Raw genomic sequence first — 57,671 nt, forward strand, 5'->3', positions numbered from 1 at the left:
AATTCCTGACGGAAACGGCAGAAGCAATGGTAACGGTGGCATTTATACAAATACTCCTTAAGAGATTTTTCTAAGCATTTCAAAACAAATTCTAAATCATCAGCTATCTTAAACATGGCTTTTACATCTTCACATATTGCGATAGAACATCTGCACCTAATATAGCTACCATATTTAGGAATTTCTCCCACTTCTATATCCAAGCAACAATATCGTTTAAAGAAACCAATCTTCCAACAACCTTTAGGCTTCAGTACTTATAAGGAAGTACTGAAGTACTTGCAAAGAAGTATTACAGTACTTTTAAAGGAGTACTCTCTATAAGTACTGTCTCTGTCCTCTAACACAAGAAGTGACAATATATGAACCCACCACAAGAAACGTCTATTTCTTTGCCCTATTCGCCAATGCCAGGTGCAACGACCCGTAGATGCCTAACACTATCACCAGCAACGTCTGTATGCCATGCACTATCAGAGCAAATATACCCGCATCCGTAGCATTTACCCCATAAAGCATCATCATAGTGATGACAGCAAAGTGCCAGGGTCCTGCCCCGTTGGGCGTGGGAACAATAACTGCAAACGTTCCGCCGACAAACATCACCAGCCCGGCAAGGAAACTAAGGTGCTCCGTAAACTGGAAGCAATAGAAAGTTATATAGAAATGATAGAAATAGCATAGCCAAATAAGTAAAGTGTAAAGAACAAACAAAGGCACATTCTTCACATTCTTAAGCGACATCACACCTTCCCATATATTCAAGACTACTCCCTTTACCTTTTCAAAAAAAGAAAGCATACGCAACAGAAAATAGAGAAGTACCAAAACACCAATAATAGAAAAAAAAGCCACATAAAACCAAGGGGAAGTCACAAGATGCACCAGCGAAGGAATCTTGGTGCCCGTCTCCTCAAAAAAACGGAAAAAAACGGGCATCTGCACCAAAAAAGTAATCCCCGTAATCAGCAGAATGCAAAGCGTATCTACCAACCGCTCTGTCACCACCGTCCCCAAGGACTTCGCAAAGGAAACATTATCATATTTGGCAAGTACTCCACAACGTGAAACCTCTCCCACACGGGGCAGTACCAGATTGGTGGCATAAGATACGAAAATGGCATCGACGCAATCGCTTGTTTTGGGATGAGCATCCAGTGGCTCCAAAGTCTGCTTCCAACGCCAGCCTCGTAACACATGGCTCATCACACCGAAGAACAAGGACAACAACATCCACCACCAGTTCGTCTGATGAAGGAGAACTTCTTCTGCCTTTGAAAAGTCAAAATCACGATATACCCAATAGAGGATAAAACCACCTAATAAAATGGGTAAGATGATTTTCAATGTCTTTTTTAGCAGCTTATTCATACGATATTCCCAAATTCTTCATTCTTCATTCTTCATTCTTCATTGAAAAGAACTACCTTTGCTCCGTGTAAAGATAGGTTGTAGTTCGCATTACAGCCTGCATTTACGGAGCAAAAGTAATGATTTAGTTGATACATGAGAGTAGTTAAACCTAAAAAGTTTCTCGGGCAGCACTTCCTGAAAGACCTGAAAGTGGCACAAGACATCGCCGACACGGTAGATGTCTGTCCCGAAATTCCCATCCTCGAAGTTGGTCCGGGAATGGGGGTACTGACCCAGTTTCTTCTGCCCAAAGAGCGCAACGTCAAAGTAGTAGAACTGGACTACGAGTCAGTGGCCTACCTACGGGAAGCCTATCCGCAACTGGAAGACAACATCATTGAGGACGACTTCCTCAAAATGAACCTGCAACGGTTGTTTGGCGGACAAGCTTTTGTATTGACGGGAAACTATCCTTATAATATCTCCAGCCAGATATTCTTCAAAATGCTGGAATATAAGGACCTGATTCCCTGCTGTACGGGTATGATACAAAAGGAAGTAGCCGAGCGCATAGCAGCCGGACCGGGCAGCAAGACATACGGAATCCTAAGCGTACTGATACAAGCATGGTACAAAGTGGAGTACTTGTTTACGGTACACGAACATGTCTTCAACCCACCCCCAAAAGTTAAAAGTGCCGTCATCCGCATGATGCGCAATGAAACGCACGATTTAGGATGCGATGAGAAATTGTTCAAGCAAGTAGTGAAAACCACGTTCAATCAACGACGCAAGACTCTACGGAACTCCATAAAGCCGATACTCGGCAAAGACTGTCCACTGACGGAGGACGTATTATTTAATAAACGCCCGGAACAACTGTCCGTAAAGGAATTTATTCAGCTGACCAACCAAGTGGAGCAGGCATTGAAAACGATTAATGATTAGTGATCAAACACGAACAATCATGGAAATAGACGAAGAATACATAGACAAAGTCAAAAGCCTGATAGAACAGAAAGACGCGGAAAACGTCAAAACACTTTTGACAGACCTTCACCCGGCGGATATTGCAGAACTGTGTAATGACCTCGGCTTGGAGGAAGCCCGCTTCGTTTACCGCCTCCTTGACAACGAAACGGCAGCGGACGTACTGGTTGAAATGGACGAAGACATCCGGAAAGAATTCCTGGAACTTCTTCCTTCGGAGACCATTGCCAAGCGTTTCGTGGATTATATGGACACGGACGATGCCGTAGACCTGATGCGCGAACTTGATGAAGACAAGCAGGAGGAAGTACTTTCGCACATCGAAGATATAGAACAAGCCGGTGACATCGTTGACCTGCTGAAATATGATGAAGACACTGCCGGTGGTTTGATGGGTACGGAAATGGTGACTGTCAATGAAAACTGGAGTATGCCGGAGTGCCTGAAGGAAATGCGCCTGCAAGCTGAAAAGCTGGATGAAATTTACTACGTATACGTCATCGACGACGAAGACCGTCTGCAAGGGGTATTCCCATTGAAGAAAATGATAACTTCCCCTTCTGTCTCCAAGGTAAAGCATGTGATGCGGAAAGATCCTATCTCCGTCCATGTAGATACCCCCATTGACGAAGTGGTACAAATCATCGAAAAGTATGACTTGGTGGCAGCTCCTGTTGTAGACAGTATCGGGCGTCTGGTAGGCCAGATTACCGTAGACGACGTCATGGACGAAGTCCGCGAACAGTCGGAACGTGATTACCAGTTGGCATCCGGTTTGTCCCAAGATGTAGAAACGGACGATAATGTCATGCGCCAGACTTCTGCCCGCCTTCCATGGTTACTTATCGGTATGTTAGGTGGTATAGGCAACTCCATGATATTGGGTAACTTCGACACGACTTTCGCCGCCCATCCGGAAATGGCCCTTTATATTCCGTTGATTGGTGGTACGGGGGGAAACGTGGGAACCCAGTCGTCTGCCATCATCGTGCAAGGCCTTGCCAACAGCTCACTGGATGCCAAAGACACCTTCAAGCAGGTAGCCAAGGAAGCAGTAGTGGCGGTCATCAATGCCACCATCATCTCCCTGCTGGTATACATCTATAATTTTATCCGGTTCGGAGCTACGGCTACGGTCACTTATTCCGTCTCCATCAGCCTCTTTGCAGTCGTCATGTTCGCCTCCATCTTCGGAACGCTAGTCCCCATGACTTTAGAGAAACTGAAGGTTGACCCGGCCATTGCCACCGGCCCGTTTATCTCCATCACCAATGACATTATAGGCATGATGCTGTACATGGGTATCACTGTCTTACTGTCATAAAAACAAGAAAATAGAAAAAAATCAAGGCAAATTGTATGAAGTAATCATTTTATTTCATTAATTTGTAGCCTAATGTAACCCGAACGGGAGGAACCCGTTTCTAAAAAAGTAAATACAATGACGGACACTCATGACACTAATCTCCCCGAAAAGCCGGTGGAATTAGAAGAAGAAAAGAAGGCAGCAGAGGTTTCTGAACCGGCAACAACAGAAACTCCCGCTGAAGAAATCGTTTCGGAAAAGCCGGTAGAGCCAGTTCAGAAGCTCACGAAAGAGGAAATACTTGCCAAACTCAAAGAGGTGGTTGCAGACGTGGAGAACGTGGCAAAACCTGAAATAGACGGTTTGAAGCAATCTTTCTACAAGCTGCACAATGCTGAGCAGGATGCGGCCAGAAAACTGTTCATTGAAAACGGAGGCGCCGCGGAGAACTTTGTTCCACAAACAGACTGTGTGGAGGAAGAGTTCAAGAATATCATGTCCGTCATCAAAGAAAAAAGAAGTGCACTCACAGCCGAACTGGAGAAGCAAAAGGAAATGAACCTGCAGGTAAAGCTTTCCATCATCGAAGAGCTGAAGGAGCTGGTTGAATCTCCAGATGACGCCAACAAGAGCTATACGGAGTTCAAGAAACTACAGCAGCAATGGAACGAAGTTAAACTCGTTCCGCAAGCTAAGGTCAACGAGCTTTGGAAAAACTACCAATTGTATGTTGAGAAATTCTATGACCTTCTGAAACTGAACAATGAATTCCGCGAATACGATTTCAAGAAGAATTTGGAAATCAAGACACATCTCTGTGAAGCTGCCGAAAAGCTGGCGGATGAAGCGGATGTAGTTTCAGCTTTCCATCAGTTACAGAAGCTACATCAAGAATTTCGTGATACAGGGCCGGTAGCCAAGGAACTACGCGACGAAATCTGGGCACGTTTCAAAGCTGCCTCTACAACCGTAAACCGACGTCACCAGCAACATTTCGAAGCGTTGAAGGAAGTGGAACAACACAATCTTGACCAAAAGACCGTAATTTGCGAAATCATAGAAGCCATCGACTACAAAGAACTGACAAACTTTGCTTCTTGGGAGAGCAAAACGCAAGAAGTCATCGCACTTCAAAACAAATGGAAGACCATCGGTTTCGCTCCGCAAAAAATGAACGTGAAGATTTTCGAACGTTTCCGCAAAGCGTGCGACGAGTTCTTCCGTAAAAAGGGAGAGTTCTTCAAGACCCTGAAGGAAGGTATGAACGAAAACCTGGAAAAGAAGCGTGCCTTGTGCGAAAAAGCAGAAGCTCTTAAGGACAGTACCGACTGGAAAGTAACTGCCGATGAACTGACCAAACTTCAGAAAGAATGGAAAACCATCGGTCCGGTAGCAAAGAAATATTCGGATGCCGTATGGAAACGTTTCATCTCCGCTTGTGACTACTTCTTCGAACAAAAGAACAAAGCCACTTCTTCACAGCGCAGCGTAGAGCAGGAAAATCTGGAAAAGAAAAAAAACATCATCGAGAAACTGAATGCTATCGATGACCAAATGGATACGGAGGAAGCTACCCAACTGGTACGCGACCTCATGAAAGAATGGAACGGCGTAGGACATGTACCTTTCAAAGAGAAAGACCGAATCTATAAGCAATACCATAGTCAGATAGACAAATTGTTTGAACGCTTCAACATCAGTGCCTCCAACAAGAAGCTAAGCAATTTCAAGTCGACTATCAGCTCCATTCAGGAAGGTAGTCCACAAGCCCTTTACCGGGAACGTGAGAAGCTGGTACGTGCCTTCGACAATATGAAGAACGAGCTCCAGACATATGAAAACAATCTCGGCTTCCTGACCACTTCTTCCAAGAAGGGAAATAGTCTGCTGACAGAAATCAACCGCAAGGTGGAAAAGCTGAAAGCAGACATCGAGCTTGTGAAAGAAAAGATAAAAGTGGTGGACGAGAACATCAAAAACCAAGGATAACGTAACAAGATAAGACTTAATAAAAAAGGAACCCGCCCCTACAGCTATGCAGCCGTGGGGGCGGGTCTACTTTTTATACACCTTATCAATGATGGAACAGACGGATACCCGTGAACGACATGGCAATGCCATATTTATCGCAAGTTTCAATCACATGGTCATCGCGTACAGAACCACCCGCTTGGGCAATGTAATCTACTCCACTCTTATGGGCACGCTCAATATTGTCTCCAAAAGGGAAGAATGCATCCGAACCCAAAGAAACACCTTTCAATGTATCCAACCAAGCCCGTTTTTCTTCACGGGTCAGCACTTCAGGTTTCTCCGTAAAGAACTGCTGCCAAACACCGTTAGCCAGCACATCGTCATGGTCTTCACTGATATAGACATCAATCGTATTATCACGGTCGGCACGGCGGATTTTCTCTACCCATGGCAAATTCAACACCTTCGGATGCTGGCGTAAATACCAAATGTCGGCCTTGTTGCCCGCCAAGCGAGTACAGTGGATACGGCTCTGCTGGCCGGCACCAATACCGATAGCCTGACCGTCCTTCACATAGCATACAGAATTCGACTGCGTATATTTCAAAGTGATAAGGGCTATCATCAAATCACGTTTCGCTGCTTCCGGGAAATTCTTATTCCGAGTAGGAATATTCGCAAAGAGTTCATCTCCATTCAGCTTTATCTCATTACGTCCCTGCTCAAACGTGATACCAAAGACATCCTTATGTTCAATCGGGGCAGGCTTATAGCCGGGACTTATCTGAATCACATTGTAAGTTCCTTTACGCTTTTCCCTCAAGATAGCCAGTGCTTCGTCCGTATACCCCGGAGCAATAACGCCATCCGAGACCTCGCGGTTAATAAAACGTGCAGTAGCCTCGTCGCACACATCACTCAAAGCGATAAAGTCACCATAGGAAGACATACGGTCGGCACCGCGGGCACGCACATATGCGCAAGCAAGCGGAGAGAGCGGAAGATTATCCACAAAATAAATCTTCTTCATTGTCTCGTTGAGTTCCAAGCCGATGGCGGCACCCGCCGGACTGACGTGTTTGAATGAAGTTGCAGCAGGCATACCGGTCGCCTCTTTCAGTTCCTTTACCAACTGCCATCCATTCAAGGCATCCATAAAATTAATATACCCCGGACGTCCATTCAAAACCTCAATAGGTAACTCCCCCTCCTGCATGAAAATGCGAGCCGGCTTCTGGTTAGGGTTACAGCCGTACTTCAGTGCTAATTCTTTTGCCATAAAATTCTGCTTTAATGTTGAAATGCTACAAATTTACAGAATATTTCCGGCTTACAGAAGCCTTGTCACTGAATTTGCCACCGAATGCCTACACTGAAATTTTCGTACATGGTCGAAAAGCAACAAAAAACCACTAAAACTTGCGATTTTAGTGGTTTTTTGACTTAAATAAGGTAAGTTCGTTGGGCTACCTGGATTCGAACCAGGAATGACAGGACCAGAATCTGTAGTGTTACCATTACACCATAGCCCAATTGTTATTATTTCCGTTTTGCGGTTGCAAAGATACAAAGATTTCTATAAATCAAAACAAAAACGAGTATTTTTTTCGCAAAAAACTGATAAGATACCGTAATCCAAAGGATTATATAACTAAAAAAAATCAAAAATTGAAAGAGTTTTCCTCTTTTGCGTGTTTGATATGAGAAATCAACGTATATTTGTCAACTGTTTTAATATAATAATGTATAATGAACGAAACGAAGAAACTGATTCAACAGATAACAGAAGGTATTCAAGATAAAAAAGGAAAAAAAATCGTCATCGCAGACCTGACAAAAATCGACGATACAATATGCAATTATTTCGTCATCTGCCAAGGAAACTCTCCCAGCCAAGTGACAGCCATTGTAGAATCCATCAGGGACTTCACACGCAAGGGTGCCGATACCAAGCCCTTTGCCGTAGACGGGCTGCGCAATGCCGAATGGGTAGCTATGGACTACTCGGACATATTGGTGCATGTCTTCCTGCCTGAAACAAGGGAATTCTACAATCTGGAGCACCTATGGGCAGACGCCAAATTAACTCAAATTCCTGACCTCGATTAATCAAAACGTATGGACAATAATACCAACAAGAAACCCAATAAAGTGAATATGCCCAAGTTCAACCTGAACTGGCTGTATATGATTATAGCGATGATGTTGCTGGGGTTGTACCTGACCAATGAAAGTGGTACGGCAACTAAAAACATCTCTTATGATGAATTCCAGCAATATGTACGAGACGGTTATATAAGCAAAGTCATCGGCTACGACGACAATTCCGTCGAAGCATACGTCAAACCCCAGCACGTAGGAAACGTATTTCGTCAGGACTCCAGCCGCGTAGGCAAGAATCCGCTTATTACGACCGAGGCCCCCTCACGCGAGAGCCTAGGTAATTTCCTGCAAAAGGAAAGAGACGACGCCCACTTTGACGGCTCCATTAACTACGAAAAAAAGCGGAACTACTTCGGTGCCATTTTGTGGCAGATTCTCCCCTTTGCATTCCTTATCGGTTTCTGGATTTTCATGTCCCGCCGCATGAGCGGTGGTGGAGGCATGGGCGGAGGTGGAGGCATCTTCAGCGTAGGAAAGTCCAAGGCCCAATTGTTTGAAAAAGGTTCCCCCATCAAGATTACATTCAAGGATGTGGCAGGACTTGCTGAAGCCAAGCAAGAGGTAGAAGAAATTGTCGAGTTCTTGAAAGAGCCCCAGAAATATACCGATTTGGGAGGTAAGATACCCAAGGGCGCCTTGCTGGTAGGCCCTCCGGGAACCGGAAAGACCCTGCTTGCAAAGGCCGTGGCCGGAGAAGCCAACGTACCTTTCTTCTCTTTGGCAGGTTCCGACTTTGTGGAAATGTTTGTCGGCGTGGGAGCTTCCCGTGTCCGCGATTTGTTCCGCCAAGCAAAGGAAAAAGCACCTTGTATCGTGTTCATCGACGAGATTGACGCTGTAGGGCGTGCCCGTGCCAAAGCAGCCGCTATGGGTGGCAACGACGAGCGCGAGAACACATTGAACCAGTTACTGACCGAGATGGACGGTTTCGGCTCCAACAGTGGTGTTATCATCTTAGCCGCCACCAACCGTGTGGATGTTTTGGATAAGGCATTGCTGCGCGCCGGACGTTTTGACCGCCAGATACATGTAGACCTACCCGACCTTAATGAGCGTAAGGAAGTATTCGGTGTACACCTGCGCCCCATCAAGATAGACAATAGTGTGGATGTAGACCTTCTGGCACGCCAGACTCCCGGATTCTCGGGGGCAGACATTGCCAATGTATGTAACGAAGCAGCTTTGATAGCTGCCCGCCACGGCAAAAAGTTTGTCGGAAAGCAAGACTTTCTGGACGCCGTAGACCGTATTGTGGGTGGGTTGGAAAAGAAAACCAAAATCACTACCGAGGCCGAACGCCGTTCCATTGCCATACACGAAGCCGGCCATGCCAGCATCTCCTGGTTACTGGAATACGCCAATCCGCTGATTAAAGTAACCATTGTACCCCGTGGACGCGCTTTGGGCGCGGCTTGGTATCTGCCGGAAGAACGGCAAATCACCACTAAGGAACAGATGCTCGATGAGATGTGTGCCACCTTGGGAGGACGTGCCGCCGAAGACCTATTCTTAGGTAGAATATCCACCGGAGCCATGAATGACTTGGAACGCGTGACAAAGCAGGCGTACGGTATGATTGCCTATCTGGGTATGAGCGAAAAACTACCCAACCTCTGTTACTATAATAATGAGGAATATTCCTTCAACCGCCCGTATAGCGAAAAGACTGCGGAACTGATTGACGAAGAAGTGAAGCAGATGGTCAACGAACAGTACGAACGTGCCAAGAAAATATTGTCCGAAAACCAAGAAGGGCACAACCGGCTGGCACAACTGCTGATTGACAAAGAAGTAATCTTTGCCGAAGACGTTGAACACATCTTTGGGAAACGTCCATGGGCTTCCCGCTCGGAGGAAATCAGTGCAAACAAGACTGCTGCCGAGCTGAAAAAAGCGGAGCAAGAAGAAGAGCAAAAAGCCATAGAAGCAGAAAAGGAAGTCAAGGAAGAAGAAGAAAAGCATGAAAAATAACTTTATCCAACGTGCCGTTACCGGCGTGTTATTCGTCATAGTATTGGTGGGCTGTATTATTTACAGCCCCCTTTCGTTCGGTATACTGTTCACCATTATCAGCGCACTGAGCGTACATGAGTTTGCCCAATTAGTCAGCAAAAGCGGCGAAGTAAGCATTAACAAGACCATCACTGCATTGGGGGGAGCCTACCTTTTCCTTGCATTAATGAGTTTCTGTACCCAGCAGTCTGTAGGAGCACGGGTATTCCTTCCTTATTTGGGACTATTGCTCTACATGATGATTACGGAACTTTACCTCAAGAAAAAGAATCCGACGGGTAACTGGGCCTACTCCATGCTAAGCCAATTGTACGTGGCACTCCCCTTTGCCCTGCTGAACGTACTTGCTTTTCAGAACTCCCCGGAAACGGGCAGTGTGACCTACAACCCTATTCTACCGCTTTCCATTTTCGTTTTTATCTGGTTGAGCGATACAGGTGCCTATTGCGTAGGTTCGCTGATAGGCAAACACCGTCTGTTCGAACGTATCTCACCTAAAAAATCCTGGGAGGGCAGCATCGGCGGCGGAATATTCTCCATCGCTTCCTCTCTTGGCTTTGCACATTTCTTTCCTTTTATGCCAGGATGGCAATGGGTAGGTCTGGCAATCGTTGTCGTCATTTTCGGCACTTGGGGCGATCTGACCGAATCACTCATGAAACGCCAATTGGGCATCAAGGATTCCGGTAACATTCTGCCGGGGCATGGAGGGATGCTCGACCGTTTCGACAGTGCCCTGATGGCAATTCCTGCAGCAGTTGTTTATCTATATGCCTTGACGATGTTCTAACGACGGCTCACATGACCAAACTTACATAAAACAGATATAAAAAGAGCACCCGGGCAAGATGAATGACATCAAAATCACGGGTGCTCTTTCTAACTATATACTCTCGCAAACTCTTTCTTACTTCAACTGCATATTGGACAAATCCACATTAGTAGTCAGCTTTTCATTACTCCCCGCAGTTTTCAAATCAAAGGTTACTTCCACCTCTCCATTCTCTTCTGAATTGAGTTTCAACTTGATGCCTTTGGTTTCAGAGGGGATGTCCAGACTGTTCAAGTTATAGGAGACAGCACCAGGACTACGACGTCCCGTCAGGTCATCATAGTCGTTATAGCGGAGTCCCAAATGGACGTATCCATCTTCGCCATACAAAGTATCATCTTCTTGCGGACGCACCAGGCTGATACGGTGTTTATTATCAGTCGAAGATGGCAGGTTCTGCATGAAAAAAATGTTCATATAGCCACCACTGATGGTAATATCACCTTTATATATACGCACGGGGTCATTACCGAATTCCTCTTCGGTTTCGGGAGTCAGCGTCTCCACCTCTTTCGTCAAGACGTTCTGCAGACGCAGCAGCTTCACAGCATGGTCATATCCTGCATAGTTGTCCCACAAAGGATTGAACACGGTAATCACACGCTGCCCATCCACAGCATCATACCACCCAATGTCCGTATTTACCGGCCAGAGTGTCCCCCAGACATCGCAGTTTAAATAAAAGGCATTTCCCGTAACACGCACAGTAGCCCACAAAGGCGGGGTAAAATCACCCAAAGAATATCCGTCGTTATCATCACATGATTGCAAAGCGGGCATCACTGCCAAACATATTGCCATAAATAACCAATGTAGCTTTTTCATAATCAAAGTTCTTTTCATTTGTTTCTGTATAGAAAATACAAAAGCCGGGCATTTACTGCACCGGCTTTCCCCATTTTAACAAATTCTTAATTTTTCGACTATTCCTCCCTGCTCCTCCTCAACAATGCCACCATCTTGCGGGCAGCATGTTTGGGTGCCCCTGCCTCTCCCAGACGGGATGCCATATACTCATATCCCTCGAGCATCTGACGGCGGTATTCCTTATCGTACAAAATGCGGTTCAGCTCCGAGCGTACCTGCTCTACCGTCATGGTATCTGCAACCAGCTCTTTCACCACCTCCCGGTTGGCTATGAGATTGACCAGGGAAATGTACTTCACTTTCAGTACATGCCGTTTCAGGAAAGCGATAACCTTCCCTATCGGAGTATGGTAGCACACCGCTTGCGGCACACGGAACAGAGCAGTTTCCAGCGTTGCTGTCCCCGAAGTGACCAGTGCAGCCTCTGCCTGCCTCAACAAAGGAAATGTCTTGTTGAAGATAATCTTCACGTCCGCCCCACCCACATAACGTTTGTAATACTCGGGAGAAATGCCCGGAGCACCGGCCAGCACCAGTTGATAATCGGGAAAAGAAGCTGCCGCACGAAGCATGTCCGGCAGATTGTCCTTGATTTCCTGCTTGCGGCTACCGGCCAGCAGAGCAATAACGGGTTTGGCCGAAAGTCCGTTTGCCCGGACAAAGTCGTCGAATGTCTCTGAGCTGGAAGCAAGAAAAGCCGTCACTTCATCCACTGTCGGATTGCCGACATAATGTATTGGATACCCGTGCTTCCCTTCAAAAAACTCCACCTCGAACGGTAGGATGGAGAACAGCTCATCCACATCCCGTTTAATATTCTTGATGCGGTATTCCTTCCATGCCCAAATCTTGGGAGAAATATAATAAAAGACAGGAATCCTTGTGTTGGCATGGACAAACTTGGCTATATCCAGATTAAAGCCCGGATAGTCCACCAAAATCAGCACATCCGGCTGCCACGCAACAATATCCTCCTTGCAGCGCTTCATATTGGCAAAGATGGTGCGCAGATGCAGCAATACGGGAATGAACCCCATATACGCCAACTCTTTGTAATGCTTCACCATCACACCGCCCACTGCAGCCATGAGGTCGCCTCCGAAGAAACGGAACTCCGCTTGCAAGTCCTCCTCCTTCAATGCAGCCATCAGATGGGAGGCATGCAGGTCGCCGGAAGCTTCACCGACAATCAAGTAATACTTCATATCAATTGATAATTGTCAATTAATTCAGAACCATGCTTTCAGTTCATCAATCAAGCCGTATGCCGTTGCATCCACCGTGGTCGGGGTGATTGCCACATAACCGTTATCAAGCGCCCAATGGTCATTCTTCTCATTTTCGGCATCGTTGTTCTCAAACTCGCCGGTCAGCCAGTAGTAATGGGCATCTCCTCTATGAGCAAAGTTTTCCCATTCATTGGTCCATTGCCCCTTGGTTTGTTCGCAAATCTTCACACCCTTCAATTCTTTGGTATCGGGGAAGTTGACATTGAGGCATGTCAACGGAGGGAGTCCTTTCTCCAATACCAGCCGGGCTATCTCGCGGATGTAAGGACCTGCAGGTTCAAAATCAGCGTTCGGCTCATGGTTGCAAAGGGAGAATCCGATGGAAGGCACTCCTTTCAGGCATCCCTCTATCACAACGCCCATCGTACCGGAATAATGCAGGTTTACAGAAGAATTGTCGCCGTGGTTGATGCCGCCTACCACCAAGTCGGGCTTGCGGTCGAGCACCGTATGAAAAGCCAGCTTCACACAATCGGTCGGCGTACCGGAACACTTGTATACCGTCAGCCCAACATCCTTACGGACCAACTGGTAGTGGATAGGTTCCGTTACAGTCAGCGCACACGCACTTCCAGAGCGGGGTGCATCCGGCGCCATTACCACAATCTCGCCCAGCGGACGGAGGAATTTGATTAACTCGCTAATACCTTTCGCAATGATGCCGTCATCATTGGAAATCAATATCAAAGGTCTCTGATTTTCCATAACTTTCTTTTTTATTATCGTGCAAAAGTAGCTAAAAAGGCTTTAAACAGAATACTACAAAGATAATAATTCTTTTGTATTCAAAGATATTTTCAGAAAAGGCTAACTTTGTACCGACAATAGTTGGAATATAATCATTCATAAAATCCATGCTATAATGAACACTTTTTGCCATTCTACCATTGCTGCACGCATCGAGACGGCAGCTGCCGCAATTATTCTGTTTCTAACAACCCTGACAAGCTGTGGCAGGAGCAGTTCTCCCGAGCCACTTGACCAATGGAATGACGGGACATCTACGCTTCACACGGCAGACCCGGTCATTGCAGAAGGCCGGAAGCTCTTCAACGACAAAGAATACCAAAATTTCCGACTCACCGGAGAAGCCCTCACACAACCCGGCTCCGAAGCAGGCCTCCTCTTTCATACGGACGGCGAGTCCGGTTATGAAGTGATATTCCGTAACGGAGACATCGACGGCACACGCAAGAGCGGCTCACTCGCCTCGGTGCGCAACCTCTATCGCTCACTCGCAAAAGATGGAGAATGGTTTGACTTCGAGATAACCGTACGCGGACAAAACATCATTGTCTGCATTAACGGAACCGAAGTTGTTTGCTATACCGAACCCGGACACCCATATCGCACAGAGGAGCACGCCCGGCAACTGCTGAGTCAAGGTTCCATTGCCCTGCAAGGCATACACGGCGAAGTGTCATTCCGGAATCTCGCCATCGAACGGCTTGCCAAGGAAGCACGCAACGAAGCCGACACGCTTGCTCCGGTAGACGAGCACACGGATGAGATAATCAGGCTACAGCAGCGCGATTTCCCAGTTATAGACTACCACGTTCACTTGAAAGGAGGGCTGACGAAGGAAACGGCACACGCCATGTCCATGAATTACGGTATCAACTATGGTGTCGCCCCCAATGCCGGAGAAGGAGGCGTAGGACGTATGCTGGCCGACGACAAAGAAGTGTATGACTATTTTAATGAAGTAAAAGAGATGCCATTCCTATGCGGTGTACAAGGTGAGGGACGCAAATGGACGGCAACTTTCTCGCAGGAAGCCTTGGGGATTTTCGATTACCTGTTTACCGACGCCATGACCATCATAGACCACAAGGGACGTAATTCGCGCATCTACCGGGCCGAAGAAGCACTCTTTGATGACATTACGCTTGAACAGTATATGGACCACCTTGTCGACCAAACAGTCCTGATTCTGACCAACGAGCCTGCCGACATTTATGCCAACCCTACCTTCTTGCCCGATACTATGGCGCATGATTACGACAAGTACTGGACGGACGGACGCATTGAACGCGTATTGGATGTATTGCAACAACATGGAATCGCTCTGGAAATCAATGCACGCTACCGGATTCCCAGTTTCGAGATTATCCGTCGCGCCAAAGCACGTGGAATCAAATTCACATTCGGTACAAACAATGTCGATGCCGACTTCGGACGACTGGAATACTGCGCCGAAGCCATCAAGCAATGTGGCCTCACAGCCGACGATATATGGTTCCCGTCGATGAGCACACGCCGCTCCCGCCCCATTGTCATATACAACCGATTCGAGTAGCAGGGAACAACCGCTGCCATCTTCACCAACAGAAACGATACACCTATGGACATTCTTCTCATCATCTTGGGCATCCTCTGCCTGATTGTCGGATTGGCAGGCTGCATCCTGCCTATGATTCCGGGACCGCCCGTAGCCTATGCAGGCTTGTTGCTTCTACATTTCACGGACAAGGCGCAGTTTTCCACCACGCAGTTACTTTTATGGCTGGCAGCAGTCGTCCTTGTACAGATACTGGATTATTTCGTCCCGATGCTGGGCAGCAAATACAGCGGAGGCAGTCGGTGGGGAACGCGCGGCTGCCTCATAGGCACCATCGTAGGGTTGTTCTTCATGCCTTGGGGCATCATCCTCGGCCCCTTTCTCGGAGCCTTTGCCGGCGAACTGATGGGAGGCAGCAAGACAGACCAGGCCTTGAAATCGGGGCTGGGCTCGCTGCTTGGATTCTTGCTGGGCACAGTAGTGAAATGTGTGATGAGTGCGTACTTCTGCTGGGAGTTCGTCAAAGCCTTGGTCTGACACCAGCTCCTCTCCTTCTGCCCGGGAACAACTTATCCCCCGACCATCTTCCACACGGTAGTCCATCTGCATGAGATGTACATCTCGAGCAACATGAGATGCACGTTTCAAACAACACGAGATGTACATCTCATGCAAGTAGAGAGAATAGTCCAAGCCAATGTCTTCCATTGGTTTACAAATCTTAATCTTCTGCAAGCGAGACAAAAAATCAGCTTCATTTCAAGATAAATACGTATATTTGCCCACTAAACAGAGAAAGAACGCTTTACGCGCAATTTACAAGAAGAAAAACAGCGGTAAACGTCTGTGAGTTATTAACAAAACAGCCGACTTATCAACCGTTTTTGCAATCTTTCTCCAAATTTGTAGGCGCTATCCGGAATTATCACTTATTTCGCTGCCAATAAATATTGAGATTATGGGAAAAATAATTGCTATGGCTAACCAAAAGGGTGGTGTAGGCAAGACTACGACGACAATCAACCTCGCAGCCTCACTCGCCACGCTTGAAAAGAAAGTGCTCGTTGTAGATGCCGACCCGCAGGCCAATGCCTCCTCAGGATTGGGTGTGGACATCAAGCAGTCGGAATGTACTATCTACGAGTGCATTATTGACCGTGCAGACGTACGCGAGGCCCTTCATGACACGGAGATAGACACACTGAAGGTAATCTCCTCCCACATCAATCTGGTAGGTGCCGAAATAGAGATGCTCAATCTGAAAAACCGCGAAAAGATACTGAAAGAAGTACTCGCTCCGCTGAAGAATGAGTTTGATTATATCTTGATAGACTGTTCCCCGTCTTTGGGTCTGATTACGGTCAACGCACTGACTGCCGCCGATTCGGTAATCATCCCCGTACAAGCGGAATATTTTGCACTGGAAGGCATCAGCAAATTGCTGAATACCATTAAAATCATCAAGTCCAAGCTGAACCCTGCCCTCGAAATCGAAGGCTTCCTGCTGACGATGTACGACTCGCGTCTGCGCCAGGCCAACCAGATTTACGATGAAGTGAAACGCCACTTCCAGGAATTGGTATTCAACACCGTCATCCAGCGCAATGTGAAACTGAGCGAAGCTCCCAGCTACGGCCTGCCCACCATTCTCTATGACGCAGACTCAACCGGAGCCAAAAACCACATGGCACTTGCCAAGGAATTGATAAGCAGAAACGAAAAGAAGTGATTATAGTGGTTAGTGATTAATGATTAGTGATAAATACCATATTTACAATGCACAAACAAATCATCCCGTATGGTTAAATTGTAAATCGTCAAATAGTAAATAAACAGATGGCACAAAGAAATGCATTAGGACGCGGGCTGGACGCCCTCTTCTCCATGGATGAAGTAAAGACCGAAGGCTCCTCCTCTATCAATGAGATAGAGCTGTCGAAGATTACGGTCAATCCCAACCAGCCCCGTCATGAATTCGACCCGGTTGCGTTGCAGGAGTTAGCCGATTCCATCTCCGAAATCGGCATCATACAGCCCATCACCCTGCGCAAGCTTAGCGACGACGAATACCAGATTATCGCCGGCGAGCGTCGTTTCCGTGCTTCGCAGCTTGCCGGACTGACAAGCATCCCTGCCTATATCCGCACTGCAGATGACGAGAACGTCATGGAAATGGCGCTCATCGAAAACATACAGCGCGAAGACTTGAACTCCGTAGAAATAGCCCTCGCTTACCAGCATCTGTTGGAACAATACGGACTGACGCAGGAACGCCTCAGCGAACGCGTAGGTAAGAAGCGTACCACCATTGCCAACTACCTGCGCCTGCTCAAACTGCCCGCCCCCGTCCAGATGGGACTGCAGAACAAGCAGATAGACATGGGACATGCCCGCGCGTTGGTAACGCTTGGCGATCCCAAACTGCAAGTGAAGATTTTCGAAGAAATCCTGGAGCACGGGTATTCCGTACGCAAAGTGGAAGAAATAGTAAAGTCACTGAGTGAAGGCGAAAGCGTGAAGAGCGGTGGTCGTAAGATTGCCCCCAAGCGCGCCAAACTGCCCGAAGAATTCAATATGCTGAAACAACAGCTCTCGGGCTTTTTCAGTACCAAGGTGCAGCTAACCTGCTCGGAGAAAGGAAAAGGTAAAATCAGTATCCCGTTCAATAACGAAGAAGAATTGGAACGTATCATCGGCATTCTTGATACGCTGAAGAAATAAATGAGGAAAAAAGGAAGAATATATCAGTTAGCCATTGCCCTGCTGCTCTGTTTTTTACAGATGGCAGGGATTGCTATGTATGGTCAGGACCGTCCACGTGCCGCTTCCAAGCGTGCGCAGCGGCATCAGACCGATACACTCAACACCGTGGTGAACCGGGACAGCCTCACTGTTGCCGACAGTCTTGCAGCCGAAAACAAGCGGAAGATGCTGGAAATGACTGCCAGCCCCGACCTGAAGGAACAGCCCGTGCCTACAGACAGTCTGCAAAAGGCCATCGACCCCAAAAGGTGGGTACCTAATCCCACAAAAGCCACCTGGCTTGCCCTCGTCATTCCCGGCGGTGGACAAATTTACAACCGCAAGTATTGGAAACTGCCCATCTTCTATGGAGGATTTGCCGGTTGTGCCTATGCCCTTACGTGGAACAGCAAGATGTATAAGGACTATTCGGCCGCCTACAAGGATGCCGTAAATGGTAATTTCAACTCCAGTACCATTACCGACCTGCTGCCTCCCAACTATAACTATACCGAAAGCCAGCTGACGGAGACACTACGGAAGCGTAAGGATACCTTCCGACGATACCGCGACTTGAGCATCTTCGCCTTTATCGGTGTATACCTGCTGTCTGTTGTCGACGCATACGTAGACGCAGAGCTGTCCAACTTTGACATCACCCCCGACCTCAGCATGAAAGTGGAACCTGCCATAATCAACAGCCAGATGACTGGTTCCTCTAATAAGAACGTCGGCGTGCAATGCAGTTTCCGATTCTAAAAACGAAAATTAAAGCATAAATTATTACCTAATGACACACAAGGCCATATATATGAAAAGAATTATTCTCGGTTCCTCGCTTCTGTTTTGCGCCCTCTTCACCGCTCCGGCCATGCATGCGCAAGAAAGCGTGGAAGTGCTTATCCGCGAAAACGGCACGGAACGCCAGGAATCCATCGAGCTGCCCAAAAGCATGACCTATCCGCTGGACAGCCTGCTCAATGACTGGAAAGCCAAGAATTACATAGACTTGGGAAAAGACTGCAGCACCTCTACCGTAAACCCGATGTTCAGTGACTCTGTATACATAGACCGGTTGTCGCGCATGCCGACCGTCATGGAAATGCCATACAACGAGATTGTGCGCAAGTTCATCGACATGTATGCCGGACGTCTGCGCAACCAGGTTGCCTTCATGCTGAGCGCCTGCAACTTCTATATGCCCATCTTCGAAGAAGCGCTGGATGCCTACGGCCTGCCGCTCGAGCTGAAATACCTGCCCATCATAGAATCTGCTCTCAACCCTTCTGCCGTATCCCGCGCGGGAGCCTGCGGACTATGGCAGTTTATGCTCGCCACCGGAAAGATATACGGACTGGAAAGCAACAGCCTCGTAGACGAACGCCGTGACCCGATAAAGGCGACCTGGGCGGCAGCACGCTACCTGAAGGACATGTATGACATTTACAAAGACTGGAACCTGGTGATTGCCGCCTACAACTGCGGTCCGGGCACCATCAACAAAGCCATCCGCCGCTCGGGAGGGAAAACCGATTATTGGGAAATCTACAACTATCTGCCCAAAGAGACACGCGGCTACGTGCCCGCCTTCATTGCCGCCAACTACGTAATGACCTACTACTGCAAGCACAACATCTGCCCCATGGAAACCGACATTCCGGAAGCAACCGATACGGTGCAAGTAAGCCGTAACCTTCATTTCGAGCAGATTTCCGACCTATGCGGCATCAGCCTGGACCAGATAAAGAGCCTAAATCCCCAATTCAAGAAAAGCATCATCCCCGGAGAGAGCAAGCCGCAGACGCTACGCCTCCCCATCAACTACATCAGTGCCTTCATTGACAAGCAAGACACCATCTATGCCCACCGCAGTAACGAGCTGTTCAAGAACCGCAGAGTCGTGGCCGTTTCCAATACACGCTCGACGGCACGTAGCAGCAAAGGCAGTACCGCTACGGGGAATGTCACCTACCACAAGATACGCAGTGGCGAGAATCTCGGCAGCATTGCACGGAAATACGGTGTCACTGTCAATCAGTTAAAAAGTTGGAATGGATTGCGCAGTACCAGAATCTCCGCAGGAAAGCGCTTGAAGATTTATAAATAAAGACATAAACGCTTGCCCGGTGTTGAAAATTGCTTATTTTTGCAAAAAGTGAAGTGAAGAAAGGAGAAAGCAGTATATGGAAGAAAATATAAGTCAGAAGGAAAAGGAAAAAGCCGAAGAGGAAATGATCGAACAGGCATTCCAAGAACTGTTGAACGACTATTTGGCCACCAAGCACCGCAAGCGCGTCGAAATAATAACCAAAGCATTCAACTTTGCCAACCAGGCGCATAAGGGCATCAAGCGTCGTTCCGGCGAGCCCTACATCATGCACCCCATTGCTGTGGCAAAGATTGTCTGTAATGAGATAGGACTGGGGTCTACTTCCATATGCTCGGCATTGCTGCATGATGTGGTGGAGGACACCGACTACACCGTAGAGGATATTGAAAACATCTTCGGTCCCAAAATCGCCCAGATTGTAGACGGGCTGACAAAGATTTCCGGCGGTATCTTCGGCGACCGTGCCTCGGCGCAGGCAGAGAACTTCAAGAAGCTGCTGCTCACCATGTCCGACGATATCCGGGTTATCCTCATCAAGATAGCCGACCGTCTGCATAACATGCGTACACTCGGCTCCATGCTGCCCAACAAGCAGTTCAAGATTGCAGGCGAAACACTCTATATTTATGCCCCGCTCGCCAACCGCCTCGGCTTGTACAAAATCAAGACAGAACTGGAAAACCTGAGCTTCAAGTACGAACATCCGGAAGAGTACCACGAGATAGAAGAGAAACTGGAAGCCACCGCCGTGGAGCGCGACAAGGTATTCAATGAGTTCACCGCTCCGATACGGGCGCAACTGGACAAAATGGGACTGAAATACCGTATCCTTGCCCGTGTAAAGTCCATCTACTCCATCTGGAACAAAATGCAGACCAAGCATGTCCCCTTCGAGGAAATCTATGATTTGCTTGCTGTCCGCATCATCTTCGAGCCCCGCAATATAGAGGAAGAGCTAAACGACTGCTTCGACATTTACGTCTCCATATCCAAGATATACAAGCCCCACCCTGACCGCCTGCGCGACTGGGTGAGCCATCCCAAAGCCAACGGCTACCAAGCCCTGCACGTCACCCTTATGGGTAACAACGGGCAATGGATTGAAGTACAAATCCGCAGTGAACGCATGAATGACGTTGCCGAACAAGGCTTTGCCGCCCACTGGAAATACAAAGAAGGCGGAGGCAGCGAAGATGAAGGCGAACTGGAGAAATGGTTGCGTACCATCAAGGAAATTCTGGACGACCCACAACCGGACGCCATCGATTTTCTCGATACCATCAAACTGAACTTGTTTGCATCGGAAATTTTCGTCTTCACCCCGAAAGGCGACCTCAAGACCATGCCGCAGAACTCTACGGCACTGGACTTTGCCTTCTCCTTGCATACCGACATCGGCAGCCACTGCATCGGCGCCAAGGTAAACCACAAACTGGTTCCCCTAAGCCACAAACTGCAAAGCGGTGACCAGGTAGAGATATTGACCTCCAAATCGCAACGCGTGCAGCCGGAGTGGGAAGTGTATGCCACCACCGCCCGCGCCCGCGCCAAGATTGCCGCCATCCTGCGCAAAGAGGCGAAAGCCTATCAGAAAGAAGGTGAAACCATACTGAACGAATTCTTCAAAAACGAGGATATACGTATGGATAATGCTGCTCTGGACAAGCTGACCAGGCTGCACGGCTTCCACACCCGCGACGAGCTGCTCGTTGCCATCGGCAACAAACGGGTTGTGCTGGGCGATGCCGACAAGAACGTGTTCAAGGAAAAGCAGAACAGCAACTGGAAGAAGTTCCTGACCTTCTCCTTCGGTAACAAGGACAACAAGGATGCCAAAGAACAACCGGAAGAGAAAACACCGCAAGAGAAAATCAACACTAAGCAGATTCTGAAGCTGACGGAAGAGACCATCTCAAAGAACTATATTATGGCCGACTGTTGCCATCCCATTCCGGGTGACGACGTACTGGGATACATCGACGAGCAAAACCGTGTTGTCATCCACAAGCGCCAATGCCCCGTTGCCACCCGCCTTAAGAGTAGCTACGGAAACCGTATCATCGCCACCGAGTGGGACACTCACAAGGATTTGTCGTTCCTCGTCACCATATATATAAAAGGTATAGACAGCATGGGATTGCTGAACGAAGTAACTCAAGTCATCTCCCGCCAGCTCAACGTGAATATCCGTAAACTGACCATCGAAACCAACGACGGTATCTTCGAAGGAAAGATACAACTCTATGTACACGATGTGGACGACGTGCGCACTATCTGCAATAACCTGAAGCAGATACAGAATATAAAACAAGTGACGAGAGTAGAGGAATAAACGGAGTGGTATTTATTCTACTTCAGTCCTTGAATATTTTCCTTCAAGCTCTCCACATCCTCGTAAGTAAACTCATCCAATGCCAGTTTCATGCCTACCAGTTCTTCGCGGATAGCTCTCAGGCGATCTACGATTTCAAAGTTGCGTATCGTAGCTTCTTTATTGTCTTTCATCCGTTGGCGGGCGCCGGGCAAGGTCATTCCGCGCTCCTTCACCAGATGATAGATAAGTTTCACTGTCTCAATGTCCTCCTTACGGTACTGGCGTATTCCCCGCCCCCCCTTCTTCGGATTGAGTTGCGGAAACTCCTTTTCCCAGAAACGGAGCAGTGATTCGTTGACATCGAACATGGCAGCCACCTCGCTGATGGAGTAATATAACTTTAAATTCTTATCTGTATTCAGCATGATGTAATCCTTTCTCTATAAATCATCCGTCAATCAAGCACCTTACCATGGTTCGCCGCAATCTGTATCATGCGGTCATAATCCTCGGCACTGAGATCCATGAAGTAGTAGTTGACGGGATTCACAACTTTTCCCTTAACGTGTACTTCGTAGTGCAAGTGCGGACCAGTACTCTTGCCCGTACTGCCTACCCCGCCAATGACCTCACCACGTACCACTTTCTTGCCCAACTTCGTCCGGAAATCGCGCAAGTGTGCATACACCGTCTGATAACCGAAGCCGTGGTCTATCACAATTCTGTTGCCATAGCCCGATTGCCAGCCCATCTGCACCACGGTGCCATCTCCCGTGGCATAGACATCCGTGCCCTGGGGAGCCGAAAAGTCCATACCCTCATGGAACTTGCTGGTACCATAAATGGGGTCAATACGCGTACCGTAACCCGAAGCGGTCTTACGGAGGTCTTTATTGGAAACCGGCTGTATGGCAGGAATGCAGCGCAGCATTTCATCATGATTCTTGCACATCTCCACCACATCGTCAAAGGAGCGGGACTGGATATAGAGTTGCTTGCTAATCATATCCATTTTCTGCGTGGTATTGATAACCAAGTCGGAGTTAGCCATATCCATCAGATGCTCATAGCGGTTGGTACCGCCGTATCCAGCCTGACGGATGGCAGAAGGAATAGGGTCGGCCATGAAAATCACCCGGTACAGATTGTCATCACGCTGCTGTATGTCTTGCAGCACTCCCATAGCCTCGTCCAGCCGGCGGGAGAGGACGTTGTACTGCGCCTGCAGTTTGCTGTTCTCCTTTCGCAACTCCTTCTCCGACGGAGAGCCGAAGATAAGCAGCAATACGATGAAACTGCCCGCACCCAGCCCCATACCGATGAACAAACGGCGGAGAATGCTCAGCGCCCGCTGCCTCACGGTAGGATAAATACGGTCGTACGTCTGCGTCTGGGGATTATAAATGTAGTAAACTTTGCGCATCTTAGGAAATATTTCGCTTGTCAATGCGACAAAAGTAATAAAAACAAGCTATCTTTGCACAGTTTTTTCAAGAATATTAAGACTAAGTAGCAAGTAGTTAGTAGTAAGAAACGGGCAAAAAACGACAAGAGAAGGTAAATCAAATTAGAATCAGATAAATCAATAGAGAGTATGTTGACTGCAAACGAAATCAGAGACTCTTTCAAGAGTTTCTTCGAAAGTAAAGGTCACCAGATAGTGCCTTCGGCCCCGATGGTGATTAAGGATGACCCCACGTTGATGTTCACCAATGCGGGAATGAACCAGTTTAAAGATATTATTTTGGGCAACCACCCGGCGAAATACAAAAGAGTTGCTGACTCGCAGAAATGCCTTCGCGTAAGCGGAAAGCACAACGACCTGGAGGAAGTGGGTCACGATACCTACCACCACACCATGTTCGAGATGCTGGGCAACTGGTCGTTTGGCGACTACTTCAAGAAGGAAGCCATCTCCTGGGCATGGGAGTATCTGGTGGATGTATTGAAACTCGACCCCAAAGACCTCTACGCCACCGTATTCGAAGGTAGCGCCGAAGAAGGACTGGAACGCGACAACGAAGCCGCTTCTTACTGGGAGCAGTTCTTGCCGAAAGACCACATTCTGAATGGCAACAAACACGATAACTTCTGGGAAATGGGTGATACGGGACCGTGCGGTCCGTGTTCGGAAATCCATGTGGACTCCCGTTCGGAAGAAGAGAAGGCCAAAGTACCCGGCAGCCAGCTGGTGAACAAAGACCACCCGCAGGTGATTGAAATCTGGAACCTCGTGTTCATGCAGTTCAACCGCAAGGCGGACGGCAGCCTGGAAGGACTTCCCGCCAAGGTTATCGACACCGGCATGGGCTTCGAGCGACTGGTGCGCACACTGCAAGGAAAGACCTCCAACTACGACACCGACGTATTCCAACCGATACTGAAAGCCATCGGAGACATGGCAGGCAAGAAGTATGGCGAAGATGAGAAGTCGGACATCGCCATGCGTGTAATTGCCGACCACATCCGCACCATCGCCTTCTCCATCACCGACGGACAGCTTCCGAGCAATGCCAAGGCAGGTTACGTCATCCGTCGTATCCTCCGCCGTGCCGTGCGCTACGGTTACACGTTCCTCGGACAGAAGCAGGCATTCATGTACAAGCTCCTCCCCGTACTCATCGAGAACATGGGCGCCGCTTATCCCGAACTGGATGCACAGAAGGAACTGATTGCCAAAGTTATCAAGGAAGAAGAAGACTCCTTCCTCCGCACTTTGGAGACAGGTATCCGCCTGCTGGAAAAGACCATGGCAGACGCCAAAGCCGCCGGCAAGAACGAAATCAGCGGAAAGGATGCCTTTACCTTATATGATACCTTCGGTTTCCCGCTCGACTTGACGGAACTGATTCTCCGCGAAAACGGCATGACTGCCGACATCAAGGAGTTTGACGCCGAAATGCAGCAGCAGAAACAGCGTGCCCGCAATGCCGCCGCCATAGAGACCGGTGACTGGATTACGCTAAAGGAGGGTACTACCGAATTCGTAGGATATGACTATACGGAATACGAAACATCCATTCTGCGCTACCGACAAGTGAAGCAGAAGAACCAAACCTTGTATCAGATTGTACTGGACAAGACTCCGTTCTATGCCGAAAGCGGCGGTCAGGTAGGTGACACCGGTGTATTGGTGAACGAGTTTGAGACCATCGAAGTGGTAGACACCAAGAAGGAGAACAACCTGCCTATCCACATCACCAAGAAGCTGCCCGAACACATGGAAGCTCCGATGATGGCATGCGTGGATACCGACAAGCGTGCCGCTTGTGCCGCCAACCACTCTGCTACCCACTTGCTGGATGCTGCGCTGCGCGAAGTATTGGGCGAGCATGTAGAGCAGAAGGGCTCTTTGGTTACACCGGACTCCCTGCGTTTCGACTTCTCACACTTCCAGAAGGTGACGGACGAGGAAATCCGCAAGGTGGAACACATCGTTAATGCAAAGATTCGCGCCAACATACCTTTGAAGGAATACCGCAACATTCCTATCGAAGAAGCCAAAGAACTGGGCGCCATCGCTCTGTTCGGCGAGAAGTACGGCGACCATGTACGCGTTATCCAGTTCGGTTCTTCCGTAGAATTCTGTGGTGGTACGCACGTGGCTGCAACCGGAAACATCGGTATGGTGAAGATTATCTCCGAAAGCTCCGTGGCTGCCGGTGTGCGCCGTATCGAAGCCTACACGGGTGCACGCGTGGAGGAACTGATGAACACCATCGAGGACACGCTGCACGACTTGAAGGCGCTCTTCAACAACGCACCCGACCTTGCCGGAACCATCCGTAAGTATATTGACGAAAACGCCGGACTGAAGAAACAGGTAGAGGACTTCATGAAAGAGAAAGAAGCACAGCTGAAAGAAAGACTGCTGAAGAACGTGCAGGAAGTCAATGGCGTTAAAGTCATCAAGTTCTGTGCTCCCCTGCCGGCAGAAACAGTGAAGAACATCGCCTTCCAGTTGCGTGGCCAGATTACGGAAAACCTGTTCTTCGTAGCGGGAACAGAAGCCGAAGGCAAGCCGATGCTGACCGTCATGCTGAGCGACAACCTCGTGGCAGGCGGACTGAAAGCCGGTAACCTGGTGAAAGAAGCTGCCAAACTTATCCAAGGCGGTGGCGGTGGCCAGCCCCACTTTGCAACTGCCGGCGGTAAGAATGCTGACGGACTGAACGCTGCCATTGACAAAGTTTTGGAATTGGCAGGATTATAATTGAAAATAATTGGCGAAACACTTGACATCGCCTCTGTGATGTTGTATATTTGTAATGTCATTTTTTAGATATTTCAAAATTAAACTACCGGGAAAGGAGGAGCATTGCTTCTCCTTTTCTTTTTATCCTCCACGGTATTCCATTTGAAATGCCACATGCCGGCTCCCCAAACTCCACACCTTACCATCCTAAATGCCACACCTTAGCAAGTGAAATGGCTGGCATTTACCCTCCAAAGCCCTGGGGTTTCCGTGAAAAACCCTAAGGTTTGGGACAGTGAAGTGGAGGGAACGGATGATTAGTCCAGAACAAACAGACAATGCATTCGAAGCAAACGAATGATGCATACAGAACAGACAGATGATGCGCAACAGAAACAAAAACGGGAAGCCTAAGCCTCCCGTCTGTTAATCTTTCGTAAATCTGCTCTTGACAAGATTTCCACTAAAACCTTATTCCATCCGAAGTATAAACATTTCGCGATAAACCACCAGTGCACCTTCGGGCAGCAAACCGGAAGGACAGAAAGGAGTTACATTTTCCGCAAGTACACATTTACCATTTCCCGAGACCGTCCGCGTAAAGAGCCTCTTCTCTCCATTATAAGTAAACTGCCACAATGCATATGTATCTCCGTTCTCATCTTCCACTGGAACTGTCTCGTATATCCCCATTAGCGGTTCCTCCTCTTTTCCCGTCGGATAGATTTCCAATACACCTTTCCACATACTATTGGAGAAATCTTCGGGCACCAGCACATAATACCCGCCATCCTTCACCCAAGGACGCTCGGCAAGTGCCTTAGAAACATCACCCAGCAGTTCCGTCGGTGCACCACTACTGATACCATACTCGAAGCCCATTTTCGTCAACGTATATTGCCTACGACCTTTCACCGTGATGCGCAGTTGTGTTTCCTCACCGGAACCATCCATCACCTTCACAATCGTCTCCCCCTCTGCCAGCGGATGAATCTTGATACGCTGATACCCGTTGACATCATCGGTAAAAGTCACGGAAGCCACCGACTCGTGCTCGTTAATCACATTATAGGAACCGTCGCCGCCGTCAATGCCCAGCACTGTATCTTCGTTTGTTTCAGAAAGATAATAAGAAAGATTGGACACCAGATTGTCACATGTCCCAATCTGGTAGATAGGCTCCACACCTTCGAAAAGTACCATGCTTCGGTAATCGTCCTCGCAACCGGAAGCGGTAAACAGCAGTGCTATCAAAGCAAAGAGAGAGTATAGCTTCTTCATACTTGTTCAGTTATAGTTGTTCTATCTACAAAAATACAAAAAATGCCAGAATACTGCATCGGTACCCCTCTCTTTTTCAAACTATTTGTTCTTCCGGATAGTTCACCAAGTAGAGCGTTCCCGTGGCACGGGTAAAGGCGGTGTAGAGCCAACGGAAATAATCGGGTGTCAGATATTCATCCGTCATATACCCCTGGTCCAGAAAGACATTCTTCCATTGCCCGCCCTGCGCCTTGTGGCAAGTCACGGCATAGGCATACTTCACTTGCAAGGCGTTGTAGTACGGGTCTGCCTTCATCTTCTTCATCCGCTCGCGCTTCACGGTGATGTCGGCATAATCTTCGAGGACGGAGTAGAAAAGCCGGTCGTTTTCTGCCTTGGGCAGCGCAGGCGAGTCGGTATGCAGCGTATCAAGCAGCATGTTCACTTCCAGTTCAAAGTCGTTATAGTCGGGAAAGACCAGCGTCACGTCTGCAAAGCGGAAGCCATACAGCTCTCGCGTACGGCGCACGCGGCGCACCACGGCAGTCTCACCGTTGGCAATGAAATCCATCTCCTTCTCCTTTTCCGTCCAGAAGTAGTTATTTTTCGCCACCATCAACAAATCACCGGTGTTTAATTCATCCTCACGCCAGAGAATCTGCGCACGGATGCCTTTGTTGTAGATGTTCGCCCTCTTGTTGGAACGGCACACCACGATGGTTTCATCCAGCCCGTCGCGGTCGTAGCAAGAGCTCAGCGTTTCTATCAGCTCATTTCCGGGCAGAACTTTAATGTCGGCAAACCCCGAAACCTTTATCTTTGGCAGGCTGTAGCAATCGTCTTCCGCTATCAACTGCCTCAGGCGGGTGGCATTCCACAAAATGCCCGACTGTTGCTCCTGACGCACCACCTGCGTCAAGTCCACCTCCACCACTTCCAGCCCGTAGCCTTTCAAGGCATCGGCAAAGAGGGCAGGGCTCTGCTCCTCCCCCACCGGCGGCAGCTGTGCCGTATCGCCCATCAGCAGCAGGCGGCATCCCTGGCCGGAATAGACAAACTGCACCAGGTCGTCCAGCAATCTGCCCGTGCCGAACATGGAACCGGACAGTCCCTCATTGGAAATCATCGAGGCCTCATCCACTATATATAAAGTGTGAGTTGTCAAATTATCGTTCACAGAAAAATTGCTCAGCTCATTGGAGAAAGATTGCTGTCTATAAATTTTTTTATGAATTGTAAACGCCGGATGCCCCGCATACGCCGAGAAAACTTTTGCCGCCCGTCCGGTCGGTGCCAGCAATACCGACTTTTGTTGCAACTTATCCAACGTCCGCACCAAGGCACCGACCAACGATGTTTTACCCGTCCCCGCATAACCACGAAGCATAAAAACCACCTCGCTACGGGGTGACAGAAGGAACTCCGATAAAGATTTTACAGCAATTTCTTGCTCAGGAGTTGGTTGGTAAGGAAAATTTTCCTTAATTTGCCTTTCTAAATAGTTATTTATCATTTTTGTAACAGAAAAAAGTAAAGGGAACTATCGTTTTTAAATTAATTTCTTTTATTTTTGCGGTGCGAATATAACAACTAAAAAACATATTTATCATGAAAACAGTATTTAATGTCATTTTAGGCTTATGTGCTTTGGTGCTAATTTATATTTGTTACACCAGCATTATGGGTCCTATCAACTTTGAAAAAGCAAAGAAGCACAGAGACGCAGCCGTCATTGCACGTCTGATTGACATCCGTAAAGCACAATTGGAATATCGTACTTTACATGACCAGCAATATACTGCAAGCTTCGACTCTCTGATTGACTTTGTTAAAAACCAGAAACTTCCGTTCATCTTCAAGCAAGGAGAACTGAACGATAAGCAGCTGGAAGACGGTCTGACTGAAAAGAAAGCCATCAACATCATCAATAAGGCAAAGAAGACAGGTAACTATGCTGACGTCAAGAAATGGGGATTGGAAAACTTCAAGCGTGATACTCTGTGGGTAGCCGTATTGGATACTATCTTCCCGAAAGGTTTCAACCCCGATTCAATGAGATATGTTCCCTTCGGAAACGGTGCACAGTTCGAAATGGCCATCAAGAACGATACAGCCAAATCCGGCGCTCCTTTCTGTCTGCTCGAAGTGAAGACTCCGTACGAAGTTTATTTGAACGGTCTGGATGCACAAGAAATTGCCAACATCAAGGACGTACAAACCAAACTTGGCAAGTACTGCGGTCTGATGATTGGTAGCTTGGAAACAGCTAACAACAACGCCGGTAACTGGGAATAATCTCACCCCGACAAACGTATGATAGAAACGACTGATTTTAATAAATCGGAACAGTATACATTATCCATCCGTCTCAGTACGGATGGATTTTCTTTTTCTGTGTTCAACCCTCTGGGCGACGGTGAGTTTTCTTACTACGACCGCGAAGTGGATGAGTCCCTCTCCCTCACTGCCAATCTGAAACAGACCTTCCGCGAACTGGAGTGGCTGAAACGCCCCTTCCGCCGTGTCAATGTGCTCATGGCGAACAAACGCTTTACATTCATTCCTCTGGAGTTCTTCGAGGACGAACAAGCGGAAATCATCTTCTATCACAACCACCCCAAGCGGGAAAACGAAACCGTGCAATACAACATACTGCACAAGAACAACACCGTCGTACTGTTCGGCATGGACAAGAGCGCCTGCTCCTTCCTTCGCGAACAGTATCCCGATGTCAAGTTCTATTCCCAAGCCAGCCCCTTCATAGAGTTCTTCTCCGCAAAGAGCCGACTGGGTAACAGCCGGAAAATGTATGCACACTTGCGGAAAGATGCCGTAGACATCTACGGCTACGAGCGCGGACGCTTGCTTCTTGCCAACTCCTTTGAGTGCAGAACCACTCCCGACCGCATCTACTACCTATTATATATATGGAAACAGCTCGGCTTCGAGCAGGAACGCGATGAGCTGCACCTGACCGGTGACCTAAACGACAAAGAACTGCTACTGCCCGAACTGCGAAAATTCATCCGGCAGGTATTCATCATGAATCCCGCCACTAATCTTGACCTGCAAGCCATAACCCTATGCGAGTAATCAGCGGAATATACAAAAGAAGACGTTTCGACGTGCCCCACTCCTTCAAGGCACGCCCCACCACAGACTTTGCCAAAGAGAATCTGTTCAATGTGCTCTCCAACTACATGGACTTTGAGGACGGCATCCGTGCCCTCGACCTATTTGCCGGTACGGGCAGCATCAGCATCGAGCTTGTGTCCAGAGGCTGCGACCAAGTAATCAGCGTGGAAAAAGACCGCGACCACTATGCCTTCATCTGCAAAATTATGCAGGAATTAAAGACGGACAAGTGCCTACCCATACGCGGTGACGTATTCAAATACCTCAAAAGCGGACGCGAGCAGTTCGACTTTATCTTTGCTGACCCTCCCTACGAGCTTGCCGGGCTGGAAACCTTGCCCGATCTCATCTTCGAGAACAACTTGCTGAAAGAAGACGGACTCTTCGTCTTGGAACACGGGAAGAAAAACAGTTTCGAGGAACATCCGCACTTTGTGGAGAGAAGGGTATACGGGAGCGTGAACTTCACGATATTTAAATGATGAATGAAGAATGGTACGATATGAATACACTTCAAGAAATTCTTCATTCATCATTCTTCATTATAACAGCGGCGCCATCAGCCGCACCACACTCTCTGCAGCCTTACGATACCAGGGGCGCTTCACCCAGTTCTTCAGGAATACTTGTACGCAGTCGCGCTGGTCTTGAAGGAAGATTTCGCGCATCTGAAGCGCTGTTTCTGTGTCATAGATGAAGGCATTCACCTCAAAGTTATGTTCAAAACTGCGGAAATCCACATTCGTAGAGCCTACCGTGGACAACTCATCATCCGAAACCATCAGTTTGGAGTGCAAGAAGCCTTTCTTATAGAAATAGACCTTGACTCCCGAATAGAGCACATCTGCCAGATAAGAGCAGGAACCCAGATGCGTCAAGCGGTTATCAGCACGCATGGGCAACATCAGACGCACATCGACACCTGACAAGGCGGCTGTCTGCATAGCAACAAGTACGGCTTCGGTGGGCAGGAAGTAGGGAGTCTGGATATAGAAATATTTCTTTGCACTGGAAATGGATATGACAAGTCCCTGCATAATGTCTTTCCATGGGCCTACGGGCTCACTCGTTACAATCTGCGCCAAGGAAGTACCGCAGTTTTCTATTTTCGGGAAATAGCGGGTAGACGTAATCAGTGTACGGTCCACAAAGTACCAATCGAGTAGGAAGGCGGTCTGCAATCCGTGAACAGCCTTGCCCTCCAGCAGCAGATGTGTGTCCCGCCAGATGCCCCATGAGAATCCGCGCATATAGCGTTCGGCAAGATTCATCCCCCCCACAAAGCCGATGCGCCCGTCAATGACAACTATTTTCCGATGATTACGATAGTTCACCTTACTGGTGAAAAGCGGAAAACGTACCTTCAGAAAGCTGCGTACCTCGATACCGGCCTCGCGCATCTCTTCAAAAAAACGGTTGGGAACATGCCAGCAACCCACATCATCATAAATCACACGTACCTCTACCCCGGCACGCGCCTTTTCCATCAGGACATCACGCACCAAGCGCCCAATGGCATCGTCCTCAAAGATATAGAATTCCATGTGGATATGCTTCGTTGCTTTCCCCAGTTCGCGTAGCAGGGATTGCAGCATGGAGAGCCCCAGGGTATAGGCTTCCACCCGGTTTCCATCGAAGGGGAAAGCCTGGTTGGTATTACGGAACAAGGATATGAGACGACTGTAATTGATGGGAAGCGCACATGAGTCCTGCGCCAGATATTCCGCCATAGGTTTCTTCAACAAACGGCTGTAACTCTTCTTCCCTATCATGCGCACACGGCGCTGACTACGCCCGAAGAAGAAGTAAAACACCAGCCCCACGATGGGAAGGAACATCAGTATCAGTATCCATGCCATGGTTTTCACCGGATTGCGGTTGTCGAGGATAATGACGACAATCGTTCCGATGATGGCACCGAAATAAACAATGTCGAAGGCTATCGTAGCAATCTGGCTGGCAATGAAGTTCCAATCAAGCATGTTCACAGACAATTAAGTGTGAAACAAATGTAGGAAAAACACAGAAACTTTCACCGAAGATTACAGAGATTAACATAAAAGTCCCTCTTCCCCCAACTTGTCTGAAAACTTATACTTGCTATCGCTTTGACGCGGATGACGCAGATTTTTAATATTCTTATCTGCGTCATCCGCGTCTGAAAAATAATCAAAAAGAAACCTGCCACAGAATTGAGAGTGTATCAGAATGACAAGCTGCTTAGGGGGGTGATCCCCTCCGCTTTAGAACGGCCTGCGTCCTCCGAAACCGCCAGGACCATGACCCGGACCGAAGCCCGGACCGCCGAAGCCGCGTCTGCCCTGCATCTTATCGCGGGCGGCCTTGCTGCCGAAAATATTCAGACGATAGATGAAGTGAAGCATGCAATAGCTGTTCACGCCGTTATATTCGTACACCGAGCGGCCGCTTGCAGTCAGCGAACGGCTGATGTTACTCTGCTTCTTCAGAATGTCGTACATCTCGAAGCTGACGGTGGCATTCCCTTTCAGGAAAGTCTGCGACAACTGTGCATTCCAGATAAGCTCGTTACGGTTCATACTGCTGTCCGTATATCCTCGACGGCTCTGGTTGGCAATGTTGGTAGAGAGCGTCATGTTCCACGGCATGGAAATCTGCGTATTGGCACCGTAGGAGAAGGTATAGGGCTCCTGATTATTGTCAGGCGTCAGTTTATCCTTCTCTATTGAATAGGAGATGCTTCCGTTCAAGCCGAATTCAAACCAGTCATTACGATAGGCGGCATTCAGACGTTCGCCCAGCGTCAGGTTGGTGGTTGTATTCTTCCGTTCCACGGCATCTGCTCCCTTACCGGACGTCAGATAAGCCACATTGTTCTGATAGTTGGCATTGGAGAAGGAGTTGATGGTATACTTCTTATTGGGCAGTGCCGTATTGAAGCCAAACATGCCGAACGCATTCCAATTACCGTTGATATTCTTCGGAGTTGTAGTCCATCCACCAGTCTCCGAATTGTACACACGGCTATTGCTGATGCTATTCTGCGTTGCCGAGAAGTTGACGTGCGACATAATACCGCGCTGCTTTTCGGCATTATACGTATTATAGAAGAATCGCATGTTGTGCGTGAAGGAAGGCTTCAAGCCCGGATTACCGATACGCACATTCTGCGGATTGGAGTTGTCCACAATCGGCAACAGATTCTCCATACTCGGTTGGCTGCTACGCCCGCGGTATGTCATACGCAGCTGGCTCACCTTGGAGAAACGGATGCGCAAGTCCAGGTTCGGAGCGAAGTTGAACACATTGCGGGTGGTATCAATCATATAGTCGCCGCGCTTATAGGACAATACAGAATGCTGCGGCTGGAACGACATACCTGCGCTCAACTGATACTTCTCGCGGATAAAGCGCAAAGACACGGATGCATCGTGGTTGTAGTAGCGGTATTCCGCATACTTACCCAGACTATCCACCGCATGCTCTTCATATCCCGTGGGAAGCTGGGTTGACAATCCCCAATCCGGAAAGCCCTGCAAATCATACGTCGTCTTGTCGCTCTCGCTATACTTGTACTGGAACTGATAGCTGAATTGCAAGAAAGTGGCGCGGGCTATCGGTTCGCTGTAAGTCAGCTGTGCACTGTAATTGTAGTTCTTGGTAGGAGTAGTGATGTACTGGTTACGAACCAAGATGGAGTCTCCTCCCAAAGCATTCAGTAACTGGAAGTAATGTGTTTCCGACTCCGTATACTGGTTGTTGTCATTATTGGTATAACCGAATCTTCCACGGAACGTGACATTGCGTCCTTTGTCATTCAGCTTTCTGTTCAACTGCAAGGTTGCATCCGTAGACACACTCTTGTTGTCGCTCAGCGAACCGCTGTTGATAGCATTTATACGGATACTCCTCAACGGGTCATCGTCCGGATTAAGAATCTTCTCCAGATTCAGCCAGTTATTGGGGTCACTCACCAGACTGTAAGGGTCGGAACTGAACGTACCGCTCTCAGAATTGGAGAGATTGTCCGTTTTGCCGTACGAGAAGTTGGGACGGAAAATGATATTCGTCATCGAGTCCGGCTTCCACTCCATACGGAAATCGGCATTGAAATTCTTGGCTTTGTTACGTTGCCTGCTGTTCGAGTTGGAGTAAGAGTTGCTGTCCGGCAGAAAGTCCTCGGTAGAACCGATACTTGCAATATCCCCATCCTGATAGTTGTAGCGTGCACTACCGCCCAGTTCCAGCTTATCGGTTTGGGTAGCGAAATTCACACCCAGCATTTTCGTTGCAGTAAGTCCGTTGTTCCTGCGCCAGCGCGGAGGACCGCCACCGCCCGAAAAGCCCTGGTCGTTCACGTTATTGGCAGAACCCACTACCGACACCTGGGTTTTGTCCACGAAGCGGTTCAGCATAAAGCGGCCCATATAGCGGTCTTCCGTCCCTCCGGCCACGTCGGCATTACCGAACCAACCCTGGTTCATGCCTTTCTTTACGGTCAGGTCGAGCACCGTCTCCTCCTCACCGTCGTCAATACCGGTGATACGTGCCAAATCGGACTTCTTATCGTAGGTTTTCAGCTTCTCTATCATATCTACCGGCAGGTTCTTCAAACCGGTCTTTACGTCTCCACCGAAGAACTCCTTGCCGTCGACCATAATCTTCGACAAGTCCTTACCGTTGATTTTCACATTACCCTCGTCGTCAATCTCCGCACCGGGCAGCTTCTTCACCAACTCCTCGAGCATGGCTCCCTCGGGGGTACGATAGGCAGATGAGGTATATACCAGTGTATCTTCCACCACCTGCACTTGCGGCGCTTCTGCCGTAACCACAGCCTCGGCCAGCATCACCGCATCCGTTTCCAGTGTCAGTGTACCCACGTTCTTGGCAGTTGTCGTAGCATAAAGGTGTAAAGGGATGTACTGGCTCTTGAATCCGATGTAGGAAACCTTCAGCACGTATTTACCCGCACTGACTTTGGGAAGAGTGAAATAACCTTGTGCCGTAGTGGCCGTACCCGATGCCTGAACACTGTCTGGCAACAAAAGCAACTGCACGGTAGCTTGTATCGCAGGCTCCTTGGTGTCCTCCACGACACGGCCCGATACCGTAATGTTTTTGGTCTGTGAAAATGCAGACAGCGTTGTTACCAACAGCAACGCCATCCCCGTGATAATTTTCTTCATGTGTCTATTCTTTGTCTATTCTAAATGAGCAATGCCTTTTATTCACTGTTTCATTTGACAGACTTCCGGGCAAAAGGTTTAATGCCCCACATGACGATTTGCTTTATTTATCGACCATTCCGCTTAAATAATCTATCAACTGTCGCTTTCTTTATACCAAATTCCAAGCAAAGCACATTCAATATAAGAAATATGAGAAAAGAAGAAGAATCGACCGAAAGGAGGTCACCCTGCGCCACCCGGTAGAGCATACCGCCGAAGATAAAAAGAACGGTCAGAAAGATGGCATTGCGCGTGGCCTTGTTGCGCACCTGCTCTATCTCCTTATTCTCGTTCTTCGTCAAGGCAAAGATTATCATCAGTGCCCCCATCATCATCAGGAGTTTGGAGCATTCCTTGTAAAACAGCAAGTTGGCATCTGTCACTTTTCCCCACAATAGGAATATGAAAGGAAGGAACAACGCCAGAGCTATGATGAAATAACCCAGCGGACGGCAATAAACGGGAAGTAATGCTCTCATTTCTATCAATCAATTACAAATTACAAATAGCAGGAGACAGATGACGGAAACGCCTTGCCACCCATAGAATTTCACGGGACAAAGATAACGTTTTATTGCCAAAAGAGCTATCTTTGTGCCACAATATAATGAAGAAGGCTCCCTTTCCTTCATAATCCGTAACATCAGTAATTGGTAATTCGTAATTTGTAATTAACAAGATGAGTAAACAAGAAGTAATCCTTTGCGAAGGACTGGCAAACAGCCTGACGCATGCCATAGAGAAGTGTCCCCATGACAAGCTTTTCATCCTTACCGACGAGCATACCCACCGCCTCTGCCGCCCGCATCTGAACGGTATCCCCACCCTGGAAGAAGCGGAAGAGATTATTATCGGGGCAGAAGATGTGCACAAGAATCTGGAAACGCTGGCTGCCGTATGGCAAGCCCTGAGCGAGAAAGGGGCCAGCCGCCACTCCCTGCTCATCAATCTGGGCGGTGGCATGGTGACCGACCTTGGCGGTTTTGCCGCTTCCACCTTCAAGCGGGGCATCGCCTACATCAACGTTCCCACTACGCTGCTCGCCATGGTCGACGCTTCCGTGGGAGGCAAGACGGGCATCAACTTCAACGGTCTGAAGAATGAAATCGGTGTTTTTGCTCCTGCCGCCTGCGTGCTGCTGGAAACCGAATTCCTGCGCAGCCTCGATGCCCATAACTTCTTCTCCGGCTATGCGGAGATGTTGAAGCACGGCCTCATCAGTACCCCGGAACATCTGGCAGAACTGCTGTCATTCGATACGGAAAAGATAGATTATGCCTTACTGAAGTCCATGGTAGGACGTTCCGTGCAGGTAAAGGAACACATCGTAGAAGAAGACCCGCAGGAACATGGCATCCGCAAAGCCCTGAACCTGGGGCACACCGTAGGACACGCCTTCGAAAGCCTTGCCCTTGCCGAAAGGCGTCCGGTGCTGCACGGCTATGCAGTGGCATGGGGGCTGGTCTGCGAACTCTACCTTTCTTATATAAAGACCGGATTCCCGAAGGACAAGATGCGCCAGACCATCCAATTCGTCAAAGAGAATTATGGCAGCTTCACCTTCAACTGCAAACAGTACCACCAGCTGTACGAACTGATGAAGCATGACAAGAAGAATACTGCCGGAGTCATCAACTTCACCCTATTGAAAGAAGTGGGTGACATCTGTCTCAACCAGACGGCAGACAAGGAGACTATCTTCGAAATGTTCGACTTTTATAGGGAGTGCATGGGGGTATAACGCTCCCGCTCCCTCTTCGGCAGGCTCTCCACAACCAGCCGATAGGAGCGTGCCACCAGTTCTCGGATAATGCTGTCCGGTACATCCTGATTAAAATACACACTGTTCCAATACTTCTTGTTCATGTGCCACCCCGGCTTCACCCCCTCGTACCTTGCCCGCAGCTCCGTTGATTCCTCCGGGCGGCACTTGATGCAGCAGAAGTCGAACACTTCGATATTGACAAAGCAGAACCACTTGTCGCCCACATAAAAGCAAAGCACATCGCGGCTGTATCTGTCGGCCACATTAGGAAAAGGCATCTTCTCGCTTACTCCCGGCAAGGAGAGACAGTATTCTCTGAATTCTTCCACATTCATCGCTCACTCCTCCCCCGAAAAGTCCTCCGTATCATTTTCCATCCCAACTGGGTCTTCATCCGGAATTCCCGTCTTTCCCTCGGCCCGCTCCTTTCGCAGCGTTTCCGGTCGCAACATATCGTGAGGGAAATATCGGCTAAGCGGATAACGGTAGAAATCCATCCCGCTGTTCAGCCTCGCCACCAGCGACTTATCCGGACGAAAATAGACACGGGATAAGCGTACCTTGCCCGGCATCACATCGTCGGGATGCTCAAACCCGTCACTCGTCACCGCCACATGGAAGGAACCCAGCCCCTTAATGGTCACCGACTCTCCCTCCATCAGCGCTTCCTCTATAAACTTCGGCAAATCTATCAATACACTCTGCACGTCTCCCGAACTCATCCCTTTTCTGGATGCCATACGCTGCGCCAGCAGCTCTGCCGTCACACCTCCACGCCGCTGTAACACACGCTGCACAGCATAATAGAGTTGCTTCACCCCTTCTGCCGTGCGGAAAACCTTCTTTCGAACCAAATAGACTATACTCATACTCTTTTCACAATGAACATAATGTTTCTTACTGCAACCAGACTGCTGACACCCCACCCGAAGGTTACTTCCCCTAAACAGAAAGCCAGTTTCCATACGGCCGGACAGCTATTCCCCAACATGCACGAGATGCACATCTCATGCAGTTCGAGACATACATCTCAACACACGCGAGATGTGCATCTCATACAGCAAAGGTAATCATATTCCACCTGATATACAAATATCTTTCATGTATCGGGGAATAATATTCCGCACCAGCTTACTCCGGCTCTTATCATTAATTAACAATGCTGCATGCAGGGTTTTCGCAAATATGCTATTTCTATAAAAGCAAGACCTATTCCAAATGTTTAATTTAAAAGAGTACACTATGAAAATGAAGTCAATCTTTAACAAGAAAATTTTAATCGCTATTGCAACCATCAGCTCCTTAAGCCTCCAATCGTGCCTGGACGACGATGATAATTATGCCATGAGATTCCCCAATGCCCTGGTAACGGTAAAGACCGATGCAGACCAGACAGTCTTTCTGCAATTGGATGACAAGACCACTCTGCTGCCTACCAACATGACGAAATCTCCCTACGGCGAGAAGGAAGTCCGCGCTTTAGTAAACTACAAGGAAGTGGACGAGCCCAGCGATATCTACACCCAAGCTGTACATATAAACTGGATAGACAGTATCCTTACCAAACCCATCGCCCCGGATTTGGGTGAAGAGAACGATACCGTATACGGCACCGACCCGGTGGAAATAGTGAACGATTGGGTAACCATCGCAGAAGACGGTTATCTGACCCTTCGCTTTAGAACTCAGCAAGGAGACTATCAAACAAAGCACTTTGTCAATCTGCTGCTGAGCGAGAATCCGGAAAACCCGTATGAAGTAGAATTCCGCCACAATGCCAAGGGCGACATTTACGGCAGGTATGCGGACGGACTGGTTGCTTTCAAGTTGGATGCCCTGCCTGATACAGAAGGCAAGACCGTTAAATTGAAACTGAAGTGGAAATCATTTAGCGGCGAAAAATCTGCGGAATTCGATTATTGTACCCGGAAATCCGTAACGCCCGAAAGTCCGGCTATCACTTCCGTAAGAAACAGCCTAAACCTGCAATAACTTCATTCAAAGTATGCCTGCCCGCTCAAAGCCATTGCCTTGCGAAGCAGGCATACAAGTAAAAAGAGAGCAGGACACGTTGACCGAAAGCCTTGAAACTGCAAATTATAAGTTCATTCAATAAAAAAAACACTATAAATATTTGCTATTTTAAAATAAAGCCGTACATTTGCACCCGCAATTCGGGATGTAGCTCAGCCCGGTAGAGTACGCGTCTGGGGGAAACAAAGAGCTAATTTTCAAGAACTTAATATTACTTTCAGATATAGAAGGAGTTAGAACAATCTGTTCATCTCCTTTTTCTTTTTTATATACAACTTTTCTAAAACAATCATTACAAATTAATGAAAATCGATACAAATCAACTCCGAAATAAACCATAGTATCACTTATTTTAGTACACTATAAAGTTCGGACATTCTTTAACCGCGGACAACAAAAAATGCTCTCCAATTCCCTATCAATTCCCCATAAGCAATCCCTATTTTACCAACACTTATAAATAGTATCTATTCTTACAATAGCATTCAATACAAAAAAAATGCCATTCAATATTTTCATTAAACGGCATTCTATTATATACATGAATTATAATTAGACTAATCTAACCCTTCTCCTTACCTTCACCCTCCCTTTTATTGTCAGCAAATTTCTTTGCATTCTTAATTGCATTATTAATCATTTTATCTATTGCTTTTTCCCTCTCTTCCTCAGTAGGAGTATGAATAATACTCATTGTACTGCAGTCATTCCACCGAGAACTAACTAATTGTTTTTCTTCTTTACTATTCATTTCTTTTTCCAGTTTACCATGTGTAACATTCCCACTTTTAACAGAAGAATTCAACAGCTCCCAACGATTTTTATATCCTTCAATATCCTTTTTAAAGATATTATAACGTTCTCCACCAGCTTTCAATTCATATTCTTTCCTGTTTTCTACCACATATGAACTAGGAACTATATAAAAATCAGGCAGTGTAGGAGTACCTTCTATTTCAAATTTTTTATTATATATCACAAATATAACATAGTGGTTATCTTTTGCCTCCACATTACCTACGGGAATAGAATCATATTCACGAACAGATTTCACATCAATCGAGACAGCAGTTTTATCATCCCTCATTATCCAAATATCAACACTTTTCTTATTTCCCATTGTTATATAAGCCTCATAATTCAACCGATACAACATGGACAACACCAAATACTCACTAGCAATTCCAGTATTAAAGCCGTTCTTTTTAGTCGCCATAATCCTAATATTTGTTCATATTAATACTCAATGCACTATACTAACACACTGTATATAGCACATTTATACCTTATGAAGAACAAATATATTTAATTATTTTTGACTATCCAAATATTTATTACATAATCTTTTATAAAGTAGTGAAAGCGTAACAACACAATGAACACCAATATAAATAAAGTACACAGACAACATGTTCATCCTATTCCAGCATTTATATAAACTTTACTTCCCCACGTCTTTTCTGTACCAATAGGGGATGATTTCTTAGCTTTCTCTATAATTTCGTCCATAAATTGTTGTTCAATATTTAGATTTGTTGTATCTTTAGGAACTAAAAGAGAGCTTTCAGAGCTAAAAACAGTTAATGACTGACCCTTGTCTGTTTCAGAATTACCAGGAAGTGTGTAATCGAAGCTCTTTTTTAATTTATCTTCTTGGTTAATTATACTTAACTCTGTATTCCTTTCGTTGGTGTTCTCAAATTTTCTTATGACATTTAATCAGAAGAGCAGCTTCGCCCACTCTCTTCTTTATTAAAAGAGTCGATGAGACTAAAATGAGATTTATTCTCTACCGAGCTCAGGCCATGCTGAAAGACGGAGTTGTTAGGAGTATTACAACCGAGACTCTTTTCTAAAGCAGTTTCTTCGGAGACTGCTTTTCTTTTTCACAGAAGTTTTACGGACTTTCATCAAATCTAGCTTAAATTTCAATATTTAAATCTTTCATAATAAAATCCATTACAAATAGGAGGTCTTGCTCTGCAATGACACAAAACCTCCTTCCTAATGTAACAACAACCGATACCTTGCCCATTTCAACTCACCTGCATAATTGAAATTGTTATTGATTATATAAAAGCATTTTTACGCGTTTTATTTCATTATCAATAACAGACCTACTGAGGAACCCGACTTCAATATATACCATGCAGAAAAACGAATATAAACCATATTCTAACTGGGCATTCCAGTCACTCCTCTATCCACCCACCTATTCAATTTTTCCAAGCGCTCAGGAGCAACATCATATCTACTTCTTAACTTGACATATGCATGCTCTATTTTAGAGGTCAGCTCATCTATCATGGAAGCTGCATTAAGTGAATCAATCCCCACATTTTTAGCCTTCGCCAACACCTCCTTTATATCATACTTGTTCTTGCTACTAATATCCCGTCTGATAAAAGCTTCCTCCAGTATATCATACACATTGAACTGAGTCATACAATAAGCAACACATGCAAGCTCAAAAGCCTTTTTACTATTGAACATGCAATAAGAAAGCTCTATATCATATGTCTTTTGTATATCCATATAACAATCATGCCATTTTTTCAGTACCAACAAACAAAAGGACGTAGTATATAAATCCTCTCCACGGATTGTCCTACCGAAAATGGACTTGACCTTCTTGAATCTGAATTCATACCTTAGCACATTCAAATCCTCAAAATCCTCAAGCCCCTGCTTTATATCATCCGTCCTTTTACAACTTTTCATTTCAGCTATCTTATCATAAAACACCATCTGACAATCATGCTTGCTAAAATACAAAGTCTCTTTCTTTATATGAGCACTATAGAAACCATCCGAATACAACAACCTACGCATATACAACCAAGGCATATGCTTTACACGAAAATTGAAAGCAACATCCAAACGCTGTACCACAGCCTTTTCAATAGGGACACCAAGAGCCACACTCAATGCCTTAACTCCACTTCTAACTTCCCATATCCCTAAAGGCTTTGCATAATTATTACCCAATACCCACTTAGTCAGACTACCTTCTACCACCAAAGTAGTTCCCCTAACTTCTACCCGCATGTTCCTCAGATAGCCGACAACCCTATTCTCTGAACATACACTCACAACAATTCTGCAAGGAATCTCTTCCATGAAACTAATCTCATTATTCAAGTCCTTTTCGGACAACACAATTTTTATTGAGTCATACATTACTGCCTCCTTTTTTAAATTGTTATTATTTTAATTATATTATTCATATTATTATAAAGCATCCTGCGCATCGAGGTATTCATCAACCGTCCCTATGCGGTGTTTCAATATCCAATTCTCTATCTCAGAACGCCTAAATCGCAGAACACTCCTCCGGCTTAAAGTAGATTTATAGAAAGGAATCTCCTTATTCGAAGTTTTTTTATAAATAGTATGCTTCGAGAATCCCGTAATTCTACACACTTCATCTATTCCAATAATCTCAGAAGCAGATTTTTTATCTGCATTCATTACATCATTCATCAGCTTTATCAAATCTGCTGTAGACACGTAATATTTATTATTTTCCATATAACTTTTTTTTAATGTATCAGCAAAATTACAAAGCAAGTTTCAAATAAAAAAACAGCAAATGCGCAACTATACGCACAAAAAAATAAGGAGCTAACAACACTTATTATCAGCTCCTTATATCAAAAAAAATGCTTGCGCAAAAATATATAGAATTTAACTTATTATATATCAGACAGCAATTTTATCAACTCCTCACTTACCTTTTTGGACGGTCTATTATGGATACCAATATTCAATGCTCCTCCATCCTCATAACAAAAACACGAATTCACAATCTTGGCGTCAAAGGCTCCTACCAAAACATCCACCAAGGCTCTTACGAAAGCCTTACTTCCCCCTATCTTCCGAATACGTAGTTTCTTACTAAGACCATCGATAGAACTGGTTTTAAATATCCTTATAAAGTCACGTGAACCAATATTATTATCCGCCCAATATTTAGTATTGCGCAGATAATCATATACTTTTTTCAGAGCAGCTTCATCATATTTGCTATTCATTGTAACCAACACCTTTTTAAGAATAGGCGTACTACATAACTCCGACTTCCAAATCTCTAATTCAGAGAGATAACATTGCAAATTGAAACTTTCGATTTCATTTAAATCCATCAACAAGGCAGGCAAATTATTCCAATCCTTATCCACATTGTACCAAAAAGTCGTATCACTGGAAAAACCTTTCCGATACCTATTTATTTCTTGTTGAAGATAAGCTAACGACTGTTTGACCCCTTTTATCAACTCAAAATAATTGCCCGTCTTCAAATATACAATATTATCTTCCTCCGTAATTATTCCATGCCTTTTACAACGGTTATTCAACATTGATTGAACAATTTGAATTTCTCTTTCTACAAGTTTCTCACTTCCAAGTTCCTTACGCATATAGCTGCGCATTTTATTATTATCCACTCTATACTTCAATACACTAAGTTGGTCTTTAAAATCTCTCTTACTCATAATTTCATTTTATTTTTATATAAATAATTTATTGTAATTCTCTCTATTTCAGCGTCACCGAAACTATCCAAATAAGTATTGGTAGTCTCCATGTCCTTATGTCCCATTACCTGACTTATCATTTCACGAGGAACACCGTTAGTCTGTAGGGTCATAGCCATGGAATGCCTACTCACATAGCTTGTCAATTTCTCTGTAAATCCAAGCTCCTCGCCGATTTCTTTTAAACGCTCATTATAGCGTGCCAGTCTACGACGCAAATGGTCATAAAGCTTCTCACCATCATAGTCTTTCGACACTAGAGGAAGAAGATAATCACCTACAAGAACACTGTTGGACTTGAACCACAGAAGCAGATTATTCAGTTCATCAGTCACGGGTATTCGAATGAATTTGGCATTCTTACTGTGTTCCGTCTTATGCCTTTTATATATAATATGTACAGAAGTACCCTCCACTCTTATATTTCCTTTCCTCAGATTAGCCATATCGATGAAACTCATCCCATAACAGAAATAAGAAAACAGAAACAAGCGCCTTGCAATTTCCTTGGGCTTGTTCTCAAACTGCCGGTTCATCAATCTCAGCAGATATTCTTGAGGCAAATATCGCTTACGGGTCTCTTCTTCCAATGCGGAAATACAAAAACCACCTTTACCGAAAGGATAAGAAGTCGAAGAACATTCCTTAGCAACGATAGCACGATTCAATATTGCCCTTAACGTCTTCATATCGTGCTTACGGGTGTTGCCGCACCATCCTTTCTTTTCCATAAAAGAATTATAGGCAGAAACATACTTGATGTCTATCTCTTGAAAATAACGTGTGGACAGCTTCTTGTCGAACAATTTCATATTACAGATGACCTTTTCCCACACTTTTGCATTACCGATATGTCCCGTTTCTTTCATATCCTTAATACACAACAATGCGAAATCCAAGAACTTTCCCTTCTTATCCTTATATAGGAAAGCATCCTCGAATTGATTCAGCGTCCAATCAATCCTATCAAACTCAAAATGGCGCTCGACTTCTTGAGCGCGTGCCAGCAGTTGAACTATTCGCGCATTGAATTCCTTATAATTAGGACAGACACGCTTATCACATCTGAAACGTTCACCAATAACGTCCCATTCCTCCTTCTTGGAGTAAAGCCCCAGTGAAATATACTTGGCTTTCATGTTCTTTATGATTCTCAATGAAACCGGATAGGTTCCATCCTTCCTCCTATTAGAGGAATGCAAAAGCACTTTAAATGTTGCCATATTATAAATATTAAAGTGCAGCAAAAATATAGGGTTATTTCTCAAAAGAAGAAAAATAGGTTTATAAAAATATCGCCTATTTAATACTGATTAACAGAAGAAAATATATACCTAATTTCTGCCACGTTTTCTCCCTAAAACTTTCCTAAAATATTAAAGTAGACTGTATATAAACAAATACAAACAACAATCAACATCACAGCAGCTGATAATCAACTACAAAACAACAAGTTACGCATATCAAAAGAAAAAAACTCATTATTAATACAAAAAAAGAGGAAGAAAATTTGCAGAATCCCCATAAATACGTACCTTTGCACCGCAATTCAAAGAAAGACGGGATGTAGCTCAGCCCGGTAGAGTACGCGTCTGGGGGGCGTGTGGTCGCAAGTTCGAATCTTGTCATCCCGACTGTTGAGCATTGAGGAGTTAAGTCTAAAACTTAGCTCCTTATTTTTTTACATTAACTCAATGTCCGATATTCATTCGGAGAACATCCTACAACTCTTTTGAAAGCCTTGCTGAAATACTGTGGATATTGATATCCTAAGGCATAAGCAACGTCACCGACAGATTTAGCGGGGTCAGTAAGCAACTCTTTTGCCCTATCCATTATTTTGGTTAATATATATTCTTGCGCAGAAACACCTGTCTCCTTTTTAATCAAGTCTCCGAAATAATTTGCAGACAGGTTCAGTTGGTCTGCACAATAAGCCACAGTCAGCGTACCCCGCTCAGCGGGTTTATCCGATACGAAATAGTCGTTCAGCAATGCTTCAAAAGAGCCGAGCATGCCCTTGTTCTCCTTTTTACGGGTAGTAAACTGTCTATCATAGAAACGAATGCAATAGTTGAGCAGCAGCTCGATGGCAGAAGCGATAATCAGGTTAGTGTGACGGTCTGCCTGGTTGTATGTTTCCTCGTCAATCTTTGTCAAACAATCAATGATGGTCTGTTGCTCTTGTTTGGATAGATGCAATGCTTCGTTAGCGGCGTATGAGAAAAACGTATAATCCTGCATATGCCGACCGAGCGGCGTACCGCGTAGCAGGTCGGGATGGAACAACAGACACCATCCGGAACCGGTAAAAGTCGACCCGTCGGCTTCATGCCCGAATACTTGCCCCGGAGCGATAAACACCAGCGTGTTCTCCTGAAAATCGTAAGAGCGACGACCGTAGGTCAAATCGTCCGTACATCGTAGTTCTTTCAGAAAAATCACATACATCCCCACGTGCTTGCGTGCATGGGGTACGGGGTGCGGCATACGGCTTCCCTCTATGACACTGACCAGAGGATGCCTTGTTTCCACACCCATATAGTCATTGTACTCCTTTATCGTTTTCAGTTGCATAACCTTCTCCATAACAGTCTATTTCAGTGGTTTCTATGCAAATGTAGAAAATATCTTCAGGTTATCTCTCCAATCAGTAAAAATTATCCTTTAAACCGTAATTCATGACCGGTCGAAGTGGAAAATCCAGCCTAATTTTGCAGCAAGTAAAACTTGATACATAATAATAAAGATTATGAAACTAAAAATGAGAATTATGACAACGCTACTCGGACTTGTCTTTGGATGCGGCATCGCAGCTTCGCAAACACCGAGAGCAGAACAAACCATGAACAGTAAACGACAATACATCGCAGAGGTCGCAGCCCTTACAAGCATGGGGCACCTCGACCAATTAAGAACAGTCCTTATCGGTGGACTGAATAGCGGTATCACCGTCAGCGAGCTTAAAGAAGTTATGGTCCATTCCTACGCCTATTGTGGTTTTCCGCGTGCCCTGCGCGGACTGCAAACATTGGTTGCGGTACTTGACGAGCGTAAGGCAAAAGGCATCAGAGACAACCAGGGGCGCGAAGCGTCACCGATAACCGATACCCGCAGCAAATACGAACGCGGACGTGACATTCTTGCAGAGATTTCGGGCACCCCGGCAGATGCGCCGAAAGCCAACTATGCCGTCCTGGCCCCGGAAATCGAAGTATTCCTTAAAGAACATCTCTTTGCCGAGCTTTTCGAGCGGGACGTGCTGACCTATGCCGAACGGGAACTGGCAACCGTTGCCATAATAGCTTCTTTGGGCAAAGGCGTGGAACCGATGCTGAAAGGGCACATGGGTATTGCGCTGAATGTAGGCGTAACACCGGACGAATTACGCGGTGTGCTGGCTATCATTGAAAAGAATATCGGACGTAGCGAAGCCGATAATGGCAAACAAGTATTGAACGAATTATTGCAAAGCAAAGGGTTGACTATCAAACCGGAAACCCCGATTGTAGCAGTGGAGAATGACGTGAAGAAACAGAAAGTGACATTCCACAACCGTTTTTTGATTGATATAGTTGGCGACCTCTATTTCCCTGCAGACTATGATGCCACAAAGAAATATGCCGCCATCATCGTCGGTCATCCCTTTGGTGGCGTCAAAGAACAGACTTCGGGACTCCATGCCCGTAAGTTGGCGGAACTCGGCTATGTGGCATTAGCCTTCGATGCGTCCTATTATGGCGAGAGTGGCGGTTATCCGCGTCGTATGGAATCGCCCGAAGTGCGGGTAGAAGACTTCAGTGCGGCAGTCGATTTCCTCACGAACCATCCGGCTGTCTATGCTGATAAGATAGGAGTAATCGGCATCTGTGGCGGAGGCTGCTACTCTGTCAGTGCTACGCAGATAGACCATCGCATCAAGGCACTTGCCACCATCAGTATGTACGACATGGGCCGCGCCCGCCGTCAGGGTGTAGGCGACTCGCAGACTTACGAACAGCGTATGGCTATCCTTGATGAAATCGGCCGCCAGCGTACGATGGAATATGGTGGGGCTGTACGCAAGGATATCCGTGCCCTGCCCGAAAAAGTGGATGAGAACACACCGAAGTTTGCCATCGACTTCCTCGATTATTACGACAATCCACAACGCGGTCAGCATCCCAACTCTACGGGCTATTACTCCTACACGAGCCTCGCACCGATGATGAACTTCTTCCCCTTTGTGCAAATCGAGACTATATCGCCACGTCCTATGCTTTTCATAGTGGGAGAAAATGCAGTATCGAAATATTTTTCTGAGGACGCATACGCGAAAGCCGCCGAACCGAAAGAACTGTTTGTCGTACCCGGAGCTACGCACGTGGATTTATACGACCAGCCGAAATATCTGAAAATCACGCTTCCCAAACTGGACTCTTTCTTTAAACAACATTTAAAATAACTCTTCAAGATGAAAAAGATGACTTACTTATTTCTACTGGCTGCAACACTTGGTGCTTGCAGTCCGAAACCGGAAAACAAGATTGAAACACCCCCAAAAGCATCAGCCTCTCTCTTTCCCCAAGGAGATGCCATCGAGGGCAGCAATTTCAACGGAACGGCATACCTCCAACGGCTGATGACCGACAGTGAAACATTCGATGTGGTAGTCTCCGACGTGATATTCGAGCCGAAAGCCCGAAACAGCTGGCATTCGCATCCGGGCGGACAGATTCTGATTGCCACCGCCGGAAAAGGTTACTATCAGGAAAAGGGGAAGCCTATACAAGTGTTGAATCCCGGCGATGTAGTCGCTATTCCGGCAGATGTGGTGCATTGGCACGGAGCGGCTCCCGACAGCGGATTCACGCATATAGCTATCAATACAAAAGTTCATTTGGGTGCTACACAGTGGTATGAACCTGTAAGCGATGAAGAATACACTAATCAATAAATATCTAAAAACAACTCGAATATGAAAAAGTTACTTCTTATTCCGCTCTTGCTCCTCTCTCTAACGACAATGGCAGCATGCTCTACCACCGACGACACTCCCGATACTCCATCCGGAAACGGCAATATGCTTGTGCTCTACTTTTCTGCCGAAGGACACACCCAGGCCATTGCCGAACGTATCGTGAAACTTACAGGCGCAGATATCCATCGCATTGAGGCTGCCGAACCGTATGCTGCAAATCCTTACGATGACAGCGACCGCATTCAGCATGAAGCCTATAATGACCTGCGCCCTGGAGTAGCGAATCTGCTTGATAAAGAGGCATTGGCGAAATATGATACAATTTTCGTCGGTTCGCCTTGCTGGTGGCATCAACCCGCAATGGTAGTCTGTACATTCCTCGAAGCATACGACCTGAAAGACAAGGTAATCATTCCTTTCTTTACCTACGGGGCTACTACCTATCTGAACGAGTCCATGCAGAAAATTTACAAGGTAACATCCACTTCAAGACATATTCCGGAAACACTTCCCGAAGACCTTGATGCGGAGGATATTACGACACCAGGACGCCCTGATGATGCAGATATCGACATGCCGGGCAACGCTAATGGTACAGAAGGATGGTTACACCGAATCGGAATAGCAGTGCGTTCGGGAATATTCAATACATCTGCCGACTAATTGATAATATCTTTTTCTTCTTCGAGCACTCCGTCTGCCAATGCAATATCTTCCCCCATCTCCCAATACTTCATCCACTTTTACTGGAATTCTCGTAAGAAATCTCTATTTTTGCACTTTAAACAAGAAAAATTATGGGAGCAGCTAAATGGATAGGCGGCATCATCGGCTTCATGGCCGGAGGACCGCTGGGAGCCTTGGCAGGTTTTGTATTCGGTTCACTGTTCGACACCGATTCAAGTGACGCAGGCAGTTATTATGGAGAAGAACCAACGCACGGCACTACCTATACCGGGCAACGGAACAGTTTCCTCTTCTCCATGCTCGTGATGGCTTCGTACATTATCCGTGCAGACGGGCGCATCATGCATAGTGAAATGGAATTCGTCCGCCGCTTTCTGAGAAGCACATTCGGTGAGGCTGCCGTGGGCGAGGGAGAACGGATACTGCTCAACCTCTTCGAACAGCGCAAGCAGATGGACAGACAAAACCCACTGGCATTTAAAAACACCATCCGTGACTGTGGAACGCAGATTGCCGCCAACCTGACATACGAGGAACGCTTGCAACTGCTGGTATTCTTGGTAGAAATTGCCAAAAGCGACGGACACGTCTGCAACGAGGAGATAGAAGCCTTGAAAGAAGTGGCCATGTACATGGGACTATCCGTCAAGGAAGTGGAATCCATGCTTAACCTAGGCGGTAGCTCACTGAACGAGGCCTACAAAGTACTTGAAATTGAACCCACTGCCACCAATGACGAAGTGCGTGCCGCTTACCGCCGCCTAGCCTTGAAACACCATCCCGACCGGGTGGCAACGCTGGGCGAAGACATCAAGAAAGCCGCAGAAGAGAAGTTCCAAAGCATCAACAATGCCAAAGAACAGATATACAAGGCACGAGGTATGAAATGACGTACCTCGCTCCTTGCCTTGTGGACAGCATCATGACGTTTATAAACATTCTATATTAACATCAACCCACACACTTATGAAGAAAACCCTTGCAATCCTTGCACTAGGCCTTACTGCCATTGCCGGACATGCCGCCACGCCGCTCTGGATGCGCGATGTGCAAATCTCTCCCGACGGTACGGAAATCGCATTCTGCTACAAAGGAGACATCTACAAGGTGCCGGCCAAAGGTGGAACCGCCACACAGCTTACTACCCAAGAGAGCTACGAATGTACCCCCATATGGTCGCCGGACGGCAAACAAATAGCCTTTGCCAGCGACAGATACGGCAACTTCGACGTATTCGTGATGCCGGCAGACGGCGGAACCGCCCAACGGCTCACTACCCACTCCACCGGTGAGATACCCTCCACATTCACTCCGGACGGAAAGTATATCTTGTTTTCCGCCTCCATCCAGGACCCGGCAAGCAGCGCTCTTTTCCCCACTTCGGCCATGACCGAGCTTTACAAAGTACCTGCAACGGGAGGGCGTACGGAGCAAGTGCTGGGCACCCCTGCCGAAGCGGTCTGCTTCGACAAGGCGGGCCATCAGTTCCTCTACCAAGACCGCAAGGGATTTGAAGATGAATGGAGAAAGCATCACATCTCCTCCATCACCCGCGACATCTGGCTGTATGATGCAAAGACGGGTACCCATACCAACCTCACCGACCGCGCGGGCGAAGACCGCAACCCGGTGTTGTCACCCGATGGAAGAACGGTTTACTTTCTGAGTGAGAGAAACGGCGGCTCATTCAACGTGTATGCCTTCCCGCTGGCACAGCCCCGAGAGGTGAAGCCCATCACCAGCTTCAAGACACATCCCGTGCGCTTCCTCTCCATGAGTGACGGCGGGACGTTGTGCTACAGTTACGACGGCGAAATCTATACCCAGCAGCCGGATGCCACCCCGAAGAAAGTCGCCATAGAACTGGTGCGCGATGACCGGCCGCAATTCGCCAACCTGCAGTCTTCCGACGGAGCCACCTCTGCCGTTGTGTCCCCGGACGGAAAACAGATTGCCTTCACGCTGCGCGGAGAAGTCTTTGTCACTTCGGCAGACTATGCCACTACCAAGCAGGTGACGCACACACCGGCACGCGAAGCGGGCCTCTCCTTTGCGACGGACAACCGCACCCTGGCCTACGCCAGCGAGCGAGGCGGCAACTGGCAGCTCTACCTTGCCAAGATAGCCCGCAAGGAAGACCCTAACTTCCCGAACGCCACGCTGATTGAAGAAGAAGTGCTGCTGCCCTCCACCACCGTGGAACGTGCCTATCCGCAATTCTCGCCCGACGGCAAGGAACTCGCCTTTATCGAAGACCGCATCCGGCTGATGGTGCTCAATCTGGAGACGAAGAAGGTGCGCCAGATTACGGACGGCTCCACCTGGTACAGCACCGGCGGAGGATTTGACTACGCATGGTCGCCGGACGGTAAATGGTTTACACTTGAGTTCACGGGTAACAAGCACGACCCCTACTCCGACATCGGCCTGGTCAGCGCAGAGGGAGGCAAAGACATCATCAACCTCACCAATAGCGGCTACATGAGCGGCTATCCCCACTTTGCGCTGGACGGCAACGCCATCCTTTTCACCACCGAACGCTACGGCATGCGTGCCCATGCCTCATGGGGCTCGCTGAACGACGCCATGCTCGTCTTCCTCAACCAAGACGCCTACGACAAATACTGCCTGAGCAAAGAAGACTACGAACTGCGCAAGGAGCTGGAGAAGGAACAAAAGAAGTCTGCCGGAAAAGACACCCCCCAAGACAAAAACAAGGATAAAAAGAAGAAAGACGACAAGAAAGACAGCAATACTGACGAAAAAGATGACCAGCCGAAAGACATCGTCGTAGAGCTGAAAGGCATCGAAGACCGTGTGGTGCGCCTCACCCCGAATTCTTCCGACATGGGCAGCACCATCATCTCCAAGGATGGCGAGACACTCTACTACCTGGCAGCCTTCGAAGGCGGCTACGACCTCTGGAAGATGAATCTGCGCAAGAAAGAGACCCGCCTGCTGCACAAGATGGATGCCGGATGGGCGGACATGCAGCTGGACAAGGACGGCAAGAGCCTCTTCCTGCTGGGTAGCCACAAGATGCAGAAAATGGACACTTCATCCGACGCGCTGACCCCCATCACCTTCCAGGTAGATGCCAAGATGGACCTGGCTGCGGAGCGCGAATACATGTTCGACCACGTGTACCGCCAACAGCAGAAGCGATTCTACAATACCAATATGCACGGAGTGGACTGGGACAAGATGACCGCCGCCTATCGCCGCTTCCTGCCCCATATCGACAACAATTATGACTTTGCCGAACTGCTGAGCGAATGGCTGGGCGAGCTGAACGTATCTCACACCGGCGGCCGTTTCTATCCCAAAGGGCAATCCGAACCTACTGCCAGCCTGGGACTGTTCTTCGACTGGAACTACACGGGCAAGGGCATGCTCATTGCCGAAGTAGTGGAGAAAGGCCCCTTCGACACAGCCAACACCCGGGTGAAAGCCGGCACAGTCATCGAAAAGATAGACGGCGTGGAAATCACCCCCGATGCGGACTATTACACGCTGCTCAACAACAAGGCACGGAAGAAAACACTTGTTTCTCTCTTCGACCCGCAGACCAAGGAGCACTGGGAAGAGGTCATTATCCCCATTACGAACGGTGCGTTCAGCGATTTACTCTACAGCCGCTGGGTGAAACAGCGTGCGGCAGACGTTGACCGATGGTCGGGTGGCCGATTGGGTTACGTGCACATCGAGTCTATGGGAGACGACAGTTTCCGTTCCGTCTACTCGGACATCCTGGGAAAATACAACAACCGCGAAGGCATCGTCATCGACACCCGTTTCAATGGCGGTGGACGCTTGCACGAGGATATAGAAATACTTTTCAGTGGACAAAAATACTTCACCCAAGTGGTGCGCGGTCGCGAGACGTGCGACATGCCCAGCCGCCGCTGGAACAAACCCTCCATCATGGTGATGTGCGAGGCCAACTACTCCAATGCGCACGGCACGCCGTGGGTTTACAGCCACCGCGGACTGGGCAAGCTGGTAGGCATGCCCGTGCCGGGAACCATGACCAGCGTGTCGTGGGAACGCCTGCAAGACCCGTCATTGGTATTCGGCATCCCCGTCGTGGGCTACCGCCTGTCGGACGGCAGCTATCTGGAGAACTCGCAGCTGGAGCCGGACATCAAAGTAGCCAATTCACCCGAGACCATCGTGAAGGGAGAAGACACACAGCTGAAAGCTGCCGTAGAGGAACTGCTGAAGGAACTCGAAAAATAAGTACCGCCCTGCCCCACGCAGGAATACCGGTCATATAGGCCGATATATATATTAAGATGATGTGTCAAAACGGTTGATGGCACATCATCTTTTTTTATATGCCACAAGGAAGCAAGACTTTTTCTATCTCACTTTTTTGCACTATCTTTGTGACATAAATTCCTAACTCTTTAACTGATTATGTTTGCTGACTTGTTAAACTCCTCCTATTTCGCGCTCTTTCTCATTGTGGCTTTAGGCTTCATGTTGGGAAGAATCAAGATTAAAGGGCTTTCGCTCGACGTCTCCGCCGTCATCTTCATTGCCCTGCTGTTCGGACACTTCGGTGTCATCATCCCCAAAGAATTAGGAAACTTCGGACTGGTGCTCTTCATCTTCACCATCGGCATCCAGGCCGGTCCCGGATTTTTCGACTCCTTCCGGAGCAAGGGCAAGACGCTTATCATCATCACCCTGCTCATCATCTGCTCCGCCGCCCTGACGGCAGTAGGACTGAAATATGCCTTCGACATCGATACTCCCAGTGTCGTGGGACTGATAGCCGGTGCCCTGACCAGTACGCCGGGACTCGCCGTTGCCATTGACAGCACCCATTCCCCACTGGCATCCATCGCTTACGGTATTGCCTATCCTTTCGGCGTTATCGGCGTGATTCTCTTCGTTAAGCTGCTGCCCCGTATCATGCGCATCGACCTCGACAAGGAGGCGCGCCGGTTGGAGAAGGAACGCCGCAGCCAGTTCCCGGAACTGACAACCTGTCTGTTCCGCGTAACCAACCCCGCCGTCTTCGACCGGAGCCTGATGCAAATCAATGCGCGCGCCATGACCGGAGCCGTCATCTCACGCCACAAGCACAACGAGCAGATAGCTATCCCCACCGCCCAGACCATACTTCACGAGGGAGACTACATACAAGCCGTGGGCAGCGAAGAGGCCTTGAACCAGCTCGCCGTCCTCGTGGGCCAGCGCGAAGAAGGCGAACTGCCACTCGTAGACATGCAGGAGATTGAATCCCTGCTGCTCACCAAGAAGGACATGATAAACAAACAACTGGGCGACCTCAACCTGATGAAGAACTTCGGCTGTACCGTCACCCGCGTCCGCCGAAGCGGTATCGACCTCTCCCCCTCGCCAGATCTGGCACTGAAGTTCGGCGACAAGCTGATGGTGGTAGGCGAGAAAGACGGTATTAAAGGCGTGGCACGCCTGCTGGGCAACGACAACAAGCAACTGTCCGACACCGACTTCTTTCCCATTGCCCTGGGTATCGTGCTGGGCGTGCTCTTCGGCAAGCTGAACATCTCCTTCTCGGACAGTCTGTCGTTCTCACCGGGACTGACGGGAGGCATCCTCATGGTGGCCCTCTTCCTCAGTGCCATCGGAAAGACCGGTCCCATTCTGTGGTCTATGTCCGGCCCAGCCAACCAACTGCTGCGCCAGCTGGGACTGCTGCTCTTCCTGGCCGAAGTGGGAACCTCGGCAGGACGGAACCTGGTAGCCACATTCCAGGAAAGCGGCTGGCTCTTGTTCGGCGTAGGTGCCGCCATCACGCTGGTACCCATGCTGGTGGCCGTCATCGTCGGACTGTTCGTATTCAAGATAAACATTCTCGACCTGCTGGGCACCATCACCGGTGGCATGACCAGCACGCCCGGCCTTGCCGCCGCCGACTCCATGACGGACAGCAACATACCGAGCGTAGCCTATGCCACGGTATATCCCATTGCCATGGTGTTCCTCATTCTGATAATCCAGGTGATAGCCTCCGCAGTCTATTGACGCATGAAGACGTACAGCCGGACAGAAACCATCGCCCGCATGAACGCACTGGCCGGAGCCAATGTGCCCTTCCTCTTCATCGTAGACTACGTGCAAGAGCGGTCGCACATCGAGCCCCTCGACCGGATAGACCCCGCCACTTGCCTTTTCCAATTCCCGAAGGCAGGCAACGCGGGGGCGGCTGCAACAGCCCTTGCCAGAAGCACAGCCGCCCGATGCGCCGGCCCTATTCAGTGGGACATCATTCCCCCTTCCCCCACCGCATACAGACATTCGTTCGACCTCGTGAAGCAAAACCTGCTGGCAGGCAACAGCTACCTGACGAACCTCACTTGCCGGGTACCCGTCACCACCAATCTGACACTGGAAGAAATATTCCTCCACTCCGAAGCCTTGTACAAGCTGTGGCTGAAAGACCGGTTCGTCTGCTTCTCCCCCGAAATCTTTGTCCGCATAGAGAAGGGCAAGATAAAGTCCTTCCCCATGAAAGGCACCATCGACGCTACCCTGCCCGATGCGGAACAGCTCTTGATGCAGGACACCAAAGAGGCAGCCGAGCACGCCACCATCGTCGACCTGATACGCAACGACCTCAGCATGGTTTCGGAACACGTCGAAGTGACCTCCTACCGATACATAGACCGCCTGCAAACCAATAAGGGCCCCATCCTCCAGACCAGCTCCGAGATATGCGGCACCCTGCCCGAAGACTACACCGCACACCTGGGCGACATCATCTTCCGCCTGCTTCCTGCCGGCTCCATCACCGGTGCCCCCAAGCCCAAAACCGTAGAAATCATCGCCCAGGCCGAGGACTACCGCCGGGGCTTCTACACCGGCATCATGGGGTATTATGCCGACGGACAGCTGGACAGCGCCGTCATGATACGCTTCATCGAGCAGGAAAACGGCCGGCTCCACTTCAAGGCAGGAGGCGGCATCACCGCCAAAAGCCGGTGGGAAAGCGAATACAACGAAGTAATACAGAAAATATATGTGCCTATTTATTGAGACCATACGCATCGACCACGGAAGGGTCTGCAACCTTTCCCGCCACAACCGAAGGCTGAACGATACCCGCGCCCACTTCTGGCCGGAAAGCACACCGCTGCAACTGTCCGATTATCTGCACTCTATCTGCGAGACAGGCATCTGCAAGGCAGGTATCGTCAAGGCACGCGTAGTGTATGGTGAAAAAGGCATTGAAGACATCAGCTACTCCCCCTACGCCATGCGGCATGTGCATTCGCTGGCACTGATGCAGGCAGACCACATCGACTACACCTACAAAAGCGCCGGACGCGAACCGCTGAACCGCCTCTTTGCCCTGCGCGGCGCATGCGACGACATTCTGATTGTGAAACAAGGCCTGCTGACAGACACTTCCATCGCCAACATCGCCCTTTCCGACGGCACCCACTGGTACACGCCAGCACATCCCCTGCTGAAAGGGACCAGACGGGCAGCCTTGCTGGAAGAAGGAATCTTGCAGGAAAAAGACATCAGACCGGAAGACTTGCCGTCGTTCTCCACCGCCAGACTGTTCAATGCCATGATTGACTGGGGAGAACTGGAACTCCCCGTACGGAACATCATCCCGTAGTGCCTCTACTCGTGCATATCGTTGAGATG

At 47.9% G+C, this 57,671-nt stretch carries 49 protein-coding genes and 2 tRNA genes (1 of these 51 running past the window's edge); 28 read left to right on the forward strand and 23 right to left on the reverse strand.

Annotation, left to right across the window (positions count from 1 at the left end; genetic code table 11):
- Together CSD97_RS18970 and CSD97_RS09940 are read right to left on the reverse strand one after the other, a co-directional pair.
- Nucleotides 1-203 (reverse strand): hypothetical protein (locus CSD97_RS18970; protein ID WP_206746643.1); only part of this gene is annotated, 203 nt, incomplete at its 3' end.
- Nucleotides 204-384: 181 nt separating this feature from the next.
- Nucleotides 385-1,371 carry a lysylphosphatidylglycerol synthase transmembrane domain-containing protein gene (locus tag CSD97_RS09940; RefSeq protein WP_009037168.1) on the reverse strand — a complete coding sequence of 329 codons (987 nt, stop codon included), beginning with the start codon at nucleotides 1,369-1,371 and terminating at the stop codon, nucleotides 385-387.
- Nucleotides 1,372-1,506: 135 nt separating this feature from the next.
- Here CSD97_RS09940 and rsmA point away from each other — a divergent pair, with 135 nt between their 5' ends.
- From rsmA to CSD97_RS09955, 3 genes are all read left to right on the forward strand, one after another.
- Nucleotides 1,507-2,301, forward strand: coding sequence for a 16S rRNA (adenine(1518)-N(6)/adenine(1519)-N(6))-dimethyltransferase RsmA (gene rsmA / locus CSD97_RS09945; protein WP_009037169.1), 795 nt, complete (start codon nucleotides 1,507-1,509; stop codon nucleotides 2,299-2,301).
- A gap of 25 nt (nucleotides 2,302-2,326) precedes the next feature.
- The gene (gene mgtE / locus CSD97_RS09950; protein ID WP_085929928.1) at nucleotides 2,327-3,667 is read left to right on the forward strand and encodes a magnesium transporter; all 1,341 of its coding nucleotides are present in this window, start codon (nucleotides 2,327-2,329) and stop codon (nucleotides 3,665-3,667) included.
- A gap of 117 nt (nucleotides 3,668-3,784) precedes the next feature.
- A complete protein-coding gene (locus CSD97_RS09955) occupies nucleotides 3,785-5,638 on the forward strand; it encodes a DUF349 domain-containing protein (protein ID WP_098032346.1) in 1,854 nt (617 codons plus the stop codon).
- An 85-nt stretch (nucleotides 5,639-5,723) separates the two neighbouring features.
- On the opposite strand, the gene CSD97_RS09960 is transcribed toward CSD97_RS09955, so the two are convergent.
- On the reverse strand, nucleotides 5,724-6,902 hold the full coding sequence (locus CSD97_RS09960; RefSeq protein ID WP_005824030.1) for a phosphoribosylaminoimidazolecarboxamide formyltransferase: 1,179 nt from the start codon (nucleotides 6,900-6,902) through the stop codon (nucleotides 5,724-5,726).
- Nucleotides 6,903-7,084: 182 nt separating this feature from the next.
- Nucleotides 7,085-7,155: transfer RNA gene (locus CSD97_RS09965), tRNA-Gln, on the reverse strand.
- A gap of 217 nt (nucleotides 7,156-7,372) precedes the next feature.
- Between CSD97_RS09965 and rsfS the strand changes: the two genes are divergently transcribed.
- From rsfS to CSD97_RS09980, 3 genes are read left to right on the forward strand one after another with little or no spacing between them, the layout of a single operon-like run.
- Nucleotides 7,373-7,732 carry a ribosome silencing factor gene (gene rsfS, locus CSD97_RS09970; RefSeq protein ID WP_005824036.1) on the forward strand — a complete coding sequence of 120 codons (360 nt, stop codon included), beginning with the start codon at nucleotides 7,373-7,375 and terminating at the stop codon, nucleotides 7,730-7,732.
- 9 nt (nucleotides 7,733-7,741) lie between these two features.
- A complete protein-coding gene (gene ftsH, locus CSD97_RS09975) occupies nucleotides 7,742-9,757 on the forward strand; it encodes an ATP-dependent zinc metalloprotease FtsH (RefSeq protein ID WP_016274133.1) in 2,016 nt (671 codons plus the stop codon).
- The gene (locus CSD97_RS09980) at nucleotides 9,747-10,589 is read left to right on the forward strand and encodes a phosphatidate cytidylyltransferase (RefSeq protein ID WP_016274134.1); all 843 of its coding nucleotides are present in this window, start codon (nucleotides 9,747-9,749) and stop codon (nucleotides 10,587-10,589) included. The genes ftsH and CSD97_RS09980 overlap by 11 nt, the downstream gene beginning before the upstream one ends.
- 117 nt (nucleotides 10,590-10,706) lie before the next feature.
- Here CSD97_RS09980 and CSD97_RS09985 read toward each other — a convergent pair whose 3' ends face one another.
- The 3 genes from CSD97_RS09985 to surE all read right to left on the reverse strand — a co-directional run bounded on the left by CSD97_RS09985 (nucleotide 10,707) and on the right by surE (nucleotide 13,492).
- Nucleotides 10,707-11,456 (reverse strand): NigD-like protein, encoded by a 750-nt coding sequence (locus CSD97_RS09985; protein WP_165853094.1) that lies wholly within the window; start codon nucleotides 11,454-11,456, stop codon nucleotides 10,707-10,709.
- A 98-nt stretch (nucleotides 11,457-11,554) separates the two neighbouring features.
- Nucleotides 11,555-12,703, reverse strand: coding sequence for a lipid-A-disaccharide synthase (gene lpxB, locus CSD97_RS09990; RefSeq protein ID WP_098032348.1), 1,149 nt, complete (start codon nucleotides 12,701-12,703; stop codon nucleotides 11,555-11,557).
- A 24-nt stretch (nucleotides 12,704-12,727) separates the two neighbouring features.
- On the reverse strand, nucleotides 12,728-13,492 hold the full coding sequence (surE, locus tag CSD97_RS09995; protein WP_005824046.1) for a 5'/3'-nucleotidase SurE: 765 nt from the start codon (nucleotides 13,490-13,492) through the stop codon (nucleotides 12,728-12,730).
- Between the two features lie 157 nt (nucleotides 13,493-13,649).
- Here surE and CSD97_RS10000 point away from each other — a divergent pair, with 157 nt between their 5' ends.
- The 7 genes from CSD97_RS10000 (at nucleotide 13,650) to CSD97_RS10030 (ending at nucleotide 22,252) form a co-directional block, all read left to right on the forward strand.
- The gene (locus CSD97_RS10000) at nucleotides 13,650-15,086 is read left to right on the forward strand and encodes a family 16 glycoside hydrolase (protein ID WP_098032349.1); all 1,437 of its coding nucleotides are present in this window, start codon (nucleotides 13,650-13,652) and stop codon (nucleotides 15,084-15,086) included.
- 45 nt (nucleotides 15,087-15,131) lie between these two features.
- Nucleotides 15,132-15,605, forward strand: a complete 474-nt coding sequence (locus tag CSD97_RS10005; RefSeq protein ID WP_035450190.1) for a DUF456 domain-containing protein — start codon at nucleotides 15,132-15,134, stop codon at nucleotides 15,603-15,605.
- 421 nt (nucleotides 15,606-16,026) lie between these two features.
- Nucleotides 16,027-16,797 carry an AAA family ATPase gene (locus CSD97_RS10010; protein WP_008665665.1) on the forward strand — a complete coding sequence of 257 codons (771 nt, stop codon included), beginning with the start codon at nucleotides 16,027-16,029 and terminating at the stop codon, nucleotides 16,795-16,797.
- Between the two features lie 107 nt (nucleotides 16,798-16,904).
- Nucleotides 16,905-17,789 (forward strand): ParB/RepB/Spo0J family partition protein, encoded by an 885-nt coding sequence (locus CSD97_RS10015; protein WP_005824054.1) that lies wholly within the window; start codon nucleotides 16,905-16,907, stop codon nucleotides 17,787-17,789.
- A complete protein-coding gene (locus CSD97_RS10020) occupies nucleotides 17,790-18,569 on the forward strand; it encodes a DUF5683 domain-containing protein (protein WP_005824056.1) in 780 nt (259 codons plus the stop codon).
- Between the two features lie 31 nt (nucleotides 18,570-18,600).
- Nucleotides 18,601-19,917: a lytic transglycosylase domain-containing protein gene (locus CSD97_RS10025; protein WP_005824058.1), complete on the forward strand. Its 1,317-nt coding sequence runs from the start codon at nucleotides 18,601-18,603 to the stop codon at nucleotides 19,915-19,917.
- A gap of 76 nt (nucleotides 19,918-19,993) precedes the next feature.
- Nucleotides 19,994-22,252, forward strand: a complete 2,259-nt coding sequence (locus CSD97_RS10030; protein ID WP_005835174.1) for a RelA/SpoT family protein — start codon at nucleotides 19,994-19,996, stop codon at nucleotides 22,250-22,252.
- A 17-nt stretch (nucleotides 22,253-22,269) separates the two neighbouring features.
- On the opposite strand, the gene CSD97_RS10035 is transcribed toward CSD97_RS10030, so the two are convergent.
- Together CSD97_RS10035 and CSD97_RS10040 are read right to left on the reverse strand one after the other, a co-directional pair.
- Entirely contained in the window at nucleotides 22,270-22,659 is a 390-nt protein-coding gene (locus tag CSD97_RS10035; RefSeq protein ID WP_005824060.1) for a MerR family transcriptional regulator, read from the reverse strand.
- A gap of 29 nt (nucleotides 22,660-22,688) precedes the next feature.
- On the reverse strand, nucleotides 22,689-23,657 hold the full coding sequence (locus CSD97_RS10040; protein WP_005824061.1) for a M23 family metallopeptidase: 969 nt from the start codon (nucleotides 23,655-23,657) through the stop codon (nucleotides 22,689-22,691).
- 171 nt (nucleotides 23,658-23,828) lie between these two features.
- Between CSD97_RS10040 and alaS the strand changes: the two genes are divergently transcribed.
- Nucleotides 23,829-26,447, forward strand: a complete 2,619-nt coding sequence (alaS, locus tag CSD97_RS10045) for an alanine--tRNA ligase (RefSeq protein ID WP_005824062.1) — start codon at nucleotides 23,829-23,831, stop codon at nucleotides 26,445-26,447.
- A gap of 453 nt (nucleotides 26,448-26,900) precedes the next feature.
- Here alaS and CSD97_RS10050 read toward each other — a convergent pair whose 3' ends face one another.
- Nucleotides 26,901-27,710, reverse strand: coding sequence for a hypothetical protein (locus CSD97_RS10050; RefSeq protein ID WP_005835166.1), 810 nt, complete (start codon nucleotides 27,708-27,710; stop codon nucleotides 26,901-26,903).
- Between the two features lie 76 nt (nucleotides 27,711-27,786).
- Nucleotides 27,787-29,205 carry an AAA family ATPase gene (locus CSD97_RS10055; RefSeq protein WP_098032350.1) on the reverse strand — a complete coding sequence of 473 codons (1,419 nt, stop codon included), beginning with the start codon at nucleotides 29,203-29,205 and terminating at the stop codon, nucleotides 27,787-27,789.
- Between the two features lie 95 nt (nucleotides 29,206-29,300).
- Here CSD97_RS10055 and CSD97_RS10060 point away from each other — a divergent pair, with 95 nt between their 5' ends.
- Genes CSD97_RS10060 through rsmD form a run of 3 tightly spaced genes read left to right on the forward strand, consistent with a single transcriptional unit; the run spans nucleotide 29,301 to nucleotide 31,309 of the window.
- Complete coding sequence (locus tag CSD97_RS10060) at nucleotides 29,301-29,987, forward strand: hypothetical protein (RefSeq protein WP_044468034.1); 687 nt, start codon at nucleotides 29,301-29,303, stop codon at nucleotides 29,985-29,987.
- Between the two features lie 18 nt (nucleotides 29,988-30,005).
- Nucleotides 30,006-30,785, forward strand: a complete 780-nt coding sequence (locus CSD97_RS10065) for a DUF3822 family protein (RefSeq protein WP_098032351.1) — start codon at nucleotides 30,006-30,008, stop codon at nucleotides 30,783-30,785.
- A complete protein-coding gene (rsmD, locus tag CSD97_RS10070; protein ID WP_005824070.1) occupies nucleotides 30,776-31,309 on the forward strand; it encodes a 16S rRNA (guanine(966)-N(2))-methyltransferase RsmD in 534 nt (177 codons plus the stop codon). Before CSD97_RS10065 ends, rsmD begins: the two co-directional genes overlap by 10 nt.
- A 60-nt stretch (nucleotides 31,310-31,369) precedes the next feature.
- On the opposite strand, the gene cls is transcribed toward rsmD, so the two are convergent.
- From cls to CSD97_RS10085, 3 genes are all read right to left on the reverse strand, one after another.
- Complete coding sequence (cls, locus tag CSD97_RS10075) at nucleotides 31,370-32,809, reverse strand: cardiolipin synthase (RefSeq protein ID WP_005824073.1); 1,440 nt, start codon at nucleotides 32,807-32,809, stop codon at nucleotides 31,370-31,372.
- 261 nt (nucleotides 32,810-33,070) lie between these two features.
- On the reverse strand, nucleotides 33,071-35,995 hold the full coding sequence (locus tag CSD97_RS10080; protein WP_098032352.1) for a TonB-dependent receptor: 2,925 nt from the start codon (nucleotides 35,993-35,995) through the stop codon (nucleotides 33,071-33,073).
- 107 nt (nucleotides 35,996-36,102) lie between these two features.
- Nucleotides 36,103-36,516, reverse strand: a complete 414-nt coding sequence (locus CSD97_RS10085; RefSeq protein WP_009037184.1) for a hypothetical protein — start codon at nucleotides 36,514-36,516, stop codon at nucleotides 36,103-36,105.
- A 200-nt stretch (nucleotides 36,517-36,716) separates the two neighbouring features.
- On the opposite strand from CSD97_RS10085, the gene aroB reads away from it, so the two are divergent.
- On the forward strand, nucleotides 36,717-37,778 hold the full coding sequence (gene aroB / locus CSD97_RS10090; RefSeq protein ID WP_098032353.1) for a 3-dehydroquinate synthase: 1,062 nt from the start codon (nucleotides 36,717-36,719) through the stop codon (nucleotides 37,776-37,778).
- Here aroB and CSD97_RS10095 read toward each other — a convergent pair.
- Both CSD97_RS10095 and CSD97_RS10100 read right to left on the reverse strand, forming a co-directional pair.
- Nucleotides 37,754-38,137, reverse strand: a complete 384-nt coding sequence (locus CSD97_RS10095; RefSeq protein ID WP_005824086.1) for an MmcQ/YjbR family DNA-binding protein — start codon at nucleotides 38,135-38,137, stop codon at nucleotides 37,754-37,756. The two genes, aroB and CSD97_RS10095, sit on opposite strands and share 25 nt — an antisense overlap.
- 3 nt (nucleotides 38,138-38,140) lie before the next feature.
- Complete coding sequence (locus CSD97_RS10100; protein WP_008665685.1) at nucleotides 38,141-38,671, reverse strand: HU family DNA-binding protein; 531 nt, start codon at nucleotides 38,669-38,671, stop codon at nucleotides 38,141-38,143.
- Between the two features lie 373 nt (nucleotides 38,672-39,044).
- Here CSD97_RS10100 and CSD97_RS10105 point away from each other — a divergent pair, with 373 nt between their 5' ends.
- Nucleotides 39,045-39,794 (forward strand): NigD-like protein, encoded by a 750-nt coding sequence (locus CSD97_RS10105; protein ID WP_008665687.1) that lies wholly within the window; start codon nucleotides 39,045-39,047, stop codon nucleotides 39,792-39,794.
- A 604-nt stretch (nucleotides 39,795-40,398) separates the two neighbouring features.
- On the opposite strand, the gene CSD97_RS10115 is transcribed toward CSD97_RS10105, so the two are convergent.
- The 5 genes from CSD97_RS10115 to CSD97_RS10135 all read right to left on the reverse strand — a co-directional run bounded on the left by CSD97_RS10115 (nucleotide 40,399) and on the right by CSD97_RS10135 (nucleotide 45,597).
- Nucleotides 40,399-41,052: a hypothetical protein gene (locus tag CSD97_RS10115; RefSeq protein WP_098032354.1), complete on the reverse strand. Its 654-nt coding sequence runs from the start codon at nucleotides 41,050-41,052 to the stop codon at nucleotides 40,399-40,401.
- Nucleotides 41,053-42,011: 959 nt separating this feature from the next.
- Complete coding sequence (locus CSD97_RS10120) at nucleotides 42,012-43,016, reverse strand: phage/plasmid replication protein (protein WP_098032355.1); 1,005 nt, start codon at nucleotides 43,014-43,016, stop codon at nucleotides 42,012-42,014.
- 51 nt (nucleotides 43,017-43,067) lie between these two features.
- Complete coding sequence (locus tag CSD97_RS10125; protein WP_098032356.1) at nucleotides 43,068-43,367, reverse strand: helix-turn-helix domain-containing protein; 300 nt, start codon at nucleotides 43,365-43,367, stop codon at nucleotides 43,068-43,070.
- Nucleotides 43,368-43,531: 164 nt separating this feature from the next.
- Nucleotides 43,532-44,332, reverse strand: coding sequence for a hypothetical protein (locus tag CSD97_RS10130; protein ID WP_098032357.1), 801 nt, complete (start codon nucleotides 44,330-44,332; stop codon nucleotides 43,532-43,534).
- On the reverse strand, nucleotides 44,329-45,597 hold the full coding sequence (locus CSD97_RS10135; protein ID WP_098032364.1) for a site-specific integrase: 1,269 nt from the start codon (nucleotides 45,595-45,597) through the stop codon (nucleotides 44,329-44,331). Before CSD97_RS10135 ends, CSD97_RS10130 begins: the two co-directional genes overlap by 4 nt.
- Before the next feature lie 337 nt (nucleotides 45,598-45,934).
- Here CSD97_RS10135 and CSD97_RS10140 point away from each other — a divergent pair.
- A tRNA-Pro gene (locus CSD97_RS10140) sits at nucleotides 45,935-46,008 on the forward strand.
- Nucleotides 46,009-46,060: 52 nt separating this feature from the next.
- Here the strand turns inward: CSD97_RS10140 and CSD97_RS10145 are convergent.
- Nucleotides 46,061-46,963 (reverse strand): response regulator transcription factor, encoded by a 903-nt coding sequence (locus CSD97_RS10145; protein ID WP_005835132.1) that lies wholly within the window; start codon nucleotides 46,961-46,963, stop codon nucleotides 46,061-46,063.
- Between the two features lie 163 nt (nucleotides 46,964-47,126).
- Here CSD97_RS10145 and CSD97_RS10150 point away from each other — a divergent pair, with 163 nt between their 5' ends.
- The 8 genes from CSD97_RS10150 (at nucleotide 47,127) to CSD97_RS10185 (ending at nucleotide 57,642) form a co-directional block, all read left to right on the forward strand.
- Complete coding sequence (locus CSD97_RS10150) at nucleotides 47,127-48,818, forward strand: carboxymuconolactone decarboxylase family protein (protein ID WP_005835131.1); 1,692 nt, start codon at nucleotides 47,127-47,129, stop codon at nucleotides 48,816-48,818.
- Nucleotides 48,819-48,827: 9 nt separating this feature from the next.
- The gene (locus CSD97_RS10155) at nucleotides 48,828-49,310 is read left to right on the forward strand and encodes a cupin domain-containing protein (protein ID WP_005835130.1); all 483 of its coding nucleotides are present in this window, start codon (nucleotides 48,828-48,830) and stop codon (nucleotides 49,308-49,310) included.
- A 21-nt stretch (nucleotides 49,311-49,331) separates the two neighbouring features.
- Nucleotides 49,332-49,997: a flavodoxin gene (locus CSD97_RS10160; protein ID WP_005835129.1), complete on the forward strand. Its 666-nt coding sequence runs from the start codon at nucleotides 49,332-49,334 to the stop codon at nucleotides 49,995-49,997.
- A gap of 134 nt (nucleotides 49,998-50,131) precedes the next feature.
- Nucleotides 50,132-50,911: a DnaJ domain-containing protein gene (locus CSD97_RS10165; protein WP_005824158.1), complete on the forward strand. Its 780-nt coding sequence runs from the start codon at nucleotides 50,132-50,134 to the stop codon at nucleotides 50,909-50,911.
- 76 nt (nucleotides 50,912-50,987) lie between these two features.
- Complete coding sequence (locus CSD97_RS10170) at nucleotides 50,988-54,260, forward strand: S41 family peptidase (RefSeq protein WP_005835126.1); 3,273 nt, start codon at nucleotides 50,988-50,990, stop codon at nucleotides 54,258-54,260.
- A gap of 180 nt (nucleotides 54,261-54,440) precedes the next feature.
- On the forward strand, nucleotides 54,441-56,039 hold the full coding sequence (locus CSD97_RS10175) for a TrkA C-terminal domain-containing protein (protein ID WP_005835125.1): 1,599 nt from the start codon (nucleotides 54,441-54,443) through the stop codon (nucleotides 56,037-56,039).
- A gap of 3 nt (nucleotides 56,040-56,042) precedes the next feature.
- Nucleotides 56,043-57,050: an aminodeoxychorismate synthase component I gene (locus CSD97_RS10180; RefSeq protein WP_005835124.1), complete on the forward strand. Its 1,008-nt coding sequence runs from the start codon at nucleotides 56,043-56,045 to the stop codon at nucleotides 57,048-57,050.
- The gene (locus tag CSD97_RS10185; RefSeq protein WP_005835123.1) at nucleotides 57,034-57,642 is read left to right on the forward strand and encodes an aminotransferase class IV family protein; all 609 of its coding nucleotides are present in this window, start codon (nucleotides 57,034-57,036) and stop codon (nucleotides 57,640-57,642) included. The genes CSD97_RS10180 and CSD97_RS10185 overlap by 17 nt, the downstream gene beginning before the upstream one ends.
- 5 nt (nucleotides 57,643-57,647) lie before the next feature.
- Here the strand turns inward: CSD97_RS10185 and CSD97_RS10190 are convergent, their stop codons facing one another.
- A protein-coding gene (locus CSD97_RS10190) for a DUF2721 domain-containing protein (RefSeq protein ID WP_005824170.1) crosses the window boundary here: on the reverse strand, nucleotides 57,648-57,671 show its final stretch. The gene runs 366 nt beyond the window's last position; 24 of the gene's 390 nt are visible here — the last part of the coding sequence; its start codon lies beyond the right edge, outside the window; it ends in the stop codon at nucleotides 57,648-57,650.

This window comes from Bacteroides sp. AR29 (assembly GCF_900217715.1).
In the GTDB taxonomy this organism is placed as follows: domain Bacteria; phylum Bacteroidota; class Bacteroidia; order Bacteroidales; family Bacteroidaceae; genus Bacteroides; species Bacteroides uniformis.

Coding starts and splice junctions, on each gene's coding strand:
- CSD97_RS09940 (WP_009037168.1), bottom strand. CDS start 1,371: ATGAATAAGCTGCTAAAAAAGACATTGAAAATCATCTTACCCATTTTA.
- rsmA (WP_009037169.1), top strand. CDS start 1,507: ATGAGAGTAGTTAAACCTAAAAAGTTTCTCGGGCAGCACTTCCTGAAA.
- CSD97_RS09955 (WP_098032346.1), top strand. CDS start 3,785: ATGACGGACACTCATGACACTAATCTCCCCGAAAAGCCGGTGGAATTA.
- CSD97_RS09960 (WP_005824030.1), bottom strand. CDS start 6,902: ATGGCAAAAGAATTAGCACTGAAGTACGGCTGTAACCCTAACCAGAAG.
- rsfS (WP_005824036.1), top strand. CDS start 7,373: ATGAACGAAACGAAGAAACTGATTCAACAGATAACAGAAGGTATTCAA.
- ftsH (WP_016274133.1), top strand. CDS start 7,742: ATGGACAATAATACCAACAAGAAACCCAATAAAGTGAATATGCCCAAG.
- CSD97_RS09980 (WP_016274134.1), top strand. CDS start 9,747: ATGAAAAATAACTTTATCCAACGTGCCGTTACCGGCGTGTTATTCGTC.
- CSD97_RS09985 (WP_165853094.1), bottom strand. CDS start 11,456: ATGAAAAAGCTACATTGGTTATTTATGGCAATATGTTTGGCAGTGATG.
- lpxB (WP_098032348.1), bottom strand. CDS start 12,703: ATGAAGTATTACTTGATTGTCGGTGAAGCTTCCGGCGACCTGCATGCC.
- surE (WP_005824046.1), bottom strand. CDS start 13,492: ATGGAAAATCAGAGACCTTTGATATTGATTTCCAATGATGACGGCATC.
- CSD97_RS10000 (WP_098032349.1), top strand. CDS start 13,650: ATGAACACTTTTTGCCATTCTACCATTGCTGCACGCATCGAGACGGCA.
- CSD97_RS10005 (WP_035450190.1), top strand. CDS start 15,132: ATGGACATTCTTCTCATCATCTTGGGCATCCTCTGCCTGATTGTCGGA.
- CSD97_RS10010 (WP_008665665.1), top strand. CDS start 16,027: ATGGGAAAAATAATTGCTATGGCTAACCAAAAGGGTGGTGTAGGCAAG.
- CSD97_RS10015 (WP_005824054.1), top strand. CDS start 16,905: ATGGCACAAAGAAATGCATTAGGACGCGGGCTGGACGCCCTCTTCTCC.
- CSD97_RS10020 (WP_005824056.1), top strand. CDS start 17,790: ATGAGGAAAAAAGGAAGAATATATCAGTTAGCCATTGCCCTGCTGCTC.
- CSD97_RS10025 (WP_005824058.1), top strand. CDS start 18,601: ATGACACACAAGGCCATATATATGAAAAGAATTATTCTCGGTTCCTCG.
- CSD97_RS10030 (WP_005835174.1), top strand. CDS start 19,994: ATGGAAGAAAATATAAGTCAGAAGGAAAAGGAAAAAGCCGAAGAGGAA.
- CSD97_RS10035 (WP_005824060.1), bottom strand. CDS start 22,659: ATGCTGAATACAGATAAGAATTTAAAGTTATATTACTCCATCAGCGAG.
- CSD97_RS10040 (WP_005824061.1), bottom strand. CDS start 23,657: ATGCGCAAAGTTTACTACATTTATAATCCCCAGACGCAGACGTACGAC.
- alaS (WP_005824062.1), top strand. CDS start 23,829: ATGTTGACTGCAAACGAAATCAGAGACTCTTTCAAGAGTTTCTTCGAA.
- CSD97_RS10050 (WP_005835166.1), bottom strand. CDS start 27,710: ATGAAGAAGCTATACTCTCTCTTTGCTTTGATAGCACTGCTGTTTACC.
- CSD97_RS10055 (WP_098032350.1), bottom strand. CDS start 29,205: ATGATAAATAACTATTTAGAAAGGCAAATTAAGGAAAATTTTCCTTAC.
- CSD97_RS10060 (WP_044468034.1), top strand. CDS start 29,301: ATGAAAACAGTATTTAATGTCATTTTAGGCTTATGTGCTTTGGTGCTA.
- CSD97_RS10065 (WP_098032351.1), top strand. CDS start 30,006: ATGATAGAAACGACTGATTTTAATAAATCGGAACAGTATACATTATCC.
- rsmD (WP_005824070.1), top strand. CDS start 30,776: ATGCGAGTAATCAGCGGAATATACAAAAGAAGACGTTTCGACGTGCCC.
- cls (WP_005824073.1), bottom strand. CDS start 32,809: ATGCTTGATTGGAACTTCATTGCCAGCCAGATTGCTACGATAGCCTTC.
- CSD97_RS10080 (WP_098032352.1), bottom strand. CDS start 35,995: ATGAAGAAAATTATCACGGGGATGGCGTTGCTGTTGGTAACAACGCTG.
- CSD97_RS10085 (WP_009037184.1), bottom strand. CDS start 36,516: ATGAGAGCATTACTTCCCGTTTATTGCCGTCCGCTGGGTTATTTCATC.
- aroB (WP_098032353.1), top strand. CDS start 36,717: ATGAGTAAACAAGAAGTAATCCTTTGCGAAGGACTGGCAAACAGCCTG.
- CSD97_RS10095 (WP_005824086.1), bottom strand. CDS start 38,137: ATGAATGTGGAAGAATTCAGAGAATACTGTCTCTCCTTGCCGGGAGTA.
- CSD97_RS10100 (WP_008665685.1), bottom strand. CDS start 38,671: ATGAGTATAGTCTATTTGGTTCGAAAGAAGGTTTTCCGCACGGCAGAA.
- CSD97_RS10105 (WP_008665687.1), top strand. CDS start 39,045: ATGAAAATGAAGTCAATCTTTAACAAGAAAATTTTAATCGCTATTGCA.
- CSD97_RS10115 (WP_098032354.1), bottom strand. CDS start 41,052: ATGGCGACTAAAAAGAACGGCTTTAATACTGGAATTGCTAGTGAGTAT.
- CSD97_RS10120 (WP_098032355.1), bottom strand. CDS start 43,016: ATGTATGACTCAATAAAAATTGTGTTGTCCGAAAAGGACTTGAATAAT.
- CSD97_RS10125 (WP_098032356.1), bottom strand. CDS start 43,367: ATGGAAAATAATAAATATTACGTGTCTACAGCAGATTTGATAAAGCTG.
- CSD97_RS10130 (WP_098032357.1), bottom strand. CDS start 44,332: ATGAGTAAGAGAGATTTTAAAGACCAACTTAGTGTATTGAAGTATAGA.
- CSD97_RS10135 (WP_098032364.1), bottom strand. CDS start 45,597: ATGGCAACATTTAAAGTGCTTTTGCATTCCTCTAATAGGAGGAAGGAT.
- CSD97_RS10145 (WP_005835132.1), bottom strand. CDS start 46,963: ATGGAGAAGGTTATGCAACTGAAAACGATAAAGGAGTACAATGACTAT.
- CSD97_RS10150 (WP_005835131.1), top strand. CDS start 47,127: ATGAAACTAAAAATGAGAATTATGACAACGCTACTCGGACTTGTCTTT.
- CSD97_RS10155 (WP_005835130.1), top strand. CDS start 48,828: ATGAAAAAGATGACTTACTTATTTCTACTGGCTGCAACACTTGGTGCT.
- CSD97_RS10160 (WP_005835129.1), top strand. CDS start 49,332: ATGAAAAAGTTACTTCTTATTCCGCTCTTGCTCCTCTCTCTAACGACA.
- CSD97_RS10165 (WP_005824158.1), top strand. CDS start 50,132: ATGGGAGCAGCTAAATGGATAGGCGGCATCATCGGCTTCATGGCCGGA.
- CSD97_RS10170 (WP_005835126.1), top strand. CDS start 50,988: ATGAAGAAAACCCTTGCAATCCTTGCACTAGGCCTTACTGCCATTGCC.
- CSD97_RS10175 (WP_005835125.1), top strand. CDS start 54,441: ATGTTTGCTGACTTGTTAAACTCCTCCTATTTCGCGCTCTTTCTCATT.
- CSD97_RS10180 (WP_005835124.1), top strand. CDS start 56,043: ATGAAGACGTACAGCCGGACAGAAACCATCGCCCGCATGAACGCACTG.
- CSD97_RS10185 (WP_005835123.1), top strand. CDS start 57,034: ATGTGCCTATTTATTGAGACCATACGCATCGACCACGGAAGGGTCTGC.